General features: G+C 34.6%; 51 protein-coding genes and 4 tRNA genes (2 of these 55 only partly in view). 21 read left to right on the forward strand and 34 right to left on the reverse strand.

All coding sequences use genetic code 11. The annotated features are described in order from the left end of the window. Positions 1-509, reverse strand: the start of a protein-coding gene (locus tag LI_RS00760; protein ID WP_011526223.1) for a glycosyltransferase family 2 protein. The gene continues 748 nt to the left of window position 1, outside the view; 509 of the gene's 1257 nt are visible here — the first part of the coding sequence; it begins with the start codon at positions 507-509; its stop codon lies beyond the left edge, outside the window. Positions 510-707: 198 nt separating this feature from the next. Between LI_RS00760 and LI_RS00765 the strand changes: the two genes are divergently transcribed. The 7 genes from LI_RS00765 to LI_RS00785 all read left to right on the forward strand — a co-directional run bounded on the left by LI_RS00765 (position 708) and on the right by LI_RS00785 (position 6618). Further along, on the forward strand, positions 708-1667 hold the full coding sequence (locus LI_RS00765; protein WP_011526224.1) for a polysaccharide deacetylase family protein: 960 nt from the start codon (positions 708-710) through the stop codon (positions 1665-1667). A 1294-nt stretch (positions 1668-2961) separates the two neighbouring features. Next, entirely contained in the window at positions 2962-3156 is a 195-nt protein-coding gene (gene nrdD, locus LI_RS07595; RefSeq protein ID WP_050812165.1) for an anaerobic ribonucleoside-triphosphate reductase, read from the forward strand. 213 nt (positions 3157-3369) lie between these two features. Further along, positions 3370-3495: a hypothetical protein gene (locus LI_RS07680; RefSeq protein WP_258524497.1), complete on the forward strand. Its 126-nt coding sequence runs from the start codon at positions 3370-3372 to the stop codon at positions 3493-3495. A gap of 648 nt (positions 3496-4143) precedes the next feature. Next, entirely contained in the window at positions 4144-4287 is a 144-nt protein-coding gene (locus tag LI_RS07600; RefSeq protein ID WP_231850148.1) for a 4Fe-4S cluster-binding domain-containing protein, read from the forward strand. A gap of 264 nt (positions 4288-4551) precedes the next feature. Next, a tRNA-Ser gene (locus LI_RS00775) sits at positions 4552-4645 on the forward strand. A 679-nt stretch (positions 4646-5324) separates the two neighbouring features. Continuing rightward, a complete protein-coding gene (locus LI_RS00780; protein ID WP_223604108.1) occupies positions 5325-6116 on the forward strand; it encodes a ComEC/Rec2 family competence protein in 792 nt (263 codons plus the stop codon). A gap of 187 nt (positions 6117-6303) precedes the next feature. Further along, positions 6304-6618: a hypothetical protein gene (locus LI_RS00785; RefSeq protein ID WP_015353675.1), complete on the forward strand. Its 315-nt coding sequence runs from the start codon at positions 6304-6306 to the stop codon at positions 6616-6618. A 422-nt stretch (positions 6619-7040) separates the two neighbouring features. Here the strand turns inward: LI_RS00785 and LI_RS00790 are convergent, their stop codons facing one another. The 3 genes from LI_RS00790 to LI_RS00800 form a co-directional block, all read right to left on the reverse strand. Next, positions 7041-7442, reverse strand: a complete 402-nt coding sequence (locus LI_RS00790; RefSeq protein WP_011526226.1) for a hypothetical protein — start codon at positions 7440-7442, stop codon at positions 7041-7043. A 262-nt stretch (positions 7443-7704) separates the two neighbouring features. Next, a complete protein-coding gene (locus LI_RS00795; protein ID WP_011526227.1) occupies positions 7705-8433 on the reverse strand; it encodes a class I SAM-dependent methyltransferase in 729 nt (242 codons plus the stop codon). A gap of 306 nt (positions 8434-8739) precedes the next feature. After that, positions 8740-8816, reverse strand: a tRNA-Glu gene (locus LI_RS00800). Positions 8817-9074: 258 nt separating this feature from the next. Between LI_RS00800 and typA the strand changes: the two genes are divergently transcribed. Next, complete coding sequence (typA, locus tag LI_RS00805) at positions 9075-10913, forward strand: translational GTPase TypA (RefSeq protein ID WP_011526228.1); 1839 nt, start codon at positions 9075-9077, stop codon at positions 10911-10913. Between the two features lie 53 nt (positions 10914-10966). On the opposite strand, the gene ychF is transcribed toward typA, so the two are convergent. Beyond that, positions 10967-12067: a redox-regulated ATPase YchF gene (ychF, locus tag LI_RS00810; protein ID WP_011526229.1), complete on the reverse strand. Its 1101-nt coding sequence runs from the start codon at positions 12065-12067 to the stop codon at positions 10967-10969. Positions 12068-12338: 271 nt separating this feature from the next. On the opposite strand from ychF, the gene LI_RS00815 reads away from it, so the two are divergent. After that, positions 12339-12797: an outer membrane lipoprotein gene (locus tag LI_RS00815; RefSeq protein WP_011526230.1), complete on the forward strand. Its 459-nt coding sequence runs from the start codon at positions 12339-12341 to the stop codon at positions 12795-12797. Positions 12798-12892: 95 nt separating this feature from the next. On the opposite strand, the gene lon is transcribed toward LI_RS00815, so the two are convergent. The 20 genes from lon to mutY all read right to left on the reverse strand — a co-directional run bounded on the left by lon (position 12893) and on the right by mutY (position 32833). Beyond that, positions 12893-15385, reverse strand: a complete 2493-nt coding sequence (gene lon, locus LI_RS00820) for an endopeptidase La (RefSeq protein WP_011526231.1) — start codon at positions 15383-15385, stop codon at positions 12893-12895. Between the two features lie 37 nt (positions 15386-15422). Beyond that, complete coding sequence (locus LI_RS00825) at positions 15423-16103, reverse strand: JAB domain-containing protein (protein WP_011526232.1); 681 nt, start codon at positions 16101-16103, stop codon at positions 15423-15425. Between the two features lie 94 nt (positions 16104-16197). After that, the gene (gene holA / locus LI_RS00830; protein WP_011526233.1) at positions 16198-17175 is read right to left on the reverse strand and encodes a DNA polymerase III subunit delta; all 978 of its coding nucleotides are present in this window, start codon (positions 17173-17175) and stop codon (positions 16198-16200) included. 20 nt (positions 17176-17195) lie between these two features. Next, entirely contained in the window at positions 17196-17723 is a 528-nt protein-coding gene (locus LI_RS00835; protein ID WP_011526234.1) for an LPS assembly lipoprotein LptE, read from the reverse strand. 10 nt (positions 17724-17733) lie between these two features. Beyond that, complete coding sequence (leuS, locus tag LI_RS00840; RefSeq protein WP_011526235.1) at positions 17734-20241, reverse strand: leucine--tRNA ligase; 2508 nt, start codon at positions 20239-20241, stop codon at positions 17734-17736. A 10-nt stretch (positions 20242-20251) separates the two neighbouring features. Next, a complete protein-coding gene (nusB, locus tag LI_RS00845) occupies positions 20252-20737 on the reverse strand; it encodes a transcription antitermination factor NusB (RefSeq protein WP_011526236.1) in 486 nt (161 codons plus the stop codon). A gap of 9 nt (positions 20738-20746) precedes the next feature. After that, positions 20747-21220: a 6,7-dimethyl-8-ribityllumazine synthase gene (gene ribH / locus LI_RS00850; RefSeq protein WP_011526237.1), complete on the reverse strand. Its 474-nt coding sequence runs from the start codon at positions 21218-21220 to the stop codon at positions 20747-20749. A gap of 86 nt (positions 21221-21306) precedes the next feature. Beyond that, positions 21307-22539: a bifunctional 3,4-dihydroxy-2-butanone-4-phosphate synthase/GTP cyclohydrolase II gene (locus LI_RS00855; protein WP_015353676.1), complete on the reverse strand. Its 1233-nt coding sequence runs from the start codon at positions 22537-22539 to the stop codon at positions 21307-21309. 20 nt (positions 22540-22559) lie between these two features. Further along, complete coding sequence (locus LI_RS00860; RefSeq protein ID WP_011526239.1) at positions 22560-23225, reverse strand: riboflavin synthase; 666 nt, start codon at positions 23223-23225, stop codon at positions 22560-22562. A gap of 3 nt (positions 23226-23228) precedes the next feature. Beyond that, a complete protein-coding gene (gene ribD, locus LI_RS00865) occupies positions 23229-24365 on the reverse strand; it encodes a bifunctional diaminohydroxyphosphoribosylaminopyrimidine deaminase/5-amino-6-(5-phosphoribosylamino)uracil reductase RibD (protein WP_015353677.1) in 1137 nt (378 codons plus the stop codon). Further along, positions 24349-24840, reverse strand: coding sequence for a deoxycytidylate deaminase (locus LI_RS00870; RefSeq protein WP_015353678.1), 492 nt, complete (start codon positions 24838-24840; stop codon positions 24349-24351). Before LI_RS00870 ends, ribD begins: the two co-directional genes overlap by 17 nt. A 72-nt stretch (positions 24841-24912) precedes the next feature. Further along, positions 24913-26151 carry a serine hydroxymethyltransferase gene (gene glyA / locus LI_RS00875; RefSeq protein WP_011526241.1) on the reverse strand — a complete coding sequence of 413 codons (1239 nt, stop codon included), beginning with the start codon at positions 26149-26151 and terminating at the stop codon, positions 24913-24915. A 68-nt stretch (positions 26152-26219) separates the two neighbouring features. Beyond that, positions 26220-27470 (reverse strand): beta-ketoacyl-ACP synthase II, encoded by a 1251-nt coding sequence (fabF, locus tag LI_RS00880; RefSeq protein ID WP_011526242.1) that lies wholly within the window; start codon positions 27468-27470, stop codon positions 26220-26222. A gap of 77 nt (positions 27471-27547) precedes the next feature. Beyond that, the gene (gene acpP, locus LI_RS00885; protein WP_015353679.1) at positions 27548-27787 is read right to left on the reverse strand and encodes an acyl carrier protein; all 240 of its coding nucleotides are present in this window, start codon (positions 27785-27787) and stop codon (positions 27548-27550) included. A 102-nt stretch (positions 27788-27889) separates the two neighbouring features. Then, positions 27890-28633, reverse strand: a complete 744-nt coding sequence (gene fabG / locus LI_RS00890; protein WP_011526243.1) for a 3-oxoacyl-[acyl-carrier-protein] reductase — start codon at positions 28631-28633, stop codon at positions 27890-27892. Positions 28634-28741: 108 nt separating this feature from the next. Continuing rightward, positions 28742-29746: a beta-ketoacyl-ACP synthase III gene (locus LI_RS00895; RefSeq protein ID WP_011526244.1), complete on the reverse strand. Its 1005-nt coding sequence runs from the start codon at positions 29744-29746 to the stop codon at positions 28742-28744. Between the two features lie 81 nt (positions 29747-29827). Then, a complete protein-coding gene (plsX, locus tag LI_RS00900) occupies positions 29828-30871 on the reverse strand; it encodes a phosphate acyltransferase PlsX (protein ID WP_011526245.1) in 1044 nt (347 codons plus the stop codon). Continuing rightward, positions 30855-31052: a 50S ribosomal protein L32 gene (rpmF, locus tag LI_RS00905; protein ID WP_015353680.1), complete on the reverse strand. Its 198-nt coding sequence runs from the start codon at positions 31050-31052 to the stop codon at positions 30855-30857. The genes plsX and rpmF overlap by 17 nt, the downstream gene beginning before the upstream one ends. Positions 31053-31093: 41 nt before the next feature. Next, positions 31094-31630 (reverse strand): DUF177 domain-containing protein, encoded by a 537-nt coding sequence (locus LI_RS00910; RefSeq protein WP_011526246.1) that lies wholly within the window; start codon positions 31628-31630, stop codon positions 31094-31096. A 111-nt stretch (positions 31631-31741) separates the two neighbouring features. Beyond that, complete coding sequence (mutY, locus tag LI_RS00915; RefSeq protein WP_011526247.1) at positions 31742-32833, reverse strand: A/G-specific adenine glycosylase; 1092 nt, start codon at positions 32831-32833, stop codon at positions 31742-31744. Positions 32834-32963: 130 nt separating this feature from the next. Between mutY and LI_RS00920 the strand changes: the two genes are divergently transcribed. Continuing rightward, the gene (locus tag LI_RS00920) at positions 32964-33470 is read left to right on the forward strand and encodes a peptidylprolyl isomerase (RefSeq protein WP_011526248.1); all 507 of its coding nucleotides are present in this window, start codon (positions 32964-32966) and stop codon (positions 33468-33470) included. Positions 33471-33561: 91 nt separating this feature from the next. Here the strand turns inward: LI_RS00920 and LI_RS00925 are convergent. The 3 genes from LI_RS00925 to LI_RS00935 form a co-directional block, all read right to left on the reverse strand. Beyond that, positions 33562-33637 (reverse strand) — tRNA-Phe (locus LI_RS00925). A gap of 175 nt (positions 33638-33812) precedes the next feature. Next, positions 33813-34421: a peptidylprolyl isomerase gene (locus LI_RS00930; RefSeq protein WP_011526249.1), complete on the reverse strand. Its 609-nt coding sequence runs from the start codon at positions 34419-34421 to the stop codon at positions 33813-33815. An 87-nt stretch (positions 34422-34508) separates the two neighbouring features. Then, positions 34509-37730: a DEAD/DEAH box helicase gene (locus LI_RS00935; protein WP_011526250.1), complete on the reverse strand. Its 3222-nt coding sequence runs from the start codon at positions 37728-37730 to the stop codon at positions 34509-34511. An 855-nt stretch (positions 37731-38585) separates the two neighbouring features. Between LI_RS00935 and LI_RS00940 the strand changes: the two genes are divergently transcribed. Further along, entirely contained in the window at positions 38586-40244 is a 1659-nt protein-coding gene (locus LI_RS00940; RefSeq protein ID WP_011526251.1) for a peptide-binding protein, read from the forward strand. Positions 40245-40366: 122 nt separating this feature from the next. Continuing rightward, positions 40367-42568, forward strand: coding sequence for a RelA/SpoT family protein (locus LI_RS00945; protein ID WP_015353681.1), 2202 nt, complete (start codon positions 40367-40369; stop codon positions 42566-42568). Positions 42569-42585: 17 nt separating this feature from the next. On the opposite strand, the gene LI_RS00950 is transcribed toward LI_RS00945, so the two are convergent. From LI_RS00950 to LI_RS07500, 3 genes are all read right to left on the reverse strand, one after another. Further along, on the reverse strand, positions 42586-43131 hold the full coding sequence (locus LI_RS00950) for a DUF456 domain-containing protein (RefSeq protein ID WP_015353682.1): 546 nt from the start codon (positions 43129-43131) through the stop codon (positions 42586-42588). Between the two features lie 456 nt (positions 43132-43587). Further along, positions 43588-44991, reverse strand: coding sequence for an outer membrane homotrimeric porin (locus tag LI_RS07340; protein WP_015353683.1), 1404 nt, complete (start codon positions 44989-44991; stop codon positions 43588-43590). A gap of 507 nt (positions 44992-45498) precedes the next feature. Continuing rightward, positions 45499-45579, reverse strand: a tRNA-OTHER gene (locus LI_RS07500). A gap of 293 nt (positions 45580-45872) precedes the next feature. Between LI_RS07500 and LI_RS00960 the strand changes: the two genes are divergently transcribed. The 4 genes from LI_RS00960 to LI_RS00975 all read left to right on the forward strand — a co-directional run bounded on the left by LI_RS00960 (position 45873) and on the right by LI_RS00975 (position 49861). Next, positions 45873-46856, forward strand: coding sequence for a tyrosine-type recombinase/integrase (locus LI_RS00960; protein ID WP_197535266.1), 984 nt, complete (start codon positions 45873-45875; stop codon positions 46854-46856). Beyond that, positions 46846-47856 (forward strand): hypothetical protein, encoded by a 1011-nt coding sequence (locus LI_RS00965; RefSeq protein WP_011526256.1) that lies wholly within the window; start codon positions 46846-46848, stop codon positions 47854-47856. The genes LI_RS00960 and LI_RS00965 overlap by 11 nt, the downstream gene beginning before the upstream one ends. 100 nt (positions 47857-47956) lie before the next feature. Continuing rightward, a complete protein-coding gene (locus LI_RS00970; protein WP_041817031.1) occupies positions 47957-48151 on the forward strand; it encodes a helix-turn-helix domain-containing protein in 195 nt (64 codons plus the stop codon). Between the two features lie 45 nt (positions 48152-48196). Then, positions 48197-49861 carry a DUF3987 domain-containing protein gene (locus tag LI_RS00975; RefSeq protein ID WP_011526257.1) on the forward strand — a complete coding sequence of 555 codons (1665 nt, stop codon included), beginning with the start codon at positions 48197-48199 and terminating at the stop codon, positions 49859-49861. A gap of 381 nt (positions 49862-50242) precedes the next feature. Here the strand turns inward: LI_RS00975 and LI_RS07570 are convergent, their stop codons facing one another. Then, on the reverse strand, positions 50243-50446 hold the full coding sequence (locus tag LI_RS07570; RefSeq protein ID WP_172633677.1) for a hypothetical protein: 204 nt from the start codon (positions 50444-50446) through the stop codon (positions 50243-50245). Positions 50447-50973: 527 nt separating this feature from the next. On the opposite strand from LI_RS07570, the gene LI_RS00985 reads away from it, so the two are divergent. From LI_RS00985 to LI_RS00995, 3 genes are all read left to right on the forward strand, one after another. Next, positions 50974-51519: a YagK/YfjJ domain-containing protein gene (locus tag LI_RS00985; RefSeq protein WP_011526259.1), complete on the forward strand. Its 546-nt coding sequence runs from the start codon at positions 50974-50976 to the stop codon at positions 51517-51519. Positions 51520-51598: 79 nt separating this feature from the next. Further along, positions 51599-52171, forward strand: a complete 573-nt coding sequence (locus tag LI_RS00990) for a hypothetical protein (protein ID WP_015353685.1) — start codon at positions 51599-51601, stop codon at positions 52169-52171. Between the two features lie 203 nt (positions 52172-52374). Continuing rightward, positions 52375-52617 carry a HigA family addiction module antitoxin gene (locus LI_RS00995; RefSeq protein ID WP_050812166.1) on the forward strand — a complete coding sequence of 81 codons (243 nt, stop codon included), beginning with the start codon at positions 52375-52377 and terminating at the stop codon, positions 52615-52617. A gap of 308 nt (positions 52618-52925) precedes the next feature. Here the strand turns inward: LI_RS00995 and LI_RS01000 are convergent, their stop codons facing one another. Together LI_RS01000 and LI_RS07575 are read right to left on the reverse strand one after the other, a co-directional pair. Next, positions 52926-54845 (reverse strand): tetracycline resistance ribosomal protection protein Tet(W), encoded by a 1920-nt coding sequence (locus LI_RS01000; RefSeq protein WP_011526261.1) that lies wholly within the window; start codon positions 54843-54845, stop codon positions 52926-52928. Positions 54846-55371: 526 nt separating this feature from the next. Continuing rightward, positions 55372-56223: a hypothetical protein gene (locus tag LI_RS07575; protein WP_050812167.1), complete on the reverse strand. Its 852-nt coding sequence runs from the start codon at positions 56221-56223 to the stop codon at positions 55372-55374. A 393-nt stretch (positions 56224-56616) separates the two neighbouring features. Here LI_RS07575 and LI_RS01010 point away from each other — a divergent pair, with 393 nt between their 5' ends. Next, positions 56617-57243 (forward strand): endonuclease I family protein, encoded by a 627-nt coding sequence (locus tag LI_RS01010; protein WP_231850142.1) that lies wholly within the window; start codon positions 56617-56619, stop codon positions 57241-57243. 131 nt (positions 57244-57374) lie between these two features. After that, positions 57375-57671: the start of an ERF family protein gene (locus LI_RS01015; RefSeq protein ID WP_041817131.1), read on the forward strand. 408 nt of this gene lie beyond the right edge of the window; the window shows 297 of its 705 coding nt (coding positions 1-297); its start codon is at positions 57375-57377; the stop codon falls past the right edge of the window.

A 57671-nucleotide genomic window follows, 5' to 3' on the forward strand; every position in this document is an offset into this window, starting at 1 on the left:
AAGCATGCTGCTGTGATAATTTTGAACTTTCTTTTCTTATGTACTAAGGGGATTGTTGCAGGAATAGAGTTATAAAGGTGATTTACATAGTTTCCATCTGGAGTTATAGTAACACCTAAATGTTGTACTGTACTATCAGGATAAATAAGTAAAGATCCAACGCCAGCTAGATATGGATCAGAATCAAGTGCTTCTACAAGAGGTGGAAGCCAACCATATGATACTTCTGTATCATTATTCAAAAAGAGAATATAGTCTGTATTTGCAGCATAAGCTCCAGTGTTACATGCAGGACCAAAGTTATGATTAGTATCAAAAGATATATAATGAAAGTTAGATCCAAATAATATATTTCCTAATGTAGGGCATGCTAGATTTGTTTCATCTGATGAACCATTATTTATAACATAAACATGAACGTTGTTTGTATATTTAGCTAAGCTTATTAAACAAGTTTTTGTTAATTGCCACTCATTATATACTGGAATAATAATACTAACTTTTATCATTTTAATATGTTAGAAATAATTAGGTTATAATTAAAATAAGTGGGTTATAATTAATTGAATATTTAATAACTTAATAATCTTTTAAAGTTGAAGTAATACTACTATATATAATAGAGAGTCACAATGATAAAAATAAATTATATTATAATTTATTTTTATCATTATTAATAATAAGTTTATAACTATGCTGAATGTATTATGAAATATGTTGTTTGTCTTTTATGTGTGATATTATTTTATTATTTCTGTAGTGCAGGGACACTATATGATCTATGGGGTCCTTCACTGTATTCTTCTTTCCCTTCTGATAGTCGAAATGCTCTTCCTAATGATGCATCAATCCCTAAAAATTATATTCCTATATGCTCACTACCACCCCTTTTAAATACAATTGGCACAATCCGTAGAGTTGACGTACCAGGTGATAAAAAAGTTGTAGCTTTAACTTTTGATATGTGTGAACTTGCTACAAAAACAACAGGTTATGATACAGCTATCATCAATTTTTTGCGTTTACATCAAATCCCAGCTACATTGTTTCTTGGGGGTAAATGGATGAGAACCCATTCTGAAAGAGCTATGCAGCTTATTGCTGATCCTCTTTTTGAAATCGGTAATCATGCATGGACTCATGGTAATTTTGGGATTATGAGTGAAGCAAAGATGAAAGAACAAGTATTATGGACACAGGCACAATATGAAATTTTAAGAAAACAAGTTATTGAGCGCATCAAATTAAAAAATTTTCTACTACCTACTATCCCTGAGTGTATGCAATTATTTCGTCTACCATACGGAAGATGTACAGGGCAGGCCTTAAAATTACTTGCAGAACTAGGGTTTTATGTTATCCAATGGGATGTTGTTGCTGAAGTTCATAACAATAATAGTATACAGGGATTAGAGCAGTATGTTGTCAAAAATGTAAAAAGTGGTTCAATTATTTTATTTCATGCTAACTGTGTTCCTATTGGTTCTGCTGAGTTACTTAAAAAAACTGTAGAATTATTGAAACGTCAAGGATACCAGTTTGTTACTGTAAGCACTTTGCTTACAATGGGTAAGCCTCAATATACAATGGATGGTTATTTCACATCGCCTGGAGATAACCTTTCATTAGATACAAAATTTGGCATTGATGGAACAGGATTAAAGTAATATTCTTTAACATAGCTAATAAGGTACAAGTTAAAATTTGTTTATCCTTTTATTAAGAGAAAAAATAGTATTGCTTAAATGCATTGGCAGTTTTTTTGTTCTAGCGATATTCTAAAGTTAGATTGAATTTTCTACTTTATATATTATTACAGTAAGTTAGATATATAAAGTTTTTCGTTTTAGTTGTTAAACTTGAATTGCTTTTTATTATAGGCTTAATTTTTAACTAAATTATAAATGTAAGTACAAATACTAAGACTCTGCTATAATAATATATAAAATCTTTATCAGAGTAGTACCTTAGTATATATCTATATATTATCATTCTTTATTTTTCAATCTATTCATTTATTTTTCCTTTTTATTTATAATACAACAATAAAAAAGCTGAGTTATATTATCTATAATTATTTTTTTTAATTATTAGGAAATAAAAATGATTACATATTAAAAAAAGAGACGATAGAATTATTCCTTTTATTGTTGATAAAATTATTCAATCTACTTTTAGACAACACATCTTTATCAGAAACACATGGATGATTATATCTATATATAATTTAATAAGAATCATTTTAGGGGATATTGAGACTATGTTTCTTAGTAATACTTACTTAGAGGTTGAAGCATTACAGAATATCATAGAAAACTTCTTATAGAAGAAGGACTTTAATTTTTACTTGATACGTATAAACAGTATCATAATAAGCGTACATAAACACGTAAAAGAAAAAGTTACTTTATACACCTTATGTATGATTTTACATTTAAAGATGTTAAGCATAGTGAGCTTAAATATGAAAATGCTAATTTCAGTACAGATACAACAATAGATATTATGTTGAAGCCAGTAGTGAAATGCTAAAAATTTTTATGAGTTGTATGTATTTAAAACACAATATAGTATTGCTTATACCAAAGATGATATCCATATTCATGAGTTAGATTGTTTAACTTTAACAAATGTTGTTAGATAGATATAAAAAAACTTTTTTCTAGTAATTTTAACATAGGTTATGGATTCACTCGTGAATCAAATGAAATACGTAATTATAGTTCATTAATACATATTGTATTACAAGCTTTAAAATGATCAACATGGTGGGAAAGTATATTAAATTTTGATTATAGGACTGGCTCTAAGAATAGCTAAGACGTTTATAAAACAAATTTATGTAATTCTTGTAAATAATCTAGAAACTAAAGATAGTATTACTTCTTAAAAAGTTATGTTATTCAAAATAAGTCTATCCTTGGAGTAGATGGTCTTTTTGTATATACAAACAATTAAATAATGTTAACCTACTATTTAGATAAAAAGTGTATTATTACTAATGCAATAGAATATACTGAAAAAGAAACATTCCAGGCAATGGAAGCCCTAGTTTATAATTTAAATACAATGCATTCTTGTGTAGGAGTCCAAATTCTTTATAGCTCCATTAGCCATGGTACAGACACAAGCTCTGAAGGGCATATGATTACTTGAAATTTTTATTTGCTATAGAGTATGAATTAGGAAATGGTGAAACTCTAATATTTCTATAAGGATTTTTGAAGTAAAAGAAGGGATTAGTTTCAATATAAAAGCTCTATATCATAATTCTAACAAATGGGGACAGTTACATATGTGGAGGTAAGATGGAGATATTAGAAATAACTTAGAAGCATTTGAAGATATTATTAGAGCTATGAATGAAATATGAGCAGGGTATGGTTTATTAACTATCCTGTAGATAGAGATTCCTGTTTGGGGTTATCTAATATTATTAATGATGTGTGTCCACAGTGTGGTCGTCGTGAAGTTAAAGTATTGATTTACATATAGTAAAAATATGAAAAATTGTTTCAACACACTATAATATATATATATATTAATATAGATATTCAGAGAAAAATAAAGCCTACAGGTAGTAATATATATTATATAGTAAAAAATGTTCTTGTTTAATGTATTATTCTCATATGTAACAATATATTTTATGAGTTATAACTGTTGGAGAATAAATATGGAAGTAAAGCAACAGAAAAAAGTAAAAAAACTTATTGGTGAAGGTATTAAGTTTGAAAGAATTAGACGTATTACTAGTTATTTATTGGTACAGTAGATCGTTTTAACAATGTTAAACAAGCAGAAGTAGTTGATAGAGTTAAATATTCTAAAATAACTTCTTGCTAAGGTTAATAGTCCCTACAACCCAAAAGGTACGCATATCCACCTATCTTGCGTACCTTTTACTAATTTTTAACATATAGATGAATACAGTCTATTCAGAATGTTAGCTCCTTCTAATATAATCAGGCTTTCAAGTCTTATTGAAGAATCTGTTGTTGATGGTCCTAGACTAAGGTATGTTATTTACACAGAGGCGTATTCATGCTGTCCAGGCTGTCATAATCATCAACCAATTTATACCAAGGAGAAAAGCTTGTTAATATTGATACAATTTTTAGTGATATTAAAAAGAAACCTCTTATACATGGTGTTACTTTTAGTGGTGGGGAACCATTTTTTCAAAGCAACTCCTTGGCGAACTTAGCAAAACAATTTAAGGTTATAGGATATCTGTTAAGTTATACTGGATTTCTTTTTGAAGAACTTCTTACAGATAATAACTAGTTATCATTTTTGAAGGTATTAGACGTAATTATTGATGGGCCTTTTGTTTTAGAAAAAAGCTAGCTATACTCCACTTTCGTGGATCTCATAGTCAACGAGTTATTGATGTCCACTCATCTCTTTTTCAGAATAAAATTATATCATGTCCTTAGTGATAATAACTTATTATCTAGATTAGTTTATTAATAAACACGTAATTGTATCATATTACCTTTAAGAGCATCTTGCTCTTTCTTTATAGTTAGGCTAAGGACTCACTTGGTAGGAGAGGTAGCGAAGTGGCTGTAACGCGCTCGACTCGAAATCGAGTTATCGATGGTAAGTCGATACGTGGGTTCAAATCCCACCCTCTCCGCCAGTATTTAATTAGGATTTCTATTTTTTATTCCTAACATATAGAAATCATTTTTTGCTATATTGATTATGATTGAAAGTTCATAAAAGTATATAATTTTTCAAGTCGCATGATAACGGGATTATTTTCCTATATTATAGTCACCTAGTAAATTTATATTAGGGTGAAGTATATTTTAATGACTAGAATTTTTGAAACTCTAATATATAGCTTATTAAGCTGTATTATTCATTAAGTCCATTTTACTTTCTTTATAATTTTATGACTTAGTCTATACTTGAAAGATTCTTAGACTACTAACAGTTTTTATATAGAATAGTATTAGGTATAGGATTTATATAATAAGTCCTATACTGTTAACACATATATTTTTATGTAGGGAGCTTGTTGTATAAAGCAAAGAAGGAATTTTTTATAAGTATAATATATTAACACTAACCAGCTATAATGATTGAAATTTTATTAAACTTATTTTAACAACATTTATAACATATTGAAAGTTCATACTAAATTTTGAACTTATACAATAAATTATAACTTAGTATAAGGATGATAGATATGTTGTTTAGTTTATTATATTCTGGTTATGGAGAAGCTAAATGTATATATATATATAGTACTTTTAATATTTTTTCCATCTATTTTATTGGCAAAAGAGTTTGATGGGGAAAAAATTTTTTTCATGAAAAATCAGTCTCCACAACAACAAATACTTTCAATTGCACTTTTAACCAAAAACAAAAAAATTATTATATTTGACGGTGGTACAAAAGCAGATAGTAACCATCTTTCTTCTTTTATTAATGAGCATGGAGGAAAAGTATCAGCTTGGTTTTTAACACATTTACATGATGATCACACAGGTGCACTTTCAGAAATTCTTCTTGATGATAACATAACAATCGATAATATATACTACAATTTCCCACCTCCAGAATGGGTTGAAGAGCATGAACCCATGTACTCATCGCATCTTACTATGATAGTAGAGCCTTTAAAGAAAATGGCTTATTTAAATAATCAAAAGAAGATACAAAAAGGTGATACATTTTCGATAGATGGTGTTACAATCACTGTTCTCAATGATTTTGATCTTTCAATAACTAGAAATGGTGTAAATAATACATCATTTGTATATGATGTAATGATTGCAGGGAAACGTATGTTGGTTTTAGGAGACTTAGGTGAAGAAGGTGGAGAACGGCTTTTAGCTGAGTATGGAAACACATTGAAAGCAGACATTGTTCAAATGTCACACCATGGACAACGAGGTGTACAAAAAGAGGTATATACTGCAATTAGTCCTAGAATTTGTTTATGGCCAACACCATTATTTTTGTGGGAGAATGACTGTAGTTATGGTCCTAGTTCTGGGACATGGGAAATAAATAAGGTTAAAACATGGATGGAAGAGGTAGGTGTTAGAGTACACTATGTTTCTGGGTTACAAGAAGATGATATCGTTATTGAATAGATTACTAGGTTATGCTAATTTGTTGAACAAGATAGGATTAGTATTCTATAGCAATAATACAGTACTGACTATTCTTTTTAGTTAAATAACTATACTACATCTACCATAAAAAAAGACTATTTATAGGAAAGTTGATAATCTGATAAAATGAGTAGATACATTTATAGAATTAGAAAGGGGTATTTCTATGCATGAAACGTTTCTTATAACACTAGGCACAATATTATATAGTCTTGCTGCATTTGGGTGTGCTATTTATTTTACATATCGTGACAAAAATACTACAGCTATTATAGGGTTCCTTGTATTAAGTTTAGGACTATTGTTGATAAACAAGTTAGCTGGGAATATTTCAGAAGTTCAGATTGGTAACTTTACCCTTCGTGCTGAACAGGTAATAGATAACTTAGAAAATAAAGCTAATCATATAATTGATAAAATGAATGATAGTTGTGATGAAATAATAAAAAAGATAGAAAAAACTTTAGATAATAAGAAATAATAAAGTTAGCAGAGAGAATAAAAATCTATATGAAAATAGGAGATAGATAGATTACCAAATAAAATTTTTAGATAGATTATTATAGTAAGTAAAAGCAACTAGTTATGCAGTTAATCTAAAAAAATAAGAATAGTTAGACAATGTATTGATATTGTATAGAAACATTTTCATTACTAAAAAATAACTAGTAATTTTTTAGTAAAAGTAGATGAGCACACACACACACACACACATTAAGCAAGTCCCTGACGCATCGTATTATCAAGGACTTGCTTCTTTTGTGTGTGCATAAACTATGTTTTTATTAACTCTATAGTACTATAAGTATCTTGCATTTTTAATAGAAGATTTTCAGTACGTTTTAGCTGCTCTGTAAGAAGATGAAGGACATTTCCCTCCACTGTGGCTTCAGAATCTACAATTTATAAAAGCGATGTAAAAGTAGAGATAGATGTACAAGCATTAAAGAGGAGTCCTTTAAAATCAGTTACATTTTCTCCTTTGAGGAGCTTTTGTTCACAGGTAACAGCAAGAGAAGGAAAGTAGTAGCAACGAGTTTCACTAGGGATATCATCATTATCATACATAACATATGTATGTTTTGTATGGCTTTCTTGTTTTTTTGTTTCTTTATTAGGTATAGATAAATCTATATTTGAAGAAGAATCTGATAATGTTTTTACAGCTTCCTTTACTTGATGTTTTACCATTTCTAAATCTTGTGTTGCTTTATGGAGTGTAATGGTAAGTTCTGTTAGATCTGAATGAAGTTTTAATGGTATATATGTGTCGTGTTGTATAGTGTTTAATAATATATCTGGCATAATTGTATCTCCTTAGCATGGAAAACCTACTTATATATAAAGGTGTAAAAGCTGCCTCTCTATCAGGAGGGCCAACCGCCAAGGATAAAGATGTTCTGAGGCATCTAATATAGAAGTACCTAACCAAAGAGTAATGGATAAGTCAAGTAAGAAAAAATATAATATAGTATAAAGTTAGTTACATATAAAGAATATAAAGAAGATGTAGTTCTATTTTTTTAGATGTATTAAACAGTGCTATATTTATTGGAAATACAAAGCATTATATCTTTTTCATTATATAAAAGACATAGCTGTAATCATCTGAATTTTCTTTATATAAATCGATTTCGGATTGTATTAGTGCTATAACTTGTTGAGCTTTTTCATCATTATTATAGGTAGTCTTCATTCTTTCAAGATTTTTTTGGAGAGGAGCATAGTAATTTTCTTTCCAATTACTTTTAGGTAAAACAAAATGTCCTAAGACTTTATAGCCTGCAGATTGAATTTTTTGTAAGTTGTTCTCGATTGTATCGATTTCAGGGTAAGCTTCATTCCAAAAATACTTACTTGCATCTGAGTATTGATCTATTAACCAGCTTATTTCAGAGCAAACAAAGTATCCGTTATTTTTTAGAAATTTTTTCCAGTCTTTTAAACCAGTTTGAAATCCTGCAATATATATTGAACCTTCTGACCAGATAAGATCAAAGCTTTCTGGCTCAAAGTCCATTTCAAACATTGACATCACTTTTGGCTTGATATTGTTTGTAGCTTTGCTTTCCAGTTCATTGATATATTGTTGGTTATTATCAATAGCTATTATTTCAGCATTACTAAAATGCTTAGCTAGTAAAAGAGTACTTTCACCAACTCCACAACCAATATCAAGAATCTTTTTAGGTAAAAAGTCAGCAGGTAAAAGTTTAATAGCTTGTTGAGTACTTTCAGTACTTCCTGGAGCAAGCCTGTTTAATCCATCAAATGCTTCAAAAAGATATTTTTTCATGCCTTAATTGTAGACAATGCTAGATTTTAAAACAATTATATTTTGAATTATTCTAATTGGAGCTCCTTTTATCATTTGTACCTATATTACTAGTCATTAGGTTACATTTGTTAGCCTACCTTTAAAACTATTTGTATTAATTATTTTTCATTGTTGTTTTAATCTTATGTTTCACATTAATTAAATAAAAAAATGTCCCCCAATTAAGGAGGACACATATACTATTTTTAAATTGTCTATAAGATAATTAATAATACTATGGATAGATAATAACTAGATAAAAAAATGAATCAAATGAAGTAAAGGTGGCGTCCCCAAGGGGATTTGAACCCCTGTTGACGGCGTGAAAGGCCGCTGTCCTGGGCCGACTAGACGATGGGGACGCATCAGCAAGTTGTCTTAATACAAGCATGCTTCTACTGAACTTGCTAAATTGAGTCAAGCTTTTTTTGATAATTCTGTGTAGCTTTTCTATATGTTATCTATTATTATAAATTAATTACAATAATTTATATAGGTTATATCTTTTTTCTTTTTTATGGTTTTTCTTGCAGTATAAGTGAAATATCTATATGGTATATAGATTGTATAGGAACATATTGTAGTTTTTACCTGATTATTTTTTATGAAGGATATCTTGCTTGAGTAATAATATAACAAATAATAATCTTAGAAATATAGCTATTATAGCACATGTTGACCATGGAAAAACAACTTTAGTTGATGCCTTATTTCGTCAAAGTGGTATTTTTCGCGAAGATCAGCAAGTTGATGATCGTGTCATGGATAGAATGGATCTTGAACGTGAAAGAGGTATTACCATTGCAGCTAAGAACTGTGCTGTGACATGGCAAGGTATAAAAATTAATATCATAGATACACCAGGCCATGCTGACTTTGGTGGTGAAGTAGAACGTGCACTTTCAATGGCTGATGGTGCAATTTTACTTGTAGATGCAGCAGAAGGTCCACTTCCTCAAACACGTTTTGTGTTAAAAAAAACACTTGAAGCTGGATTAAAGATTATTGTTATAATCAATAAAATTGATCGAAAAGATGCACGAGTTCAAGAAGTCCTTAATGAAATTTATGATCTTTTTATAGACCTTGATGCAACAGATGAACAGTTAGAATTTCCTGTATTGTACGCTATTGGTAGAAATGGTGTGGCAATGAGAACTTTGGATGATGCACAAGAAGGCCTTGTTCCACTTTTTGAGACTATAATAGAAGTTGTTCCAGGACCTAAATACGATCCTAATGAACCATTCCAAATGCTTGTTTCAGATTTGAGCTATTCAGACTATCTTGGACGTTTATCTGTTGGAAAGATATCTCATGGAAGTGTACATTCAAAAGATGCACTTGTTTGCATGAATGAAGAGGGTGTAGCTATTCCTCTTCGAGTAACAAAATTACAATCATATCAGGGAATAACACTTACAGATATAGAATCTGCAGAACCTGGGGATATTATTGTTATTGCAGGTCTTGAAGATGTTTCTATTGGAGATACTATTTGTACTAAAAATGAAATACGAGTTCTACCAAGGTTAAATATTGATGAACCAACAGTAGCTATGCGTTTTACTATTAATAATTCTCCATTAGTAGGAAAAGAGGGGAAGATTGTTCAGTCAAGAAAAATCAGGGAAAGACTTTTTAAAGAAACACTAACTAATCTTGCTATTAGTGTAGAAGAAGCTGAAGAACGTGATAGTTTTATTGTAAAAGGACGTGGTGAATTTCAATTAGCAATTCTCATTGAAACAATGCGTCGTGAAGGTTTTGAGTTATCTGTTGGTAGACCAGAAGTTATTCTCCAAGAAAAAGATGGTGAACGACTTGAACCTGTTGAGCATTTGTATATTGATTGTGATGAATCCTTTATGGGAGTAGTAACAGAAAAAATTGCTCAAAGAAAAGGACGGATGTTAAACTGTGTTAATAATGGCTCAGGTCGTGTAAGGCTTGAGTTTTCAATACCATCAAGGGGTCTTATTGGATATCGTGATGAATTTCTTACTGATACAAAAGGTACAGGAATTATGAATTCGTTATTATCAGGATATGAGCCCTGGAGAGGAGATTTTCCTAGTCGTTTTACAGGTTCTATTGTTTCAGATAGGGCAGGTTCAGCTGTTGCATATGCATTATTTAATCTTGAACCAAGAGGTGAATTATTTATTGTTTCAGGAGATCCTGTCTATGAAGGAATGATTATAGGTGAGCATAATCGTGATAATGATATAGATGTTAATCCTATAAAAGAGAAAAAGTTAACTAACTTACGTACATCAAGCAAAGATGAAGCTATTATTCTTACTCCAGTAAAACCTATGACTCTTGAAAAAGCATTACATTTTGTAAAGGAAGATGAACTAGTTGAAGTAACACCAATTTCGATTCGTCTAAGAAAAGCAGAATTAAGTGCTCAAAAGAGACATCAAATAGCAGGAAAAAAGAAAACAGGAAAGTAAAGACATATTCTTTTTCTAAGAAATATGTCTTATTGTTGTAGTATTATTTTTTGTTAGACGTTGAATAAAAAGTGAATAATATCACCATCAGTAACAATATAATCCTTACCTTCTGTTCTTAACACTCCAGCATTACGACAGGCTGTTTCAGATTTGTATTGTAGAAAATCCGAAATACTCATGACTTCTGCACGAATAAATCCTCTTTCAAAGTCTGAATGAATAACCCCTGCAGCCTGAGGTGCTTTCCAACCTTTTTCAATTGTCCATGCTCTTACTTCTTTTTCTCCTGCTGTGAAATAACTAATAAGACCTAGTGCATTGTAGCCGGTTTGAATAATTTGAATGAGTCCACTTTCTTTGATATGATAACTATTAAGAATTTCAGCTTGTTCTTCATCTGATAATCCTTGAAGTTCTTCTTCTATTTTTGCACAAATGACAATCATCTCTGTATGGTTCTTTTCTGCAATTTTTTTTACTGAATTTAGATAGTTATTACCGTCAATTAAATTAGTTTCATCTACATTAGCACAGTATATAATACGTTTATCAGTTAGTAAGCCTAACTCTTTCCATAATGAACTTAATTTTTCATTTTTTTTCTCATTAAATGTAGATGCAGGGTTTCCACTATTTAAGTGAAGAAGAAGAAGATTCATTTCTTCAACAGCCACTTTAGCGTCTTTATTATTTTTTGCTATTTTTTGAAGGCGCTCTATACGTTGTGTCACAGTTTGTATATCTGCTAATAAGAGTTCTGTTTCAATGGTTTCAATATCTCTGATGGGGTCAACATTTCCTTCAACATGTGTTATGTTTTCATTATCAAAACAACGTACGACTTGAAGAATAACAGAGCATTCACGTATATGGGCCAAAAATTGATTTCCAAGTCCTTCACCTTTACTTGCACCTTTTACTAGCCCTGCTATATCAATAAAGTCTACAGTTGTTTGAATAACCTTTTGAGGAGAAACTATAGATGCTATTTCTTCAAGGCGGTGATCAGGAACAGGTACAGTGGCTTTGTTAGGTTCAATAGTACAAAATGGATAGTTTGCTGCTTGAGCATTTTGTGCTTTTGTTAACGCATTAAATAAGGTAGATTTTCCTACATTAGGAAGACCTACAATACCAATTTGTAAAGACATAGTTTATCTCCAAACGATTTATACTATTAACTATGATTTGTTAATTAGTACAAAGAAAATAATATGTTTTGTACAAATATAATAAGCTATATTACAGCAATAAGATAGTAAAAAATAATTTGACTTTACTTATAATAAGATAGCTAAGTAATTAGAATTTTTATTTTATTATTATCTATGGTTAGAGAAAAAATTGTTATGTTTATTTTTTGTTAAAAGATATGTTAATATTTAGTTACCATAAAGAAATTATTGATAGTTAGGAGGTGTTATGCAGCGTTGTGGTCTTTATATCATTTGTTTAGTGTTATCTATAGGTATGATAAGTTGTGCAAATTTTAGTGCTTCTTCTTTTGGAGGGAAGCAAATTCGTAGTGCACATATTGTTGAATTTGGAAAAGTCGTTTCTGTAAAACCTGTTGAACTAGAAGGAAATACACCAATTCTAGGTACTATTACTGGTGGAGCTGTTGGTGGTGTTCTTGGTAGTTTAATCGGTGGAGGATCAGGAAGAATATTATCAACTGTTGTTGGTGCTGGAGCAGGGGCTGTTGCTGGAAACATTGCTGAAAGAAAAATTACAACGCAACAAGGTCTCGAAATAGAAGTGAAACTTGATAATGGTCAAATTATTTCTATAGTTCAAGGTGCTGATCAATCTTTTAGTCCTGGCGAACGTGTTCGAGTACTACGTGGAAGTGATGGTTCGGCTCGAGTATCTTCAATATAGAGAACAAAAGTATTAAGTGAAAAAGACAAAATTTGTTAAATAAAAAAACTTGTTACTATTAAGTAACAAGTTTTTTTATAAAAAGAATAACTTTTTTATGATGTTGGTTGTTTTGTTTGTTTTTTCTTAGTAACAACAGGAATTGTTTCGCTAAAAGCTAATGGAAGAACTTCATCTATATGGCTTACAGTATGTATTTTAATCTTTTTCTTTAATTCTTGAGGAATTTCTTCCAGATCTTTTGTATTTTTAGTAGGTATAATAACATGTCCAAGACCTCTTGCAACACCTGCAAGAACTTTTTCTTTTATACCTCCAACAGGAAGGACTCGACCACGGAGGGTAATTTCACCTGTCATACATAAATCTCCACGGACAGATTTACCTGTTAATGCAGAAATAAGTGCTGTTGTTAATGTTACACCAGCTGATGGGCCATCTTTTGGAGTTGCACCTGCAGGGATATGTATATGTATATCCATTGATTTAGCAAAATCTGGTGAGATATTAAGACTAGATGCTTTTGAACGAGCATAACTTAATGCTGCTTGAGCACTTTCTTTCATAACATCACCAAGTTGACCTGTAAGAAGTAAGTTTCCTTTTCCTTTTACTGTAGATACTTCTATATATAAAATTTCTCCTCCTGCTGGTGTCCAGGCAAGTCCTAAGGCAACACCTGGTGGAAGTGTTTTTTCTGTGTCATCATCAATAAATCTTGGTATTCCTAAAAATTTTTCAATTTGGTTTGTAGTAATACGGAATGGTGGTTTTTTCCCTTCAGCTTTTTTTCTTGCAACCTTACGGCATAGAGAACCTATTTCTCTTTCCATATTTCTTAATCCTGCTTCACGAGTATATTCTCTAATAATTTTTTCAAGGCAGGTGTCAGAAATGATAAGCTCGTTTTCTTTTAGTCCATTTTCTTTTAATTGTTTGGGTAGAATATACTTACGAGCTATAGCAAGTTTTTCCTGTTGGGTATAGCCAGGTAATGATATGATTTCTAATCTATCCTTTAGTGCTGCAGGAATATGTTCTAAGTGATTTGCTGTGCATAAAAAAAGGACTTTTGATAAATCAAATGGTACATTGAGGTAGTGATCACTAAAGTTATGGTTTTGCTCTGGATCTAATGCTTCAAGTAATGCAGAAGATGGATCTCCACGAAAATCATTCCCTAGTTTATCTATTTCATCCAAGAGAATAACAGGATTTTTAGTTCCTGCTTGTTTCATAGCTTGAATAAGCCTTCCTGGCATTGCACCAATATATGTGCGTCTATGGCCACGAATTTCAGCTTCATCATGCATACCACCAAGAGAGATCCTTTGAAATTTTCTTCCAAGTGACTTAGCAATAGAGCGTCCAAGTGACGTTTTACCTACACCAGGAGGTCCTGCGAAACAAAGAATAGGACCTTTTGACTTTGGATTAAGTTTTCGTACACTGAGATATTCAAGAATACGATCTTTGATTTTTACAAGTCCATAGTGATCTTCATTTAAGATTGTTTTTGCTTTATGAATATCTAGTTGGTCTTTGGATGTTTTTTTCCATGGAAGCTCAGCAATCCAATCAAGATAGGTACGAATTACACCAGCTTCTGCTGAATCGGCATGCATTGTTGAAAGCCTACGAAGCTGTTTATCGACTTCTTTACGTACTTCTGCTGGTAATCCAGCTTTGTTTAAGGCACTAGAAACTTCTTCAATTTCTTCATCAGCATCAATAGCATCACCTAGTTCTTTACGGATAGCTTTAAGTTGCTCTCTTAGAAAGTAGTCTTTTTGAGCTTTATCCATACCTTCACGAGCAGAAGTTTGGATTTTTACTTGCATTGTTGCAACTTCAGCTTCATGGGTAAGGTGTGTAATGACAAGGTGAAGTCGATCTATAGGTTCAAGACATTGAAGTATTTCTTGTGCTTCTTCTGTTTTGAGTCGAAGATTGGCTGCAATTAGATCTGCAAGTCTTCCTGGTTCATTCACATTAGAAAGAACTCCCATAATTTCGCCAGTAGGAATACCTCTTAATGCTAGTATTTTTTCGCATTGTTCACGAGCATAACGGAGAAGAGCTTCCTGTTCTGTTGGCTTTACGGTAGGTTGAGGTTCTTGGAGTAACTCAACTGTTGCTGTAAGATAGCCATCTTCATTATGGATCGTAAGACACCTAGCTCTAGAGATACCTTGTACAAGAGCTTTTAGACGTCCATCAGGCATTTTAAGAAGACGAAGAATAAGAGCAACAGTTCCTACGGAATAGAGATCTTCTTCTGTAGGATTTTCTATTTGTGAATCTTTTTGGGCACAGAGAAAAATATGTTGTCCATGTGTAGTAGCAGATTCAACAGCTTGAATAGAACGTTCTCTTCCCACAAATAAAGGAACAATCATATAGTTAAATACAACAACATCTCTTAGGGGCAAAATAGGGATACTCGATGGAATTTCTTGTGGCTGAACATCATCTTCTGTCCCAGCATTTATTTTCATCGCCCCCTCCTCTTGCTGTTGTTCTGTTTCTTGATTGTATGGTGCAAGAGAATTTTTGGCAATACTATCATCATTTGTATCAAAAGTCATAATATATTCCTAAGTATACGGGATTATACTTTTGGTTTTACAGTAACCCATCATTTCGGATACTGTAACAATTTTTTTCTGTCACAATAATATGATCAATTAACCGTAAGTTTATACTTTGTGCAATATGTTCTAAGTGGCGTGTAATTTCTATATCAAAACTTGATGCATTTGAAGAGCCCCCAGGATGATTATGTACTAATATAAACCCACTTGCTTTCCTTTTTAAGACTATTTCTATTGTATCTCTTGGATATAGAGGTGAACTCCCTATGGTTCCTTTACTTAACCTTTCCCAGCTTATAAGTCTGTTTTGTGTATCAACAGTTGCAATCCATACTTCTTCATGAGGACAACCTGTAAATCTTGCTTTAGCTATTTCTGCTACAATTTTAGGTGTACATAATTGAATTTTTTCTCTCACAGGTGTTTCAGCATAACGTGCAAAAATTTCACGTATAAGTTTCCAAAATGCACTTAGAGCTTCACCGAATTGAGGAATAGTTTCAAGTTCACCTGGGAATGCATCAAGTGCACCTCTTATTGAGCCAAATTGTTGTAATAATTTTTTAGCCAATGGCTTTGTGTCCTTGCGTAAATGTACATATCCTAAAAATAATTCTAAAAGTTCATATTCTGCCATCTCAGATGGGTCATTACATAACCGTTTTCTGAGTCTAGCTCGATGACCAAGGTGATGAGGCTTGTCATTTGGCATAAATTAGCTAGTCCTTGTATCTCAAGGGAAAATAACACTATATCCTATAAGCCCTCTTGTCGTCTATAGAAGATTGGGCATTATCTGCTGATATCTATGATGTTTCTTGAGCCTTGGTAAAAAGTGGTAACAGTGTAGAAATAAGTGTTTCAAGTGCCTGTATGGAAGAACCTTCTCCTGATTTAACTGTAACCTCAGCAAAATAAAGGGCATCCCACATTTTTGTTATTCCTTTTATTCCAATATATTTTGCAAGTTGTGTTTTTTTAGATAATTCGTTTGGATAACCTGTTACAGTTTCTCCCATAAGTAGTTGCCATAATGTTTTGGCTTCTCTTTGTAGCATAGTAAGAATAAAAAAGAGTGGATCTTCTTCTTTTTGTTGTTCATGTAAGATAGATGTCCATACTTGTAATGCATTACCTGATTCAAGCTGTTTTAAGAATATAAAAATATCAAATGTATTTGCTGTATGACTGATTACATTTAATTGTTGAGTAGAGATAGGTAAGCTATCAGAATGAGATAGCTTAATTTTTAAAAGTTCAGACTTTATAGTTGCAGCATCAGTAGGTAAAAGATTTGAAAGTGTTTCTAATGTATGGGGTTCAAACGTAAGTCCTATGCTTGTAGCTTGTGTTTTTATAAATTGTTTTAAATTGCGTTCATCAACACCAGGAGAGCTCCATATCCATTTTTGTTTTTGTGCAAAAATAAAACATGGAAGTTTTTGGATATGAGCAGGAAGTTTAGGTTGTCTTTTTTCCCATGGAGCTTCTAAACAAAATATAAGCCATAGATATTGGTTTGGTTTGCTAATAATTGATGAAATATTTTTCCATATATCAACAGGAAGAAGGTGTGCGTTTCGGAGGACAACTATTTGTTTATTTGTAAAAAGATTTTGTAATGTAAGGTTGTCCCAAAATTTTTTTGGTAATTCTTCATCTCCCCAGTACACAGATTTTTCCCACTTATTTGACACATATTGAGCAGTAACTAGTTCCTCTAATTGCTGTTGAAGAATTGTACTATCTGGACATATACAGAATATGAATCCTTGATGAATCATAAGATAAGTGAAATTAAAGATTAAAAAGGTTGTTGAATTTGATCTATTGCTCTTCGTGTTGTCATGAATATGACTTCTTGAATAGCTTGTTCTTCATTAGCATGTTCATAGTTTTCACTATAAATTACAGGTCCTGAACTCCAAATTTCTGTATTAGTTTTTCCGTCAAAAATAATGAGCTCCATATTGACAGTTGCTGTAAATAGTAAGTTATGTTGTTTATATTCTCCAGCACTTCTTATTTGAAATGAGTTTATACGTACAGTAAGAGTGAAGTCTGAAGGTCCAGAGTCAACCCAAATAGCAAGCTTTCGTGCATTAATATCATTACGAACTTGTGTTCGTATCATATAAGGAAGCCATGGGTAGAGTGTCGATTGTTCGATATTGTTCATACAAAGAGTTTTTGTTCCATCACCAAGAATAGTGCGTTTAGAAAGGTATCCTTCTTGCCCTTGCCAAGTGTACCCACAACCAGTTAAAAATATTGATATATAAAACCATAAGGGGATACAATAAAAAGTAGTTGTAATTTTTTTGTTATACATTGAGCTACTCTTATGTTGTAACTATATTTATGATTTTGTTTGGAATAATAATATGTTTTTGAATCGTTTTTCCTTCAAGGTATTGAGTAATCTTTGTATCATTAAAAATAATGTGTTCTAATTCTTCTTTGGAGAGATCCATTGGTACTTCAAATTTATTTCGAACTTTCCCATTTATTTGAACAACTATTGTTACAACATCTTTTAAAAGGGCCTGGGGATCCCATTTTGGCCAAGGTTCTAAACTAATAGACGTTGAGTGCCCTAAATAACTCCATAATTCTTCACAAATATGAGGAGTCATTGGTGATAATAAAGTAAGCACAGTTGCTATAGCAGATGAAAGTATATTTTTCCCTTCAACTGTAAGAATAAGTTCATTTTTTGAGAGATAAAGCGTATTTACAAACTCCATTATTGAAGCAATAGCTGTATTAAATTGGTATTTGTTTTCTATATCTTCACTAACTTTTTTTATGGTTATATGTTCTTTTCTTTTTACATCTTTTGTAAGGGCAGTAGTTGTTTCTATAACTGTTGAGTTACCAGCATGTGTTGTATGTATGTGTGGTTGTACATCAATAAAAAGTCTCCAAACTCTATGCAGAAATCTATAAGAACCTTCAATCCCTGAGTCACTCCAGTCAAAGTCTCTTTCAGGAGGGGCAGCAAATAAACAAAAAAGACGTATAGTATCAGCGCCATATATATTTATCATTTGATTTGGATCAACTATATTCCCTTTAGATTTTGACATCTTAGAACCATCTTTTATAACCATTCCTTGAGTAAGTAATTTTGCAAATGGTTCATTTATATTGGAGGGTAAGTAACCTAAATCTCTAAGAAGTTTTGTGAAAAAACGAGAATATAGTAGATGAAGAATAGCATGTTCAACGCCACCAATATATTGGTCTACATTGAGCCAATATTTTGCTATTGATGTATCAAATGGTTGTTTTGTATTTTTAGGATCTACAAAACGAGCAAAGTACCATGATGAATCAACAAACGTATCCATAGTGTCTGTTTCTCTTTTGGCAATTCCACCACATTGAGGGCACATACAATCTATGAAGCTTGACTCTTGAGGTAATGGGGAGCTTCCATCTTCATTAATGGTAATATTAGTGGGAAGGATAACAGGTAATTCGTTTTTAGGAACAGAAACAACACCACAGTTTTTACAGTATATAATAGGGATAGGTGTTCCCCAATAACGTTGTCGAGAGATATTCCAATCTCGTAATCTCCAAGAAACAACCCTTGTTGCTTTACCTATCTTTTCAAGATATTGAGTAATTTTTTCTTTTGCTTCTTTGTTAGTAAGACCTGTAAATTGCCCTGAATGTATAAGCGTTCCTAAACCAGTCCATGGTTCAACTATTGTATGTTCATTTATTTGAAGTTCATCTGGCTGTATAACAATAGAAATGGGTAGATTATATTTTTTACAAAAATCAAAATCACGTTGATCATGGGCTGGTACAGCCATAATAGCTCCTGTACCATAGTCTGCTAATACAAAATTACCAATCCAGATGGGTATTTTATCTCCAGAACAAGGATTGATACAATAACGATCAATAAAAATACCTTCTTTTGTGAGTAGATTAGATTGACGTTCTAATCTATCCATATTTCTCATTTTTTCGATAACATTATATAGTTTTTCTTTTTGCGGAGTATCATTAAGTAAGGTTTCTAATATAGGATGTTCTGGAGCAAGAATAATAGCTGTTGCTCCAAAAATTGTATCAGGTCGTGTTGTGAAAATAGTAATGAAGTCTTGAGAGGATTCAATAGGAAAAGAAATTTCTACACCTGTGGATTTCCCAAGCCAATTTTCTTGCATAGTTATAACACGATCTGGCCAGGAATATTTAAGAGTTGTAAGATCATCTAATAGCTCTTCAGCATAATCTGTAATTTTTAAAAACCATTGTGTTAGTTCTTTTTGAATAATAGATGTATCACATCTCCAGCAACTTCCTTCAATAACTTGTTCATTTGCTAGTACAGTATTGCAAGATGGACACCAGTTCTGAGGAGCTTTTTTTCGATAAACTAGTCCTTTTTCAAAGCAGTCAACAAAAAAAAGTTGTTCCCATTGATAATAGTCAGGATCACATGTTGCTATTTCTCTTTGCCAGTCATATGAATACCCTAATCTTTTCAGTTGGGCACGCATTTCATTAATATTTGTATACGTCCAATCTGCAGGTTGTGTATGATGTTTTATTGCAGCAAGTTCTGCTGGAAGACCAAAAGCATCCCATCCCATAGGGTGAAGGACATTATATCCTTGCATTCTTTTAATACGGGCAATAACATCACCTATAGAATAATTTCTGACATGTCCCATATGAATGTTTCCAGAAGGGTAAGGCCACATTTCAAGTACATAATATTTTTTTTTATTAGGATCTATGTCACAAGCATAGGCGTGTTGTTCTTCCCAGTAACGCTGCCATTTCTTTTCAATAATGTTAGGATCATAATTAGAATGCATTATCATAGAGTTTATCTTAATTTTTATCTATATAGTTGATTTTTTCTGTTTCAATAGCTTTTATTATAGCGTCTAAAATACCATTTATAAACTTTCTAGCTTTTTCGTCTCCAAAACAAGTAGCTAGTTCTAATGCTTCGTTAAGAGATACTTTAGGAGGAACGTCTGGACAATAATACATTTCAAATGTAGCAATACGTAGTAATGTTAATTCTATCTTACCTAATCGATCGACTCGCCAATTTTGAGAAAATTGACTTATTATTTTGTCAAGTCTAGTTACATTACGCCAGACTCCCTCAACAAGTTGCCAAGAAAAACTTATTTGTGTATCTAATTCAGTTATTATACCAGTATTTCTTTCTTCTAATGGGTTAGGTAGATTAAGAAAGATTTCTTTGAGGGTTTCAATTGTATTTATTTGAGTAAAATGGAGACTATAAAGAACTTGAAAAGCTTTAGTTCGGTCTATTCGTCTAGAATGTTTTTTATTAGCAGGCATTTTTTTTGCCTATGAAATTTTTTGGATCACACGGATACTTTCAAGGACAGCTAATGTAGCATCTGATCCTTTATTCCCAGCTTTTGAGCCAGCACGTTCAATAGCTTGTTCAATAGTATCTGTAGTAAGAACACCAAAACCTATAGGGACGTCTGTTTGGAGTGAAACATTGACTACACCTTTAGTAGCTTCACTAGCAACATAGTCAAAATGAGGTGTTGAACCACGTATAATGGCACCTAAAATAATGATACCATCAAATTTTGATGTTAATGAAAGTTTTTTACATACAAGAGGTAGTTCCATTGCTCCTGCGACACGAACAATTGTAATATTTTCTTTTGTTCCTCCATGGCGTAGAATACAATCAATAGATCCAGAAATAAGACGATCAACAACAAAGTCATTAAATCTACTTGCAAGAATAGCAAACCGAAGTCCTGAAGCATCATAATGTCCTTCTATTACATTTAGTTGTCCCATTTCATTCTCCTTTATTAAAGTTAGTTATAATAAGCCATACTATAATTATCTGTTAAACTTTTTTATGAAGAATTGATAGTAACAGGTTAACTCCTTTGACATGTTGTACATAGATGTAATAAGTGTCCTAATTTTTCTTGTTTTGTACGTAGATATGATAAGTTAGTCCTAGAACTTGCTATTTCAAGTGGAACACGTTCAGTAATATGTATTCCATATCCTTCAAGTCCAATAACTTTTCGAGGATTATTTGTGAGTATACGCATACGCTTAATACCTAAATCTACAAGTATTTGGGCTCCAACTCCATAATCTCTAAGGTCTGGTTTAAACCCTAATTTTTGATTAGCTTCAACTGTATCATATCCTTTATCTTGAAGAGCATAGGCCTTAATTTTATTAGCAAGTCCAATTCCTCGGCCTTCTTGCCTCATATATACAAGGACACCTCGACCTTCACGTTCAATTTGTCTTAATGCTGCAGAAAGTTGTCCACCACAGTCACACCTAAGAGAGTCTAAAACGTCTCCTGTAAGGCATTCACTATGTACTCTTACTAATACAGGACTATCATCCTCTGTATTGTTAACATTACCTTTTATTATAGCAAGATGAGTGTCTGAATTAATGCCATTTTCATAAGCAATCACTTCAAATGTACCAAATTTTGAAGGTAAGTTAGCTCTAGCAACCTGCTTTACAGTAAGCTTACCAAGCTTCATCTTATAACGAATTATATCGCTAATAGTAGTTATTTTTAAGTTATACTTAGATGCAAAGATTTCTAAATCAGACATACGAGCCATTGAACCATCATCATTAAGTATTTCACAAATAATAGCTGCTGGCTTTAAACCTGCAAATTGTACTAGATCTACACTTCCTTCTGTATGGCCTGCTCGAGTAAGGACACCACCAGGTTGAGCGCGTAGTGGAAACATATGACCTGGAGTGACAATATCTTCAGGTTGTACGTTATCATCAATAGCAGTCAATGCAGTATGTGCTCTATCAGCTGCTGAGATACCTGTTGTTACTCCTTGTCGTGCTTCTATTGATACAGTAAAATTTGTACCAAACTTTGAATTGTTTACTTGTGACATAGGAGGGAGCTTTAACTTATCTATGAGCGTAGATTCCATAGGAAGACAAACAAGACCTCTGGCATATTTTGTCATAAAATTAATATGCTCTGGTGTAACATGTTGTGCTGCAATCACGAGATCGCCTTCGTTTTCACGATCTTCGTCATCAACAAGTATAATCATATTCCCTTGGCGAATATCTTGGATGGCATCCTCAACACTATAAATAGACATATTGAGATCTCTTTTTTTCTTTAATAAAAACCATGCTTATGTAAAAAATCTAAAGTGATATTTGTAGTTTTGTTTTCATTAGAATGTATAGAAGATATGATAGGATTTAGCATGTTGTAAATATATTTTGCTATAATGTCAGTTTCCATATTTACATGTGTACCTACTTTCCAATTTGAAATAGTTGTTATATTCCATGTTGCAGGAATAATATTAACTTCAAGAAAACCAGAGCCACAATTATTTACAGTTAAGCTAATTCCATCTAATGTAACAGAACCTTTAGAAACAACTTCTTTACTAAATTTTGAAGGAAAAATAAGTTTAATACAGTTTGATTTACCTTGTTTTTCTATAGATTGAACAGTAGCAACACAATCAATATGGCCTGTTACAATATGTCCATTTAAGCGTTCACCAACAGCAATAGATTGTTCTAAATTAACAGAATTTCCAACAACCAATTTACCAAGGTTTGTTCTTTGGAGTGTTTCTAAAGAGGCGTATACAGTAAAAGTAGTGCTTGTATATTGTTCAACAGTAAGACATGTACCATTTATAGCAATGGATTCACCTGTGGAGATAATTTTTAGAGGGAAAAGTGGTTCTACTGTAATACGTACTTCTTTACCATAATGGTTAATAGAGTAAATATTTCCACAACCTTGAGTAACACCTGTAAACATAGATTACATTTCCGGCCTAAAAGTGAGATGGATATCTGAACCTGATAATTCCATTGTATGTATTTTGAGGGAAATAGCATCATGTATAGTTAATGGATTTCTACCATTAACTATAGGTAATGCATTGTTATCTCCTAAAATTTTAGGAGATAAATAAATATGAAGTTCATCAACAAGATTAGCTTTGAGAAGTGAACTTCCTAATTTCCCTCCACCTTCACATAACATATAAAGACATCCTTGTGTTGACCTTATATGTTCTGTAATATCTGTCAAGATAGCAGATAGATCAGGTGACCAATTTTTTAATGTAACTATTTTAACACCTTTTTTACGTAGTGTTGTTGCCTGTTGTGTTGATCCGCTTTGTGGCGTTGTATAAATAATGGTTTCTGTTGGCCTACTATTAAAAAGATAGATATCTTGTTGTTCAGGAAGTGTTGATGTAATAATTATAGCTAATGGTTGTTGTATCTTATTATTATTATTATTATTACGACAAGTTAGTTGAGGATTATCGAGTTTTAATGTATTACCGCCAATTAAAATAGCACCTCCTACTTTTCCAACATTCTCTCTTAACTTATGAACTTTTTGTCGAGATACTTCAGATGAAATCCATTTAGAATGTCCAGTACTAGTAGCAATTTTACCATCTAGCGTAGTTGCAAGCTTTAGTAATATATATGGACGAGAAGTGTTTTGCCATGTTATAAAATCAGCAATTAGTGCTTGGCATTCTTTTTCTAAGATTCCTACTTCGACAGTTATACCTGCAGATGTTAATGTATGTACACCACCCGAGGCAAGAGTAGTAGGATCTTTTGTACCTATTATAACATGCTTTATATTGTTATCAATGATGGCTTTTGTACAAGGAGGTGTCTTACCATAATGATTACAAGGTTCAAGTGTTGTAATAAGTGTACAGTCTGAAAGATTAATATGTTTATTTTTTGCATCATTAATACAAAGAACCTCAGCATGTGGTCCTCCATATAAAGAGTGAAAACCTTCTGCAACAATCTTTCCATTTTGGATTAATACAGAGCCTACAACAGGGTTAGGTGCTGTATCCCATCGACCTTTTTCGGCAATGCTTATAGCATATTTCATAGCATAATCATATGGATGATTCACTTGTAAACTCAAAGGTAGAATTATTTTGTTTAGATGTAAGTTGAATTAATTCAACTCCAGCTTCATTAAGCATTTTTTTTGCAAGTTCGTCAGGGTATGGAATAGTATACCAAATAGTAGTAATATTGCAATTAATAAGCATTTTTGAACAAATAAGACATGGTTGATGTGTACAATATACTTCAGCATTATTTAATGATATAGCATGGATAGCAGCTTGGATAATAATATTTTGTTCTGCATGTAAACCACGACAAATTTCATGTCGTTGACCTGAAGGAATGCCTAGTTGATCTCTTAGACAACCTACCTCTGAAGCATGAGGAAGTTTTGATGGTGCTCCATTATAGCCTGTTGCTAAAATCCTTCTTTCTTTGACAGCAATTGCACCAACTTTTTTACGAAGACATGTCGAACGTTCTGCCACTAAATGAGCAATACCCATAAAGTAGTCAGACCAAGATAAGCGGGACATATCAAATCCTTACATTTGTATCACTAAAAAAAGATGAAGAAAGATAATGAATATCTGACTCTTTCTTCATTTTTACCATGAAAAGAGTGGAAATTGACGAGCAAAATAAGTAACTTCTTTATTTATTTCTTTAAGTTGAGTTTCGTTATTGATATTATTAAGAGCAGTAACAATCCAGTTAGCAACCTTTATCATATCTTGTTCACATAAACCTCGAGTTGTTAAAGCTGGTGTGCCAATACGAATACCAGATGTTACAAAAGGAGAAAGTGTTTCAAAAGGAACTGTATTTTTATTTACAGTAATGCCAGCTTGATCAAGAGCTTTTTCTGCATCTTTACCTGTAATTTTTTTATTTGTTAAGTCAATTAATAGAAGATGATTATCTGTTCCTCCAGAAACAAGGTTAAAACCAGCATCCAAAAGTTGTTTTGCAAGGGTTTTAGCATTTAAGATTACTTGTTTTTGGTAAGTTACAAAGCTAGCTTTTGAAGCTTCTCCTAATGCTACTGCTTTTGCTGCAATAACGTGCATAAGTGGCCCACCTTGTATCCCAGGGAAAATTTGGCTATTGATTACCTTCCCCATATCTTCTGTAGAAAGAATCATACCACCACGAGGACCACGTAGTGTTTTATGTGTAGTAGTTGTTGTTATATGTGCGTATGGTATTGGAGAAGGGTGTAAGTTTGTAGCTACAAGCCCAGCAATATGTGCCATATCTACAAGAAGTTTTGCTCCTATTGTATCAGCAATTGAACGAAATTTAGAAAAGTCAATAATACGTGGATAAGCACTAGCTCCAGCTACAATCAGTTGTGGTTTATGTTTTTCTGCAAGCTTTGCTACTTCTTCATAGTCAATAAGTCCTGTCTCTTTGTTGACACCATACGATACAATATTAAAAAGTCGACCTGAAAAGTTTACAGGACTTCCATGAGTTAAATGTCCTCCATGAGATAAATTCATACCTAAGATTGTATCCCTAGGCTTAATGAGAGCAAAATAAGCTCCCATATTAGCTTGACTTCCAGAGTGGGGTTGGACATTAGCATATTCACTATGAAAAAGTGCTTTAGCACGTTCTATCGCTAAATTTTCAGCTATGTCGACATATTCACAACCACCATAATAACGCTTCCCAGGATAACCCTCAGCATATTTATTTGTTAAAATTGTTGATTGTGCTTCTCGAACTGCAGTTGAAGCAATATTTTCAGATGCAATAAGTTCAAGCTTATCTATTTGTCGGCCACTTTCTAAGATAATTGCTTGGGCTAATTCAGGGTCTTGAAGTATTATTTGATCCATTTCAATATCCTTCAACCTAAGAAAAAAGAGTGGTTGTTTTTATAAAAATATTTAATTAATATAAAGGATTAGCATTCAAATTTTTTTAAAATTAAACTAGCATTTGTACCACCAAAACCAAAAGAATTACTTAATACATATTGAGGGTTAAGTTCTTGTGGTCCATTAGGCATATAGTTGAGATCACAATTTGGATCAGGTGTAGTATAGTTAATAGTTCCAGGTACTATACCTGTATATAGAGACATTACAGAAAAGACAGCCTCAATACCACCAGCAGCACCAAGCAAATGACCAATTTGAGATTTATTACTACAAATAGCTATGTTGTATGCATGATTACCAAATGTTTTTTTAATAGCAACTGTTTCATACATATCATTGAGGAAAGTTGAAGTTCCATGTGCATTAATGTGAGTAATTTTTTCAGGTGCTATTTGAGCATTTTTTAATGCTTGTTTCATAGCAAAACTCATTCCTTCAGCATCTTCTCCTGGTGCTGTCATGTGACTTGCATCATCTGATGTACCAAAGCCAATAACTTCAGCATAAATTTTTGCTCCACGAGCTTTAGCATGTTCAAGTTCTTCTAACATAAGATAACCAGTACCTTCTCCTGCAACAAATCCATCACGGTTTTTATCAAAAGGTCTTGATGCTTGAGTTGGCATATCATTATATTTTGTTGAGAGAGCTTTTAATGCTGAAAACCCTGAGATACAAAGTTTTGTAATTGTTGATTCAACACCACCAGTAATGCAAGCAATACAACGACCTAACTGAATTTCAGAGTATGCAAGACCAATAGCATGTGTTCCTGAAGCACAAGCACTTGTTACAACAAAATTAGAACCTTTTGCTCCAGTAAAAATAGCTACTTGTCCGGGAGCCATATTGGATATAAGCATAGGAATCATAAATGGAGATATCCTATTAGGTCCTACTTCTTGAAGTTTTTCATGAAAAACTTCAATAGTTTTTAGACCACCCAATCCAACACCAAGAATAATTCCTACTTGATAAGCATTTGCTTCTGTGATTTGAAGTCCAGAATCTTTTATGAGTTCACTAGCACTAGCTACAGCAAATTGCACAAAACGGTCCATCCGTTTACTTTGTTTTGGAAGGATACCATAGTTCTCAGGATTAAATTGTTTTACTTCACCAGCAATCTTGCATGCGTATTCACTAGCATCAAAGAGCGTTATAGGTGCTATTCCTGATTCTCCTGCTAAGAGCTTACTCCAACTTTCTTTAAGATTATTACCTAAAGGGGTTATAGCAGAAAGCCCAGTTACTACAACACGTTTTTGGCTCATGTATACTCCTTAAAATTAATCAAGCGCCTCATGATTAGGAGAGACGCTCTGACACAACACATAAAAACTTAGTTTAGCTAGACATTGTCCTGTACACTATTAATATAATCAATAGCATCTTTTACTGTAAGAATTTTTTGTGCATCTTCATCAGCAATTTCAAGATCAAAAGCTTCTTCCATAGCCATAATTAGTTCTGTTAAGTCAAGAGAGTCTGCTCCTAAATCTTCTATAAACGATGCTTCAGGCTTTATTTCTTCAGCAGAAACACCAAGTTGTTCTATAATTATTTTTTTGACTTTTTCTTCAACAGACATGAATAAGATCCTCCAACTTTTTAGTCATTTTAATGTTATGAGACTATATTTAATATTTAGATTTTTTAGGTTTTAATAAAAGATAGGAATAGTAAAAAGACATCAACAATACATACCACCATTTACTGCAAGAATTTGTCCTGTAATATAACCAGCACCTGGAGATACTAAAAAAAGTATAGCTTCTGCAATATCTTCAGGTGTTCCCAATCTTTTTAAAGGAATAGATTCTTGATATGCTTTTTGTACATCATCACTAAGAGTTGCTGTCATATCAGTAGCAATAAATCCAGGAGCTACAGCATTCACTGTAATATTCCGACTAGCAAGTTCTTTAGCAGCAGACTTTGTTATTCCAATTAAGCCAGCCTTTGCTGCTGCATAGTTTACCTGACCTGCATTACCAGATTGCCCAACTACAGAAGTAACATTTATAATACGTCCATATCGTTGTTTTGTCATTATTTTCGCTGCTTCACGCATACATATAAATGCACCTCTAAGATTCACGTCTATCACTTGATCAAAGTCTTCATTTTTCATCCGTAATAAAAGAGTATCTTTTGTTATTCCTGCGTTATTAACAAGTACAGAAAGGTTTACTTGTTCTTTAACTTCTGTATTAAAAAAGCGAGTAATATCATCGGCATTACTAACATCAAGGTTGAACATTTTTGCTTTTCCACCTTGGGATTGTATCTGTTTTATAACAGATTCAGCTTCTTCAGATTTACTAACATATGTAATAAATACTTGATAACCTGCTTTTGCTAGTGAAAGTGCCGTAGCTTTACCAATACCTCTTGAGCCACCTGTTACTATAGCTGTAGAGATTAAATTAGCCATAAGATATACCTCACTTCTTGTTTGTCTACTTAGCCTAAAGTAAAAGGAAATTCAACAAGATATTTTTTCTTTTTTAAGGTTAAATTTTTTGGGTACATATAAATATGATTAATAAAAGTTAAGTATAGCTGCACCCCATGTGAAACCTCCACCAAATGTTGCTAAAAGAACACGCATTCCTGACTGAATACGTTGCTGTTTTATTGCATCTGCAATAGCTAGTGGAATGGATGCAGCAGATGTATTACCATATTTATCTAAAGTTATAAATGTTTTTTCATGAGGAATAGAGAGTCTAGAAGCTGCAGCTTCAATGATACGTTGGTTTGCTTGATGTGGAATAAAAAGATCAATGTCTTTAAAAGACAAATCATGTTTTTGAAGAATAGTAGTGCAAACTTCTGTAAGATTTCTAACAGCATGTTTAAAAACTTCTTGTCCTTCCATTTTAATAAAAAATGTGTCGTCAATTGTATCACCTAAATTATACTTCTTTGATGTTCCTCCTCCAACAGTAAGTAAAGAAGTATATGATCCATTTGCATAACAGACTGTGTCCTGAACTTCAGCTATTGTTGAAAGTGTTTTTTTTCCTTTTAAAACTAAAGCTCCGGCACCATCTCCAAAAAGAATACATGTACTTCTATCTTTCCAATTTACACGTTTGGATAGAGCATCTGAACCAATAAGAAGGATACATGCTGTAGGGTCATTAGCAATATGTTGAACAATATTAAGACCATAAATGAAACCTGAACAAGCTGCATTTATATCAAAAGCCATAGGTCCAACTATTCCTAATTTTTTACTTATTACACATGCTGTGTTTGGACACAAAAAGTCAGGAGTACAAGTTGCAACTATAAGGTGACTAATACTATCTGTAGTAATTTTTGCATTTTCTAAAGCTAGTTTTGCTGCAATATAACCTGCATCTGAAGTGTTTTCATAGTCGTTAAGTATATAGCGAGATTTAATTCCTGTTCTAGTGACAATCCAATCATTTGTTGTGTCTACAAGCTGACATAAATCTTCGTTTGTAAGAATAGTAGAAGGGGTGTAGGAACCAATTCCTTCAATATAAAGTGAGTTTGTTGTGAAAGGGATATTCATTTATTAATACTTTATTATAATAGAATTTAAAAATAAACTATCAATTATGGTTAGATTCACTGCATTGATAGTACAAATTGGCTAGCAGGAATGACCAAAACGGGTTAGTTCTTCATTAAGACCAATAGAATCTATTAGGCGTTTATTTGTTTCTTTTTGTTCAAAAAGAACAGCCATTTTAGTTGCATTACATATAGCTTTTTCATTAGAGGATCCATGACTAACAATAAAAATACCTTTTAATCCTAAAAGTGGAGCACCGCCATATTCTGCATAATCAATAAGTTTTGAAAAGTTTTTAAAAGCATTTTTAGCAAGGAATGTTCCAATTTTTGAAAAAATCCCAGAAGAAAATAGTTCTTTTCTTAAAACACGACTTAAAGATGAGCTTAAACCCTCACTTAATTTTAATGCAACATTACCAACAAAACCATCACATATGGTGACATCAACATTTCCAGTAAAAAGATCTCGTCCTTCAACATTTCCAGTAAAATTAATATCTTTTGCCATTTTTAAAAGTTCATAAGCTTCTTTTACTTGTGTATTTCCTTTTCCTTCTTCTTCACCAATACTAAGAATACCTACTCGTGGAGATTGAATATTTAATAAATCACAAGCAAAAGTATGTCCCATAAGACCAAATTGAAAAAGGTGATATGGTTTACAGTCAACTGTAGCTCCAACGTCAAGTAATATAAGAGGATTTTTTTCAGTAGGCAGGATTGAAGCTAATGCAGGTCGCTCTACACCTGTGATACGACCTATAATAAACATCCCACATGCAACAGATGCTCCAGAGTGTCCAGCACTTACAATACCATTCGCTAAACCCTCTTTAACAAGTCGACAAGCAATCTGAATAGAGGAGTTTTTTTTCCTTCGAAGAATATCGGAAGGTTTTTCATCCATGTTTGCTACATCAGATGCATGAACAATTTCTATTTTTGTATTTTTTACTTGAAGTAATGCAAGTTGATCTTCAATTTCAGGTGTATTTCCAACAAGTATAATTTTTGCTCCTGTTATTTGGGCAGCTTTAACTGCTCCAGGAACAACTACAGATGGACCATAATCTCCACCCATTGCATCAATAGCAATTGTAATACTATGACTGTTGAGCATTGATTGTTTTAGGCTTTGTAACTTGACGGTTACGATAGACACCACAGTTTGGGCAAGCTGTATGAGGAATAGATGGTTCTCCACATCCTGTACAGTATATAATAGTAGGTATAGCTACTCTGTCATGAGCACGACGCATTCCTTTTCTTGAACGTGATTTTTTATTTTGTTGAACAGCCATTAAGGCACTCCTTACAATTTATTAAAATTAATAGATGGATCTTATTTAATTACTATATTTTTAAATGCTGCAAGACGTGGATCACCTTCGTCTTTGCTACAATTGCAAGTTTCTTTATTGAGATCCTTACCACAACTATAACATAATCCATTACAGTCAATATTACAAAGTGGTTTACTTGGTAATGAAAGGACAAATTCTTCCCATAAAATTTCAGCTAGGTTAACCTCAATTATTCCATTGGACTGACGTATAATATTTTCATTTATATCTTTATTAATAACCTCTTTCCCATCTATATTAAGAGTTGGAAGAGGCTCAACATCTCTAAAAGTATGTTGAATAGTTATTAAAACGTCAGTAGTACACCTATTACAAGGCATGACTATTTTCCCAGAAATTGATCCATCTACCATGCATCCATTTTCTTGTAATGTTACTGTAATTATACCAGAAAACGGTTGAACAAGTTTACAATCCATATTGAATTGTTTAATAGAATTTTCCCATATTGATGGAGAGTCAAGAACAAATTTTTTGCTCTCTGATGTATCAAGTTTAACCCAGAATGAGTCCATCTTTATAACCTCATGAACAGCAGTCTTTACCTGTTGTCATTAGTGGTGTCAAGCTTGTTTGTAACTAATGAAAATATATAGGTGAGAGATAAAGCTAATATAACTTGTTACTTATTTTTTTGTATTAAAAAATAAGGTAGCAAGTTTTCTGTGTGGGGAGGGTAAAGGAATTGTTTGTAGCTCTTTTTGAGAAACCCATCGATAGCTTGAAGCTGAGAGTCTGGTTGGGTTTGGTAATACAACAGAAAGCGTATTAGTTATATTTTGTGAAAAGCAAATATCAAAACAATAAAGAGTAATATGATAATGAGTATAGTTATGAATAATTGTTGTAATAATGTTTTCTATTTGAATAGAAAATCCCAGTTGTTCATTCCAGTTGCGAATAATAGCACTTTCTGGCGTTTCTCCAGTTTCTATGCATCCATTAGGGAATTCCCATAGTCTTCCCCAGATATTGTTGTCCAATCGTTGCTGAATAAATATTTTTTGATTACATTGTAGAATGCCTGTAACCATTTTAAGGCGAGTCGTTGGAGTTTTTTTAGCTAATACTGGACGACTAAGTTGTGTCCCATTTATTCTAGAATTACACATACTATAGACTGGACATATAAGACACATTGGTTTTTTTTTACAAACAAGTGCTCCAAGTTCCATAACTGACTGATTAAAGTCACGTGCATTCTTTTTTGGCATGAGTTGCTTGACTAAATCATACAGTTTACTTTTTGTAGGCTCTTTTTTTATATGAGTGTTAATATCAAAAATTCTTGATAGTACTCGTTCTACGTTGCCATCAATACAAGGAAAATCTTGGTTAAAGGCTGTACTAGCAATTGCACCAGCTGTATAAGGACCAATTCCTGGTAATTCTAAAATATCTTCATATCGTTCAGGAAATGTTCCATTATATTTATGCATAATGACTTGTGCAGCAGACTGAAGATGCCTTACTCTTCTATAATAACCAAGACCTTCCCATGCAGATAATAATTTTTCTTCAGGTGCATAGGCTACAGAAGCAATATCAGGGAACTGTTTTATCCAACGTAAAAAATACTCAACACCTCTATCCATTTGTGTTTGCTGCATCATAACTTCAGCAATCCATACATGATAGGGGAGATATGTTTCACGCCAAGGAAGAGCTCTTTTATTTTTATAAAACCAGTTAAGCAAAGCTTGTTGTATTTCTTTCACAATATAGATCTTTAGTAATAATTAATTACATTTATTTTACTATTGCTAATATAGTCTATTGTTGATTATTTTATATTTTTAGACTAACCAGATCAAGCTGAACTACTTTATACTTAAGGAGTATATCCTAATGGCAAATCCTATAGTTTTAATTGAAACATCATTTGGAGATATTCTAGTAGAACTTTTTACTGAACAAGCTCCAGTCACAGTTAAAAATTTTTTAAAATATGTAAATGAAGGTTTTTATAAAAATACAATTTTTCATCGAGTAATTGATGGATTTATGATACAAGGAGGTGGATTAAATATTAAAATGGAAGAAAAACAAACTGATGCTCCTATAGAAAATGAGGCTTCAAATGGGCTTAAAAATATTCGTGGGACTATTGCAATGGCACGGACATCTGAACCACATAGTGCTACTTCTCAGTTTTTTATTAATACTATAGATAATGATTTTTTAGACTATCAATCTCCTGATGAAGATGGATATGGTTATTGTGTTTTTGGTAAGGTCATAGAAGGAATGAATGTTGTTGACAAGATTCAAAAAACAAAAACGCATCAAGTTGGAATTCATTCTGATGTCCCAAAAGATATTGTATTAATAACAAATATTTCATTATTTGAATAAAATAGTTGAATAGAAAAGAGTAGTAACTAGCACTAGTTACTACTCTTTATAGTGAGAATTTTTTTGAAAATAAAAATAAAGATAGAAAGAGTGGTGCCTGGGGACAGGATTGAACTGCCGACACGGGGATTTTCAGTCCCCTGCTCTACCAACTGAGCTACCCAGGCAATGTGTTGCATCTCTAACTGAAAGTTTGTTACTTAGCAAGCATTTTTTATAACTTATTAGCATAAACATCATAAATTCTTATAAGACATCTAGCAATACTATTTGTTAAATGTATTTATGAAAATGAAGTAACATAAGTTTATAGATAACCTAATTAATTATTAGCTTAAGTTATTATTTATCTTTTGTTTTTTCTTCAGCTGGGATGATCACCATTGATTCAATAATAACAGGTACGATAGGAACATCATTATGCATACCAACTGTATGAGTAGGAACTTGCTTTATAAGATCCACTATATTTTGTCCGCTAATAACTTGTCCAAAAACAGTATATCCATAACCACTAGGAGTAGGAGCTTTATAGTTAAGAGCTTTATTATCTTCAACATTAATAAAAAATTGTGTTGTAGCTGAATGTGGATCATTTGTTCTAGCCATAGAAATAGTATATTTTTTATTTAATAATCCATTTGCAGCTTCATTTTGAATAGGTTTTTTAATTGGCTTCTTTTCTTCCATATTTTCAGTAAAACCACCACCTTGTATCATAAATCCATCAATTACTCGATGAAAAATGGTTTTATTATAAAATCCAGATTTTACATAAAAAAGAAAATTACCTGCTGTTTTAGGTGCTTTCTGTGTATCAACTTCTATAGTAAACGTTCCATAATTTGTTTTTACAAGAACTTTAGGTAGTTCCCCAGATTGAACATCTTTTAAGAAGAAAAAAGATAAAATACAACTTAATGTAAAAAAAGAAGCTATTAATTTTTTCATAAAAATCTCCACAGGTCTATTAATAATATTTAACTATGTTTTTTATAATTTTATTATAACTATAGGTAAATATTGATGCTGAGCACACTAGATTTCAAATAGCATTTCTAAATCTTCTTTAGTAAGAGATTTCCAAGTATCTTGTCCAGGAATAATTGCTTCTGCAACACCACGTTTCATTTCTTGAAGTTTAAGGATTTTTTCTTCTACTGTATTTTGACAGATAAGCTTATAAGAAAACACTTGTCGTGTCTGTCCAATACGATGTGTTCTATCTGTTGCTTGGCTTTCAACAGCAGGGTTCCACCATGGATCATAATGAATGACGTAATCTGCAGAGGTTAAGTTAAGACCTGTTCCTCCAGCTTTAAGAGAGATAAGGAAGACAGGAATTTCTGGAGTGTTATTAAATTTATCTACTTGTTCAAGTCTATCTTTACTAGTTCCATCAAGATAACAAAATGGAATATCAGTTATTTGTAGCCAGCTTTTGATCAATTGAAGCATCTGTACAAATTGTGAGAACACAAGAACTTTGTGTCCACCTTCAACAATATCAAAGATCATATCTTTGAAAGCTTCAAATTTCCCTGATGCAAGACTTCCAATAGAGAAGCCTGGCATATCTACTTTGAGTAGGCGTGGATGACAACATATCTGTCGAAGTTTTAGTAGTGCATCAAGTATAGACATTTGACTTTTTGCAATACCCTTAGTTTCTATATCAGCAAGTACTTGTGAGCGAAGTTTTTTAGTAAGTGCTGTATAAAGCTCGTTTTGTTCATCTGTCATTGCACAATATGTAATATTTTCAATTTTTGGTGGAAGATCTTTTGCTACTTCTGACTTTGTCCGTCGTAAAATAAATGGTTTTACGCGAGTTCGTAAGTATTCTAAGGTTTCATTATCACCATCGCGTATAGGTTTAATAACTCCACGTTGGAATGCATGTTGTGAACCAAGAAATCCAGGCATAAGGAATTCAAATAATGACCATAATTCAAATAAGTTATTTTCAATAGGAGTACCTGATAAGCAAAGACGCATACGTGCTTTGATTGTCCTAACAGACTTAGCTGTAATTGTATTTGGATTTTTTATATTTTGGGCTTCATCAAGAATAATAGTATTAAAGTAATGTTTTTCTAACTCTTCTAAATCTCTTCTAAGTAGAGCATATGTTGTTATAACTAAATCTGAATTTACAACTTTTTTGAACATGCCTTCACGTCGTGTTCCATAAATAGTTAATCTTTTTAAATCTGGAACAAATTTTTCTGCTTCTCTTTCCCAGTTTGGAAGAACTGAGGTAGGAACAACTATAAGGTTTGGTCCTTCATACTTTCGATTTACCATATGTTGAATAAAGGAAAGAGTTTGTATTGTTTTTCCTAATCCCATTTCATCAGCAAGGATACCTCCAAAACCATATTCACTAAGAAAATTAAGGTAAGATACGCCTTGTAGTTGGTAACTACGTAATGTTGCATTTAATCCTTTAGGTGTTTCAATAGGTGTAATTTCTTTGAAACTTCTAATTTTATTTCGTAATGAATTCCAAAATGAATCTGTTTCTGAATTAGGAAGTTCATCAAGAATAGTATCAAGAACAGGTGCTTCAAATTGTTTAAATTGATGTTTTGGAGGTTTAGTTGGATCAAAGCCAAGTGCATGAAGTTTATGAGAGAGTTTTTGTAGCCATGTTTCAGGTAAACTTGTATATGAACCATCTTTTAACTGGACATACCTTTTACCTCGCACCCATGCTTTCCAAATACGTTCTAGGGGTAAATGTTGACCATCATATTCTACATCAATATCTAAATTAAACCATTTTTCTTTTTCATTACTTTCTACTTTTGCAGTAATAACAGGTTGAGCTATCCTTACTTTATATCTGGTAAGTGCTTTTTCTCCATAAACTCTCCAGTTTTCTACTAGAGTGGGATATGAGTCTAGTAGAAATGCAATAGCTTCTTCTGGTTCCATGAACCATAATTTGTTACTGCGTGGTTGAAAGTGCATCTCAGACAGCTGTGTTATAAGCGCTGATTCTTCTTGCTGATCTCTTCGAATAAGAAATGTGTGACCTTCAAAAATATAGCTTCCTGTTTGAAAGTCAGGATTTGGCCCAGGAAGAGTAAATTCGCCATGAATTGTTTCATATGTATTTTGTACTTCTAGCGTGAGTAAACTACCTTCTTCATCAAGAAAAAGTTTTGGGTCATAGGATGCTGGTTGGAAAATAGGTTCCATTATTTTTAGAAATTCTTCTGGTTCGTATAGTTCAGATGAAGGTAGTCGAGTCCATACTCTATCAAGAAATTCAGAAATATTATCTTGTGGTACAATTGGGGTATTAGCAACAAGTTCTTTAATAAGAGTTGGTGACAGACTTGTCTGAACAGGATAGAAACTTTGATTCCAATTTACCCAAAGGGGCATTTGTCCATGAAACGTTATTTCTGTATCTTCTTCTGTGAGTGAAAAAGGCATCTTTCCTTCACGTTGCAACAAGACATAAAAGCGTAGTCCTTCATCATCAAGGCTTGGTTTAAGTTTAAGGGCTAAAGGAGTACTGACAATAGTGCAAGGGAGGTTTGTATCTCTCCAAAGAAGATAATATTCATGACGTATAGCCCAGAAAAACCATGAAACAAGTCCTTCAGGGATTTCGACTCTATGTCCATAATAGTCTAAGAAATGTCCTATTTGTTGGGCTACTTTTAAAAGCTGAGGAGATTGTTCACACCAGTCAGGATTACGTAAAATTTGTTCTAATGTTGTTTCTTGATGGACAGAAGACAGTCCGGTCTTATTTTGGCGTCCACGGAAGAAAGCGACAATAAGTCTTGTAGGTTCAGGGTAAAACCTAAAAATAAGGTAATGACGTCCTACTTCTGGTTCAAGAGAAGTAGAAAAGAAATTCCGAAAACTTTGACGCCATTCAATATTATGTTTTATAGGTTCTTCAACAAGATCTGTTGATTTATCAAGATCATTATGAAGTTTAATAGCTACTGAAGCAATATGTTTACATACGCCCATAAATGCTTCATGACAGTTGCATGTATGAGAAACACGTGATTCTTCAATAAAAATAATAAGTTGTGGAGAATAGTTTTGAAAATCTTCTTCTTGTACAATACTGTCTATATACCAAATATCATGTTCTTTACGAATGGTAAGTTTTTGGACACCATTGTTTTGAATAATTGATTGACCAACATCCCTAATATAATCAGGGATTGAACCTTTTATAAAGCCTTGGATCAGAGATCGGGCTATATTTTCCTCCCGAAAATTCATGTACTGACTTTCCTTACGTATATTACTATATTTAATTTTTGATATTATAGGACTTCATGTTTATATATCAAGAGAATACATTTGTAACAAGTAGGTTTTTTATTCTTTATTCTATAAATAAAAAAAGTGAGTGAATCAAACTTAGCTAGTTATCAAGAAAAATTGTTGATAGCTTTTTACTCCAATTATTTTTTAGATAATATGAGTGCTTAAATTTAATTCTAATTATAATGTATAAAAAGATAGTTATACCTAAAAGAAAATATTGACTAGATCTTTTTTAATTTTTTTTAATTTTTTAGTTATCTCTTGATAAAAAATGACTAAATAGTGTTGATGATAAAAATAAATAAGAGTTCTGTTATAACACAGATAGAATACATCTATATGTAGTCTCTAATTTTAATCATGTTATGTTACCATATTATACATTATTCATAGGAATATTAGATTACTATGTAGCTATGAATCACAGTACACTGAAAAAATATAACGTATTAGGATAAAAAGTATATCAACTTTCTCAATGTTAAAATAAATCTTTTTTATATAACTTTTTGTCATCTCATTCATATGATTGACTTTCGTTCATTGTCTTACTACCCTAAATTTATTACTTTTTTAAAATAATACTATGGAGTTTTAACTCTCTATACTTATTAATAAAAATTGAATCTTTTTTGTTTTTCCATAAATTTAAATTGGTTCTGATGATATCTTTTTGGTCAACAGGTTTAAATTAAGGTCAAAAGTAAGATAAGTATAAATCAATTTTTTATATTATTGAAGTAGTAAAAGAAGTTATAGTTATTTTTTGATTAGCTACAATAGATTTATAGTTATTAAGGAAATCATATGGATAAAATTATACATTATAAAACTAAAACATTAGTACATTCAATTTTTTTTCTTCTTTTTTTATTGACCTCTCTTTATCTAACAATACATTTTGTTTATGCACAAAAACTAACAGAGCAAAACAGTGATGAGGACCTTAGTACAGAACAACCAGTACATGGTGGACGTATTCGTTTAGGAACAATAGCAGAACCAATAAATTTAATTCCTTACTTGTCTACAGACGGTACTTCACACGAAATTGCTGACTTACTATTTGTATCTGCACTTGAGTATGATAAAGATTTACAAGTAGTACCACTAGCAGCAAAGTCATATGAAGTTTTGAATGATGGAAAATTATTACGATTTATTATGCGTGAAGATGTGTTTTGGCAAGATGGAGTGCAACTTACTGTTGACGATATAGAATTTACATATAAATTAATGTTAGAGCCTAACACACCTACAGCTTATGCAGAGGACTTTCTCACTATTAAGGAGTTTAAAAAAACAGGCCGTTTTACTTTTGAAGTGTATTATGAAAAGCCATATGCTAGAGCTCTAATGACATGGATGGGCTCAATTTTACCAAAACACATTCTTGAGGGGCAAGATATTACCAAAACACCTTTTGCTAGAAATCCTATAGGTGCTGGACCATATAAATTAAAAAGTTGGGAAACAGGTTCTCGCCTTATTCTTGAGGCATCTGATAGTTACTTTAAAGGTAAGCCATATATCTCAGAAGTTATTTATACAGTTATCCCAGATAGTTCAACAATGTTCCTTGAATTAAGAGCAGGGAATTTAGATATGATGGGCCTTACACCACAACAATACTTAAAGCAAACTAAAGGTCCACAGTGGGAAAAAAATTGGAAGAAATATAGATATCTTGCTTTTTCATATGCTTACTTAGGCTTTAATTTAAACAAGCCTATGTTTCAAGATATATTAACTCGTCAAGGAATTTCCCATGCTATTGATCGTCAGGCTATTGTAGATAATGTTCTTCTTGGTGAAGGAGTCGTTTCCTTTGGTCCTTACAAGCCAGGAACATGGGTATACAACACACACCTTAAACCAATAGAATATAATCCAGAAAAAGCTCGACAATTATTTACACAGGCAGGATGGAAAGATACAGGCAATGGTGTTCTTCAAAGAGATGGTAGGCCTTTTACATTTACTATACTTGTGAATCAAGGGAATGAACAAAGAGCACGAGTAGCAAGTATTATTCAAAGTCAGTTAAAAGAAGTAGGAATTGAAGTACAAATTAGGACTGTAGAGTGGGCTGCTTTTCTTAAAGAGTTTATAGATAAAGGAAGATATGATGCTGTTGTTCTTGGATGGTCTATTACACAAGATCCTGATATTTATGATGTATGGCATTCTTCAAAAGCACATGAAGGAGGATTAAACTTCATGGGGTATAAAAATACGGAACTTGATGCACTCCTTGTAGAAGCAAGAACAGAACTTGATCAAGCTAAACGCAAGCCATTATATGATAAAATACAAGAAATACTTCATCATGATCAACCATACTGTTTTCTTTTTGTACCTTATTCTTTACCTATTATAAAATCTAAATTTCATGGGATAAAACCAGCACCAGCAGGTATTATGTATAATCTTGATCAGTGGTGGATTCCTAAAAAGCTTCAATAACATATAATAATTATATCAATCATTTTACATTTATTTAAAATGATTATTATTTATTATTTATTATTAAAGTATATAACGGCTGTGACTGTAGTAATAATATATCTATTTACCATGGACTGTTCATGAAAGTGATTGAAGCTCCTACAGTAGGTTTACCAACCCCTATGCAAAACGTTCTACGGCGGTTAGAAGCAAATAAAGCAACTGCCACAGAGCGTTCACTTGTTCAAAAAGCATATGTTTATGCAGCAGCAGCTCATGAGGGACAACTTAGGCTTTCAGGAGAACCCTACCTATCTCATCCTCTAGCTGTAGCTGAAATGTTATCTGAAATGGGTTTTGATGCTTATGCTATTATGGCAGCATTATTACATGATACAGTTGAAGATACAAAGTGTTCACTAGAAGATATTGAAACAGAATTTGGAAAACAAGTTGCAGACATTGTTAATGGTGTAACTAAAATTAGTATGATGAGTTTTGAAAGTAAGGAGGAACAACAAGCTGAAAATTTTCGTAAAATGATTCTTGCTATGTCTCAAGATATTAGAGTTCCTATTGTTAAGTTAGCAGATAGACTGCATAATATGAGAACATTAAATTTTCAAAAACCTCATAAACGTCAGTCTATTGCTCAAGAAACAATGGATATCTATGCACCATTAGCAAATAGATTAGGACTTCATAGAATTAAATTAGAGCTTGAAGATTTAAGCTTTAAATATCTCCATCCAGATATTTATACACAAATTTCTACCTGGATGCATTCCAATAGAGTTGTAGAAAGAAATCTTATTGAAAGAATTATTTCTAAGATTAAAGCTATTCTTCATAAAAACGGGCTAAAAGGTACAGTGCAAGGTCGTGTTAAACATGTTTATAGTATACATAAAAAAATGGTTGAACAACATCTTACACTGGATAGTATGCATGATATCCTTGCATTTCGAGTTATCGTAGATACGATTAGTGATTGCTATGCAGTATTAGGACTTCTTCACTCTCAGTGGAAGCCTTTACATGGACGATTTAAAGATTATATCTCCATGCCAAAAGTAAATGGATATCAAAGCTTACACACAACTGTTATGGGTCCTGAAGGAGAACGTATTGAAATTCAAATTCGTACAAATGAGATGCATAAATTAGCTGAGCAAGGTGTAGCTTCTCACTGGTTATATAAAGAACGTAACCATTCAGTTAATTTAAGTGATGTACCTCAATTTGAATGGTTAAGAGAAGTTTTAGATCGTCAAAAGGACGAAAAAGACTCTCTTGAATTTATGCAATCATTACGCTTAGAATTATTCAAAGATGAAGTATATGTCTTTACACCTGCAGGAGATGTTAAAGAGCTACCTAAAGGAGCAACACCTCTTGATTTTGCGTTTCTTATCCATACAGAAATTGGTAATCATTGTGTGGGCAGTAGAGTTAATGGTAAGCTTGTTCCTCTTTACTCAGTTCTTAAAAGTGGTGATACTGTTGAAATTATTACAGATAAAAATAGGTATCCTAGTCGTGATTGGCTTAAAATAGTAAAAACAGCTAAAGCTAGAAATCGTATTCAACAATATCTTCGAACTGAGGAAAAAGCTGCAGCTATTTCTCTTGGTAGAGAACTGTTAGAAAAAGAAGGGCGTAAACTTGGTATTAGTCTTACCAAAGCTGAAAAAGAAGGACACCTTATATCTCTTGCTACCCATCTTTCTTTAGGTTCTGTTGACGAGTTACTAGCTTCAGTTGGATATGCCCGCAATACACCTCGGTATACATTAAAACGCTTACAGACATTAATGTCTTCAGATGAGACTTCTAGTTATTCTAAAGTAATTGCTCCTCATAAAAAGAAAAAAGAATCTTCTGTATTGCAAAATTTTAGTGGAGTTACCGTTAGAGGCATTGATAATATGCTTGTACGGTTTGCTAAATGCTGTAATCCAGTGCCAGGTGATTCTATTGTTGGATTTATAAGTCGTGGCCGTGGTGTTATTGTTCACACAGAAACATGTCCTAATGTTCAAGCACTTGAATCTGACAGACTTGTTTCAGTTCAATGGGATGGACATGAAACTGTTCCTTTTCCTGCACGTATTTATTTAGTTGGTATAAATGTTGTTGGATTACTTGCTGATATTGCTCTAGTTTTTAAAGCAGAAAATGTGAATGTTGAATCGTGTATTGTTCAACGTTTAATTGATGGAAGATCAGAAATGGATGCTACCATTGGAGTAAGAGATATTGCACATTTATATCAAGTTATTGATAAACTACGTCAACTACCTAATATTGTAGAAGTCCTTAGAAAAACAGCAGACGAGTAATTTGTATAATTATAGTATTAAAAGTTTGTAATTGGTGGAGTAAAAGAGGGTACTATTGTTGGAAAAAGAGCATGATAAGTCATAACAAGTATAATAATACCAATGCCACATTTTATAATAATACCTAATAATCTTCCAATAAGTGCACCTTTAGCTGCCCGGCTGGCTTCTTCACGACTACGTCCATTAAGGATTTCCATAAAATAGCAACCTATCCATGCTCCAGCTAATGCTCCAATAAAAGCACCCAATCCAAATAAAAATGGTAATCCTAATATTGCACCAATAAACGCTCCTAATAAACCTATCCACATTCCACTTGTACTAGAACCATATTTTTTACTTCCCCAACTTTGAGCTATATATTCAATAATTTCTCCAAGAATAGCTAGTCCAAATAACATAATAAAGAAAAACATATTCATATCAGATGTGTTTGGACCAATAAATTTCCACAGAGAAATAAGACCTAGCATAATCCAATTTGCAGGTAATGTAAGAATATTTAATAGAAGGATAACAGATAAAATAAGAAGAAAAATAGAAGGAAATAAAACATCCATAGCAATATCCTAAGCAGACGTAATATGAGTTAGTATGATGTCACTATAGTTATATTATCCAGTTAGTATATTTTATTCTACGTATTTTTATAAAAGATAGGTAGTAATTTGTTATAACTAGTTGAACTAGAAATAAGTGTAAATAAAAAAAGAGAGATGAACAAGTATTGTCTTTTTTACAATACTTATGTTACTACTAAAAGTAGTGTTTACGTATGTATTAGTGTATAGTAGATAGATAGTTTCCAAAAAGATTCAATCTTACTTTTTTGGTATAGAACTATTTTTATACATTTAAGAGAGATAAGAGAATGTAGAAAAAGGTAGTGCTAACAATAGGCAAATTATAATTATGTCTATTATATGTATTGTCAATTAAGCAAAAAAATAAAATATATTGTACTAACTAGTAGGATATTATCTTCCTAATATTAAAGAAAGATATGAATGTTTTTGTTAAAAAGTATACCTAAGTGTACAAATAAATCTATATGCATTGCTTTTTGTATCATGACTGTTCCATATTTTTTTATCAAGTTTAAGATGCATCCAGTTAAGTTCTAATCCAACCATAAGATTTTCATATATTTTGTAAAAAGAATTAATATTTAACTCTAGTACAGAGTCTTTTTTTGTCAAATAAAGTCCATTTGGAGTAAGAAATCCATTTCTAGATAACCCACTATTAGGTAAAGCTGCGAATAAGGCATATTGCTTTGCAATTTCTTTATTATTTGTTCCTTGATACCATGCTAGCCGTAAATTATGTTTTAATTTTTCAATAAAACTAATATCCATCAGTTGTCCGGCAATTCCCCATGTTCCTGTAGGATCATTTCCAGCTATTGATGCTCCTGTCCCACGATCTTGCCAGTAACCATCAAACCCCATACTTGTTCCTGTCCAATTTGAATCATAGGTTGGCATTCGCTTTGAACCATTACTCAAATTATCTTTATCACCTGTAGTATACCATCCTAAGATTCCAGGTGTTACACCTGTAAATTGATATTGTGCTAATAATGCGGCATACCATCCTGATCGATTAAATTTTTTTGTATTAGATGATTGGTTTCCATAGTTAAAGTCCCAAGCAATAGAAAAAGGAATTTCAAATTTGTACATCCCGGTAAAACCTAGCCACCAAATATTAGCATGTTCTTTGAGGAGTTGTGTTCCAGTAGGTGTCCAAATAAATGGAAAAAGAAGTTGATCAGGTTGTCCAAATTGTTTTTGCAGGTTAAAAACATTTTTACCTATTCTTCCATAAACTCCCCATGGAGTTATAGATAAGCCATTATATGTACATGGAATAGAAAGCCCAACAGTATCCATTGTTGATTTATTTTTACCTTCATAAGGACGAATCCACCATGTGGTAACACCAATAGTATCATTTATAGGAGTATTTACAGTAATACCTGTTGCATTTGAATCAAGAATAGCTGAATCAGCCACAAAACCTGGAAAAGCAAATTGCTGTAGTCCCATACGGACATTGATAGAAGTATTTGGTACAATCCAGTCTATATAAGCATATCTTACGCCAATACTTTTGCCATTTGTACCAATAGAACCTCCATAACTATAATCATTTTCATTTTTTCCTACTCCCCAGTCATTATTAATACGAAAACGTAATACACCTTTAAGATTTTCATTGGCTTCATAAGTCGTTTGAAATGTAAAACGTTGATTTGCTCCAAAGTAATCACTTGAATTAGATCGTGAGAAACTTGTATCAATCCAAAACATTGAGATATCAAAAAAACCTGATAGTTTAATTTCACTAGCATAAGCATGCTGATAAGCTAATGGAAAGAGACAACATACTAAAAACAGTATAATAAACTTTCTCATTCTAACTCCAATAAAAAGAATAGACTTATTTATTACATGTATTTTTATATTATTATATAGTGTATAACCTTTTTCTTAGGAGTTTAATATTATAATTAACAAAAAGTAGAAATAAAATTAATAGAAGAATACCTAATATCATTAGATAACTAAAAAGAACGATATAGCTCAATTTAGTATAATATTATATATGAAACATAACACTTATTATTCTATACTTAGTACATGTACTAAGTATAGAATAAAATAAATATAGAAGAGGTTAATTCTATTACATTCATGATAAAGTAAGTTATAGGCTATTTTTATTAGCTTACTATTAAGGTAGGATGTGACATAAAATATTTTTTTAACAAATTATGATAAAAGGTTAAATTAATATAAAAATTATGTTATAATATTTTTTTATTAAACATAATTTTTTATTGTTTTTTAGAGGTTGTTACAAAAAGATAAAAATGTTATTAGAGTTAGTTATTAATTACTATTATAATTTTTTTTTTTTATTGGCGGAAGCGTATAGGAGTCGAACCTACCACGGACAAGCTGCCCGCCATTGGTTTTGAAGACCAACGAATATTATTTTCCTAGATTTTCATCAATTTTTATTATCCTTATAATTCAATAAATTATTAATACACTCTCTTTCCTTTATTTTCCTAATATGTTATTTATCTGACCTAATAGGTTGGAAATAGGGTTGGAAAAAAAGGAGACAAAGAATGGCCGCCACAAAAAGGAACAAAACAAAATATCCCGGAGTATTCTTCCGAGAAGAAAAAAGAATAGGTGCCTCTGGAAGCGAAAAGGTCTACTATGTCGTATTCAAGAAGAATGGGAAGGTTATTGAAGAAAAAGTAGGACGACAGTTTATCGACGACATGACTCCCGCCAAGGCTTCCAGAATACGTTCTGAGCTTATAGAAGGTAAACGAAAAACCAAAAAACTAGCCAAAGAAGAAGCTCTTGCTGCTTCGCTCAGAAAAAATATTCATGGTATTTGGGAAGAGTATGCCAAGGGTCGCCCTAAAAACAAAAATACTGATATTGACCTGTGCAGGTATGAACTTCATTTGAAAAATATATTTGGGCATAAATTTCCTGAAGAAATCACAACAAATGATGTTAGAATATTCAAAGATAACCTTATTCAATCTGGAAAAAGCCCACAAACAGTTCTTAATACTCTTGCTTTGCTTCGTCGTATTCTGCGCTTTGGTGAAAAAAATGGCTTTTGTACACTACCTGATAGATCACAACTTGTTTTTGAGATGCCAAAAGTCGATAATATAAAAACTGAAAACTTAACAGAAACACAACTAAAAGCATTGATGGAAGCTCTTGATGCTGAAACAGATCAGGTTATGGCTTCTTGCCTTCGCTTAGCTTTAGTAACAGGCATGAGAAAAGGAGCATTACTAGCATTAGAATGGACGGATTTAGATTTTGAGCAAGGTATCATTACATTACAAGGAAAATCAGCTAAAAAAGGAAAAACGGCATACATACCCATGTCCGAAGCTGCGAAAATTATCTTGGAAAAACTTCCCCATACGTCTCGATATGTTTTTCCAAATACAAAAGGAGAAAAGCGATCTGACTTTCGTAGTATGCCAAATAGAATAAAACAAAAAGCCCAATTACCCGCTGATTTCCGTCCATTTCATGGGTTAAGACATACTTATGCTTCACATCTCGCTTCTAGTGGAAAAGTTGACTTATATACTCTTCAAAAGTTACTGACTCACTCAAGTCCACAAATGACGCAGCGCTATGCTCATCTTGCAGATGAAGCTATGAAACGAGCCGCTCGTGTAGCTGATGATATATTAACCAGCAATATGGAGAAAAAAGATGACGACTGATATTCTTCAGAAGGCTCTAGAGAGTAGCTTCAATTCTTTTGTCAAGTCAGAATACATAAAGAGAAATTTTGAATATACAAGTCAGGAAGATGCTGTGTGGCTAAAAGAAAATTGGAATTTGCCATTGATGGAATTGAATTATGATTTTGACGACATTTTTTCAATATTATTTTTAAATGACTTAATAACTTATTTTCATCAATTAATTAATAATTTTGAATATCACTCGTTTATTACAACAGTTTACGAGCAAGATTTTAAAATGATTATAAATAAATATCAAAAATGGATTAAACACGTATATAATATTTCGTGTCAATATAAACTATCCTTTGCAGATCTATGCCATCCATTTAATATAGAAGAATTCATAAAAAATAAAATTCGAGATACACAACTACATCTTCCAACATTTATTTCGACTACTACATCAACTGGCTTTGTAGGGACAAGTCGAATAGATGGAAAATGGAAGTTCGTTGTAGATTTTACAAAAGAAGATTTGAATTACGAAGCACTTCTAAATCTATTTAAAGAGCAACTAGCTATAGAGTTTGCGTACTTATCTAAAAAAATTACTCCTCATATTGAAAATGTACTAACAGAAATAGTAAAGGAAGATAATCGTACTGAAACTTATGAAAATTCGAGATTAAGTCGTCTATATGGTCTAGCTCAATGGGACCATCGTTTGAAATATATTGACACCAAAGGAAATAATATTGGAAAATTTAAATGTGGTCTTAGAAAATTAAATTGGCCGTATTGCGAAAGCGAATGTAAAAGTGATAATAAATATTTTATATGTAAAAATAGAGAAGCTTGTAAGAAGGCACTAAAAAGACAACTACAAGGGACGATACAAAGTATAGAAAATAAAAAAAGTGTAGCTATGATTGAAACAGGTTGTACAATGCCTAAGAACGCCAAAAAAATTTTTGAAAGATATTCCATGCCTGATGTAACGAAAATTTATCCTTTGGCCTACCTTCACATCTAAAGGGGACACTACATCATTTGAAAAAGTCCCTAGAAAAATAACGTATAATCTCGGAACGTGGGTGTTGCAAAACACCCACGTTTTTTTTTGAGGAGGAATTATGGACCAAGCCACTTGGCTGTCAGAAAAGGCCGTAGCGCAGCTAACCGGTATTTCCGTATCCACGTTGCAGAAGCAGCGTTTTTACCATCGCGGCATACCGTACTCGAAAATAGGACGGCTAGTCCGCTACTCCGTTCATGATGTCCAGGCCTTCATGACGGCCCATCGCATTCAGGTCGCCTCAGAAAAGTAACCCAAGTCGCCCAGGGCATACCCCTGGGCGCTGCCGGAGGATTTTATGCCTTACCCTCAGACTTTCGTATCCAACACGTGGAACAATGCATCTCCTGATGATCTCATCTCGTACATGGAAAAGCAGAACCATGCCCGAAGTGTCATCAGTACCTCATATAAAAACTACATCAGCGATTTAAAGAGCAAGCGGGTCTATGACGCATCAGAAAGACTCAGATGTACCTACTATTCTTTGCCGGAACAAAACGGACCAATGAATTATTTTGCTCCAAGGACTCCTGTTCCTTACATCCTTGGAAAGGTAGCTTCTGATCTCGCATGCAACACAGGGTTCGATCAAGTCGGTCTCTATAAAATGCTGCTTGCCTATACGCTATACGCCACAGCAGGCAACTGGATCATCCGCTGTGGAAGCGAATGGACAGAACAAGCCATTATCAATATCATTGCCACCGCTCCATCCGGCCATCGAAAGTCCGTCATATCGGCCTTTTGTCAGGAACCATTCAATATATTTGAAAAAAACTTCAACAAGCTGAGAGGTTCCGATGAAGGCTCTGGGGATTTATCCCACACGAAGCTGAAGGTTGCTCAAAGAGTGGCCGCCAGAATCACCCAGAAAAAAATTGCCTCCTCGCTGGTAAACTTAGGCAGCACTCCCACGGACGAAGACTTTGAAGCTCTCGTCAATGAAATCGCGGGGGAAGAACAAAGCCGGATTGCTCAATTCATAGAGCAGCCGTCCCTCCAGTTTTTTACGGACAACGTAACTCCGGCTGGCTTTCATCGTATCTGCTATGCCCAAAAGGGTCGGCTGGCCATCCAATCAACAGAAGGAGGTTTCCTGACCCGGACATCGTTCCTTAAGGGATCTCTGCCTGAAATGCTGAAGAATTCTTTCTCTGGAGAAGGCTTCACACTACAAAATTTCAGAAGCACATACCGCTATGAACATCCGTTTGTTGCACTTTTCATTCTCACGCAGCCCGAGCAATTATCGCGTTTTCTGTACAAGTCCAGCGCCTTCGAAGGCGACGGACTGTGGGCCCGCATCGTTTTTCATCTGGCCCAGAGTAGTACCCCAAACGGAGAATTTTCTCTTGGTGAGGCGCGCAAAAGTTACTCTGATGTCATTTCTCCAATCATTCAAAAGGAGTATAACAACTCGGCACGTCACCAGATTGCCCTCAGCAACGAAGCCTACGACATGGTAAAAGAATATGAGAAGTCTCTTGCCCTCGATTTTCAAAACGGAACTCCATTCATGAGGGAGGCCCTGAAAAAAGCTCACGGGCTTGCGTGCCGATTTGCGTTTGCTGCCCATCTATGGAACCAAGCTGAAGCCTCAAGCTGGCCAACAACCATCACCGCTGATGAAATGAATCTCGGCGTATCTTTGAGTAAGGACAGCTTGGCGCATTTCAGGTTCACGATCGACCCCACGTGCCTTCGAGCGCGAATCCATGCCCGAAAGCTGATCGACTCCCTGCTGTGTATCGACTTCAATATGCAGCACGATGTGCTCACGCATGGAATCACCTCGCGGATACTTCAACAGCGTACGGGACTCAAAGCCGACGAAGTCAGAAATGCCCTGGCTCTGCTTCAACAGTGCAACTTACTTTCCGCACTCGACTTCGGAGGAAACCAGCTCGTGGCAGCTCTCAGGCCGGACTTTTTTCAGCAGCCGATGGGCACATTCTTATAAAAAAGCGTCTACACCCATGCCGTAGACGGTGGTTACGCTAAAACTCCTTTCCATGAGAGAGCAGTCCATGAGGGCAGCTCTCTCGTTTTTTTGACCATGAGGAGCACTTTTTACCGACACAACCGCTACAAAACAGACCTCTATGCTCCCGTACTGATCCCCTCCCCACACCGCCTATCCGCCTCACACGGTACGTCATCGGCAAGACGGGAGGATAACGAGTCTGAGGCCATTCCAGAACCAATCAGAGACGCCATCCCCAGAAAGCGCACTGAGGGATCTCCACTGCCGTTACGAGGCCTAACGCTCCACATCCTCTTTCCCACCCACAAAAGCAGACAGACATTCGCAGACTCACAGAGCGTCAGAAGACCTCCAAGTTCAACGGTCAGGACGATCACAAAGTTCCGAATCTCTGCTGCTCACAAGCCACCGCAAGACACCCTGAAGGTCGTCATAACCCCTAAAGCCCCAAGACGCTGAACTCCCTCTCCCCTGCTCTCCATCTAGCCGAAAACCTGTGACAGAACCAGCCGCTACCTCAAACGGACAAGCCGAAGCATCATGCCTAACACTGCTCACCATGAAACCAACGCTCACAGCAAACGCAGGCTGAAAGGACAAGCGTACCAGGCAAGAAGATTTACCCGGCCACAAAGGCAACACCATTCAAAACGAGAGGACTTAGACCAGGACATCCGATTTTTAGCGGAAAAATCAGCTAAAAAATCCCTCCCCCCGATTTTTGGCACGCCGTTTTCATATTTGTACGATAACACTCTAAGGTTTTGATGTAAGAGAATGAAGAAGGAACATGAGCTTACCATGTTCCTTCTTTTTTATCCGTCATCTTAGAATAAGATGATATAAGTTTATAAAATAATTCGGACAAGATATTATGTAACCAAATCAATTATTTTCACAAGTATACTTTTTCTAAACATGTAAATAAATTATATATTTTAATAGGTATCATGTAGTATATATAAACAACATTAAAAAACTATATATACAGAATTTACAAATAAACATAATACATCATATCTCATAAAAACTGTATTCTAAACTATCACATCAAAAAACATTTTAACTCCAACAAAAAGAGGAAAAGCATGAATAACAAAAACTATTTCCATACTATCAATGAAAGAATTGAAAACTTACTTATCAACTATATATCAAATCACAACAAAGTATTACCGGTATTCTTCAACGTCAGATATCCTCAACATTATCCTTACCCTCAAAAGAAAGATATTTCCTCGTTATTCGATAAGGTCAATACGTATTATTTTCGTTTAGGTTATGATCCTTACTACTTTTGGAAAAGAGAACAGAATATATCAGAACACCACCATTACCACTGCTTGCTTTTTCTGAATGGTAACAAAATTCAACGTATCATGCCGGTATTCAAGACAGTCGAAAGATTCTGGGCTTCTACATTGGGTATAGAGACCGCTTTAGGACTGGTACATTACTGCTTGAAAGACTGGAAAGGAGATTTGACAGGTAATGGTACTATGCTCAGACGAGATGATCCTGAATTGTCCTATAAACTAGACAGATTTCGTATGGCTGCTTCCTATCTGGCAAAAACAGCTACTTCAGGTTTTGTGAATGACGGATATCGGAACTTTGGCTGTTCTCGTATATAAGTTTATGTAATTTTTTATTTTTACTTTTATATTATAGAGTTCGAATAACGATAATCAGTCTTATTTATTGGAGTAGCACATGAAAAAGCAAGAAGTTTCTGTCCCGGAAAAACATCTTATCAGTATCCACGGCAATGATATTCCAAGATTTTTAGGCATGGTCGACATAGCGCATCAACTGGGTCTACAATCAATTGATACTATACCACTACAATTCCCTTCATCTGACAATGGAAATACCGCTATATTCAAAAGTACGGTTACTTTGAAAAGCGGTATCGTATGTTCTGCTATAGGAGATGCTACGCCTGAAAATGTTCCTCCTGCGTGTCGTAACGCCTTCATCCGTATGGCAAGTACACGAGCAACCAGCAGAGCTATAGGACTTGCTTGTAACGTAGGCACTCTGGATTTTGAGTCCGAAACGATGAACGACCAGGTGATCGATGTGGATTACCGTGATAGCTCTGCATCATCTACCGTCCAAACTGCTCATAGCAAGCCCGTAAGTCAGAAACAGCTTGAGTATATTCATAGTCTCAGTGACAACGCAGAACAGATAGCCATGGAAAAATTCAGTAAGGACTTGAACTCTCTGACAACAACAGAAGCGCATGAAGTTATTTGTGAGTGCAGAGCCAGGGAGAAATAATACATTGTATGATACCGTCGTAGCTATCAAAAGCAAAAAAGCCTCATCGAATCCAAGTCCAAGAAGAAGGGACTATCCGGTAATGAGTCCTCCCAAAAGATCATCAACAAGAACATCGATGAACTTACAGGGGCAGAGGAAGATTTAGTTATAAAATCAATTTTATAATTATAGTGTGATATTCGAACAACAAGGAGTGTAGTATGGACTTATTTCAAGAACATCCAGGCATAGAACTGAGAAATATAATCAAACAAAAGGATATGAACATCTCTGAATTTGCGCGTATGATTGATGTCTCTCCATCACGCATCAATGAGATTGTTCACGCCAAAAGAAGCATAACTCTTGACACTGCCATAAGACTCGCCAAAGCACTCAATACCACAACAAAATACTGGATGGAAAAACAGGTAGATTATGATATAGCTCAATTGCATTCATAAGCAGTAAATACATTATTTGGATGCGAAAAGAGGATCGACTTTTTACAGCCGATCCTCTCAATTTTAGCAATTATCGTAAGTCGTTGTTGGGCATCATATTTAACGGATTTTGCTTCATAAATTTGATACCTCATTTTTTTGATTATTTGATGTGTCCATATTATCCAGCCCTATACGATGGGCTGTTATCAAATTGTTATCGGTGGTGATAACGGGGGGTAGCAGGGTTGTTGTTTTCTCTGGTGGTTTACAACTACATTTTACCACGAAAGGCAGGGAAATGCAATAACCATCCTTGCTGTGGCGTATCAAGGAATCTTACTGAACATATGGCGCACCTTATCCAAACGGCTGTTTGGACGACGGGGCTGGATGATTGGCTCGCCGACAGTGGCCTGATACCCTTTCAGTTCCGTCAGGCACACACTCCGCCCGTTGGTGTAAAAGGCCAAATCAGTACGGTATGCCTGTATGCAACGGGCGGGAATCTCGCCAGTAAAGACAACTTCATCCTTTTTTATCTGGGCCGTTTCGATGGTGGCACAGTATTTCGGCGCATCATGATAAGCCCTGGAAAGGTATTCCTGGGGCGCATAGAGGGTGAAGGAGAGATAAGGTTCCAGCAACTGCGTCCCAGATTTCTTCAATGCCTGTTCCAATACAATCGGGGCCAATGAGCGGAAGTCCGCCGGCGTACTGACCGGGCTATAGTAAAGTCCGTATTCAAAGCAAATCTTACAGTCCGTTACGTTCCAGCCACACAAGCCTTGCCCCAAACCGTAACGGATACCATCCATGACAGCGTTTTGAAAACTCTGGTTCAGGTATCCCAGGGAAACCCGGCTCTCGTATTTTACACCGGAGCCAAGCGGGAGCGGTGTAACAGACAGTCCGATAGATGCCCAAAACGGGTTAGGCGGCACCTCGATATGGATGGTGTGACTGGCCACTTTGAGCGGCCGCTCTAAATAAATGACGGTGGGTTCCTTCACTGCTGTTTCAATCTTGTATTTTTCCGTCAGCAAAGCGGAAACAACCTCCAACTGCATCCGACCCAAAAAAGAAAGAATGATCTCATGGGTGGTGGAATCCACCTCGTAGTGCAAAAGCGGGTCAGTATCCGCAATTTGCGTAAGAGCGTCCAGCAACCGGTCTCTTTGCTCTGCCGTTTTTGGCGTAATCGTCGTCCGCAGCATAGGGAAGGGAACATCACTCCACATTTCACGAGGAAGTTGGGTTTTGTCCCCCAATATATCGTTTAATCTCAAGCTGTCGCTGGGAAGGATGACAATTTCGCCCTTATGGGCGGTATCTGTCCGAACAATCTCCCCTTTGGATGGAATACGCATCTCTGTGATTTTCAGCTTTTCTCTCCCGGCTAGGGCCACCGTATCCCGCAGACGCAGCGTTCCGCTGTATAGCCGCAGATAGACAAGCCTCTGGCCGCAATCTGTATACTCCACCTTAAAAACTCTACCGCACAGGGCGGCGCTCCCCTGTTCCTTGGTCGATTGGAACAGCCCTATCACCGCATCCATCAACTGTTGAATGCCAAGGCCGTTTTTGGCGCTACCATGATAGACCGGGAGCAGGGAGGCGTCTTGAACTCGCCGCTGTTCTTCTTGCGCAAGTTCTTTCTGACTGATTGATTCTCCTGCGATATACTTTGCCAATAACTCATCGTTATTTTCGATGACCGAATCCCAAACCTCTGCACTAGTGTTTTCTGTCAGAGTTATTTTCGAGGACAGCGACACTGTCTGCTTGATGATAATATCAGCGGAGAGCTTATCCCGAACAGACTGATATACGCTCTCCAAATCAATGCCAACCTGGTCGATCTTGTTGATAAAGATAATGGTGGGGATGTTCAATTTCCGTAGGGCATGGAACAGAACACGGGTCTGGGCCTGCACGCCATCTTTAGCGGAGAGCACCAAGATGGCCCCGTCCAAAACAGCCAGAGAGCGGTATACCTCTGCCAAGAAATCCATGTGGCCGGGAGTATCCACAATATTGACTTTACAACTGTGCCACTGGAAAGAAGTGACTGCCGTTTGAATGGTAATTCCACGCTGCCGCTCCAAAAACATAGTGTCCGTTCTCGTTGTCCCTTTTTCGACGCTCCCCGGCTCTGAAATGGTTCCGCTGGCATACAGCAGGCTTTCTGTCAGTGTCGTCTTGCCCGCATCTACATGGGCAAGAATCCCGATATTGATAATGTTCATGTCTATCCTCCATACAAGGCCCAAAAGGGCGCAAAAATCCCCAGCGGCAAATACTTTTACCGCTGGGGATCATGACTTCGGATACATAGAAACGCATTCAGCTAACATGAGCCGTTATCCGTCACGATATTTGATAAAAAGGCAAAAGCATTCTTAAATTGGGTACAAAAACCAAGCCCCTGCAAGGGGCAATTATTTTTGTGCCCATTATCAAATTTTATTTAAGAATACCTTGCCGCATGTTGAATAGACTCCTCAAATCAGGATGACAGCAGTCATAGCATAGCACACTCTAAAATGCAAGAAGTTTTTACCCGCTGTCCCAAATAAATCAGGAGGGCATTCACCGGGACACCCTCCGATTTGGGGCCTCATGCGCAAATAATTTCTGTGTCCACGATTTCCGCCGCACACGCCCGAATATTGTTAGTCCCTCTGCAACTCATACCACAGACCGTTGCCCTCGTCAAAGATGTACTTTTCCATGAAATTACCTCCATTTTTTGTGATTATCGTGCGCCTACCCTTATTTTTGACCTTGCACCCCATTTCTGCTCCTTTTCGACCTGTTCCTGCTGGTAAGCTGCCTCCAGTATCCTGTCCGCCTGTTCCGGGCCTTTTCCAGTGCAGCCGCAATGGCTCTGCTGTTGTTGCGCGCCGTAGGCAGCACGTTGGCTCCGGCAAAAAGAAACAGGGCGGAAAGTCCTATGAGCGTGACATAAAGACCGTAATCCCCGGAACCGGTGAGCCAAGTGTACGCACCGTATACGGAAGCTGCGAGCGCAAGGCAGAATATGGCCAGAGCTATCCACTTGTGGGCCGGATTGGTCAGCTGATCCACGCGACGGGCCTTGCTGGCCGCGGCAAGCCTTGCCGTCAGATCAGGACGCTCTTCCAGAAAGGCCCTGGCTCTGCGAAGCTCTTCCAGACTCTCCTGGGCCGCGGGAGAAAGCTGCTTCACATACCTTGCCTCTTCCGCCGCTCTGGCCTCGGCAAGTCTTCTGGCTGCGGCTTCGGACATGGTCTTGATATGGGGAAAACGCCGCTGAATTTCGGCAAGCATCAGATCGACATGATTTTCATGCTTGAAGGTGCACTGCACGCTTTCGTCCTTCCCGTATTCCACCACGAGATAGGGAATGGAACCGAATATCCCCTTGCCGGTAAACGCGCCTTTGCTCATGGCGACGCGTTTGTAGGCCCGTCGAATGTTGGATACGGGTACATAGAAACGACGATCCATGAAAAGACTGTTCAGATACAGAGCCTTCTTCCCGACCCCGCAGGGACCGAACGGAAGACAGGATGTTCTGTCTTTCTTCAGTTCTCCGTCATCCAGGCCGACGCTGCCCAGCCGTGCAGGTTTGAAATACAGCATCCTCGACTCCCGAAGGAATAACATTCATAGACCGCGGATCATCCGCGGAAATAAGGAAAAGGGGGCCGCCTTTTACGGGCGGCCCCCACGACATTGATACAGAGGGTCATGAAACGGCTTTGGCGTTAGACAAGACTATTTGCAAGCTAAAGAATGGTACGGAAAATCATGTGATAATGGTTCACAGCTAGGCTGTGATGGCTATAAGCGATTGAATAACAGAAAATAACACCTATGCCTGAAATTTTCGACGCGTCGAAATTTTTAGAGGAAACCATGAAAAAACTACTCCTTTTGTTATCTATTCTGTTTCTAACCCCAAGTATTACCTTGGCGGAAGGTAATACTTTCAATGATAGTTTCAACAAGGCTAAGCGCATACTGCAAGATGAGGTGTATTACGACCACCAAGTTACACTATACTGCGGATATGAATATGATGACCAAAAAAGGATATGTCTCCCTGATGGATTTATAGCAGAGAAACATCAAAAAAGATCATATAAAATTGAGTGGGAACATAGTGTGCCTGCTGAGAATTTTGGCAGAGCTTTTACTGAATGGCGCGAAGGTCATCCTCTTTGTGTAGATAATAAAGGTAAAAGTTTCAAAGGACGAAAATGTGCAGAAAAAGTAAATAAAACATATAGATATATGCAGTCTGATATGTACAATTTGTTTCCAGCAGTCGGGTCTGTCAATGCTGCGAGAAGCAATAAGCAATACTCAGAGTTACTTGGAGTTCAATCTGCTTTTGGAACGTGTGAGGCAAAAATAGATGGGAATAGATTCGAACCACCGGATAGAGCTAAAGGTCAAGTAGCCCGTGCTGCTCTTTATATGGATAAAGAGTACAAGGAATACAATCTAAGTCGTCAGCAAAGAAGACTTTTTGAGGCTTGGAGTAATATGTATCCAGTCGATGAATGGGAGTGTACACGAGCCAAACGAATCGAATCTATACAGGGAAATGAAAATATTTTTGTAAAAAATATGTGTATCGAAAAGGGGTTATGGTAAACAAACGAGGACAATATAAATACTACCTAAGTAAATCATATAAAAACAGATATATATTGCGACAAGAAAACAATAGAGAGAAGTACAGGCTTACTGTCTGTACTTCTCTTTTTTATTACTCAGGAGGGATTATGACGCAATCCACTGATATCACTAAACTTTCTCAGGCTATGCTCATCGTCCAACAGCAACTTCAACCAGCCATAAAGGACGCCAAAAATCCGTTTATCGGTAACAAATACGCCACACTCAACTCTGTCATGGAATCCTGCCGCAGCCTTCTTTCTTCCCAAGGTATCTGGCTTACCCAACTCCCATGTCCTGCGCCTGTAGAACTCGGGACAGGACATATCGGATTAGAAACAAGACTTATACATGCGGAATCTGGTCAATGGATTTCCAGCACAGCCATCATCCCTCTGACGAAA

Origin of the sequence: Lawsonia intracellularis PHE/MN1-00 (genome assembly GCF_000055945.1) — a bacterium.
Taxonomy (GTDB): Bacteria; Desulfobacterota; Desulfovibrionia; order Desulfovibrionales; family Desulfovibrionaceae; genus Bilophila; species Bilophila intracellularis.

Coding starts and splice junctions, on each gene's coding strand:
- LI_RS00765 (WP_011526224.1), top strand. CDS start 708: ATGAAATATGTTGTTTGTCTTTTATGTGTGATATTATTTTATTATTTC.
- nrdD (WP_050812165.1), top strand. CDS start 2,962: ATGTTAACCTACTATTTAGATAAAAAGTGTATTATTACTAATGCAATA.
- LI_RS07680 (WP_258524497.1), top strand. CDS start 3,370: ATGAGCAGGGTATGGTTTATTAACTATCCTGTAGATAGAGATTCCTGT.
- LI_RS00780 (WP_223604108.1), top strand. CDS start 5,325: ATGAAAAATCAGTCTCCACAACAACAAATACTTTCAATTGCACTTTTA.
- LI_RS00785 (WP_015353675.1), top strand. CDS start 6,304: ATGCATGAAACGTTTCTTATAACACTAGGCACAATATTATATAGTCTT.
- LI_RS00790 (WP_011526226.1), bottom strand. CDS start 7,442: ATGCCAGATATATTATTAAACACTATACAACACGACACATATATACCA.
- LI_RS00795 (WP_011526227.1), bottom strand. CDS start 8,433: ATGAAAAAATATCTTTTTGAAGCATTTGATGGATTAAACAGGCTTGCT.
- ychF (WP_011526229.1), bottom strand. CDS start 12,067: ATGTCTTTACAAATTGGTATTGTAGGTCTTCCTAATGTAGGAAAATCT.
- LI_RS00815 (WP_011526230.1), top strand. CDS start 12,339: ATGCAGCGTTGTGGTCTTTATATCATTTGTTTAGTGTTATCTATAGGT.
- lon (WP_011526231.1), bottom strand. CDS start 15,385: ATGACTTTTGATACAAATGATGATAGTATTGCCAAAAATTCTCTTGCA.
- LI_RS00825 (WP_011526232.1), bottom strand. CDS start 16,103: ATGCCAAATGACAAGCCTCATCACCTTGGTCATCGAGCTAGACTCAGA.
- holA (WP_011526233.1), bottom strand. CDS start 17,175: ATGATTCATCAAGGATTCATATTCTGTATATGTCCAGATAGTACAATT.
- LI_RS00835 (WP_011526234.1), bottom strand. CDS start 17,723: ATGTATAACAAAAAAATTACAACTACTTTTTATTGTATCCCCTTATGG.
- leuS (WP_011526235.1), bottom strand. CDS start 20,241: ATGATAATGCATTCTAATTATGATCCTAACATTATTGAAAAGAAATGG.
- nusB (WP_011526236.1), bottom strand. CDS start 20,737: ATGCCTGCTAATAAAAAACATTCTAGACGAATAGACCGAACTAAAGCT.
- ribH (WP_011526237.1), bottom strand. CDS start 21,220: ATGGGACAACTAAATGTAATAGAAGGACATTATGATGCTTCAGGACTT.
- LI_RS00855 (WP_015353676.1), bottom strand. CDS start 22,539: ATGTCTATTTATAGTGTTGAGGATGCCATCCAAGATATTCGCCAAGGG.
- LI_RS00860 (WP_011526239.1), bottom strand. CDS start 23,225: ATGTTTACAGGTGTTACTCAAGGTTGTGGAAATATTTACTCTATTAAC.
- LI_RS00870 (WP_015353678.1), bottom strand. CDS start 24,840: ATGTCCCGCTTATCTTGGTCTGACTACTTTATGGGTATTGCTCATTTA.
- glyA (WP_011526241.1), bottom strand. CDS start 26,151: ATGGATCAAATAATACTTCAAGACCCTGAATTAGCCCAAGCAATTATC.
- fabF (WP_011526242.1), bottom strand. CDS start 27,470: ATGAGCCAAAAACGTGTTGTAGTAACTGGGCTTTCTGCTATAACCCCT.
- acpP (WP_015353679.1), bottom strand. CDS start 27,787: ATGTCTGTTGAAGAAAAAGTCAAAAAAATAATTATAGAACAACTTGGT.
- fabG (WP_011526243.1), bottom strand. CDS start 28,633: ATGGCTAATTTAATCTCTACAGCTATAGTAACAGGTGGCTCAAGAGGT.
- LI_RS00895 (WP_011526244.1), bottom strand. CDS start 29,746: ATGAATATCCCTTTCACAACAAACTCACTTTATATTGAAGGAATTGGT.
- plsX (WP_011526245.1), bottom strand. CDS start 30,871: ATGCTCAACAGTCATAGTATTACAATTGCTATTGATGCAATGGGTGGA.
- rpmF (WP_015353680.1), bottom strand. CDS start 31,052: ATGGCTGTTCAACAAAATAAAAAATCACGTTCAAGAAAAGGAATGCGT.
- LI_RS00910 (WP_011526246.1), bottom strand. CDS start 31,630: ATGGACTCATTCTGGGTTAAACTTGATACATCAGAGAGCAAAAAATTT.
- LI_RS00920 (WP_011526248.1), top strand. CDS start 32,964: ATGGCAAATCCTATAGTTTTAATTGAAACATCATTTGGAGATATTCTA.
- LI_RS00930 (WP_011526249.1), bottom strand. CDS start 34,421: ATGAAAAAATTAATAGCTTCTTTTTTTACATTAAGTTGTATTTTATCT.
- LI_RS00935 (WP_011526250.1), bottom strand. CDS start 37,730: ATGAATTTTCGGGAGGAAAATATAGCCCGATCTCTGATCCAAGGCTTT.
- LI_RS00940 (WP_011526251.1), top strand. CDS start 38,586: ATGGATAAAATTATACATTATAAAACTAAAACATTAGTACATTCAATT.
- LI_RS00945 (WP_015353681.1), top strand. CDS start 40,367: ATGAAAGTGATTGAAGCTCCTACAGTAGGTTTACCAACCCCTATGCAA.
- LI_RS00950 (WP_015353682.1), bottom strand. CDS start 43,131: ATGGATGTTTTATTTCCTTCTATTTTTCTTCTTATTTTATCTGTTATC.
- LI_RS07340 (WP_015353683.1), bottom strand. CDS start 44,991: ATGAGAAAGTTTATTATACTGTTTTTAGTATGTTGTCTCTTTCCATTA.
- LI_RS00960 (WP_197535266.1), top strand. CDS start 45,873: ATGACTCCCGCCAAGGCTTCCAGAATACGTTCTGAGCTTATAGAAGGT.
- LI_RS00965 (WP_011526256.1), top strand. CDS start 46,846: ATGACGACTGATATTCTTCAGAAGGCTCTAGAGAGTAGCTTCAATTCT.
- LI_RS00970 (WP_041817031.1), top strand. CDS start 47,957: ATGGACCAAGCCACTTGGCTGTCAGAAAAGGCCGTAGCGCAGCTAACC.
- LI_RS00975 (WP_011526257.1), top strand. CDS start 48,197: ATGCCTTACCCTCAGACTTTCGTATCCAACACGTGGAACAATGCATCT.
- LI_RS07570 (WP_172633677.1), bottom strand. CDS start 50,446: ATGGTGAGCAGTGTTAGGCATGATGCTTCGGCTTGTCCGTTTGAGGTA.
- LI_RS00985 (WP_011526259.1), top strand. CDS start 50,974: ATGAATAACAAAAACTATTTCCATACTATCAATGAAAGAATTGAAAAC.
- LI_RS00990 (WP_015353685.1), top strand. CDS start 51,599: ATGAAAAAGCAAGAAGTTTCTGTCCCGGAAAAACATCTTATCAGTATC.
- LI_RS00995 (WP_050812166.1), top strand. CDS start 52,375: ATGGACTTATTTCAAGAACATCCAGGCATAGAACTGAGAAATATAATC.
- LI_RS01000 (WP_011526261.1), bottom strand. CDS start 54,845: ATGAACATTATCAATATCGGGATTCTTGCCCATGTAGATGCGGGCAAG.
- LI_RS07575 (WP_050812167.1), bottom strand. CDS start 56,223: ATGCTGTATTTCAAACCTGCACGGCTGGGCAGCGTCGGCCTGGATGAC.